We start from the raw sequence: 42,301 nt of genomic DNA, 5'->3' as shown, positions 1-42,301 counted from the left end.
AAGCCTCCGCGTGAACCCCGAACGCGCGACTCAGCACAGACCGAAAACGCTCTAGCGAAGATCATCGCGTGAACGAACGTCCAGACGATGCCGCGCCCGCGCTGTTCCGCCGGTGTGGCTAAGTCCGACATCGCCGAACGCTCGGGTGGACCACGTCACGAAAGCCGGGCAGAAGTGGCAAGCCGCAGATGACACGCGGGCGCCAGAAAGGCTTTGCGATGCGAGGGCGGGCGATCCTGTCCGCCGGGTTCGTCCTCTGCATATGCGTGCTTTGCGTAGTCATGCTGACGGAAACCGGCGCCGGCCTCCGGGGGTGGGCTGGTCCCCTGATCGCGAATGTGCGTGATCGGGTCTCCGCCGCACCGCTGGTCACGGCTCAGCGAGCCGGTCCCAAGCAAGGCCAGGTGCCCGCCAGAACGGCGCTGGAAGGCGGCCGGGTGGTCGTGCGGTTGACCGACGCGGAACAGGCCCGGATCGGTGTCGAGACGGCGCGGCTCGTGCGGGGTCCCCACCGAATCGAGTCGCAGGCCTACGGCAGCGTCATCGACCTCGCCCGCGTCACGGATCTCACCAACAGCTATGCGGGCGCAGTGGCGGCGCTCCAGGCCGCCAAGGCCCGCGCCGAGGTCTCCGGCAGCGCCGCACGGCGAGCGAAGAGCCTGAGCACCGGGGTGGTGACCGCCGCACAGATCGAGCTCACCGAAGGCACCGCGATCACCGATCAGGCGGCGGTGACGGTGGCCGAGTCGCAGATTCGCACCCTGTCCGCCACCGCTCAGCAGGAATGGGGACCGGTGATCGGCAAAGCCATCGTCGCGCGCAGCCCCTTGGTGACGCGGCTCATCGAGCGGATCGACTTTTTGGTTCAGGTGACGCTGCCACCCGGCGAGACCCTGAAGGCACCGCCTGCCATCGCCTTCGCCGAGGTGCCGCCACAGAGCGAGCGCGTCCCCCTGCGCTACGTCTCGCCCGCGACGCGGACCGACCAGCGCGTCCAAGGGGTCAGCTACTTCTACACCGTCGCCGGCGATAGCGGCCTCCTGCCCGGCATGAGCGCCCTCGCCTTCCTGACCTCGGATCGCGAGACCACCGGGATCAGCGTGCCCGAAAGTGCGGTGGTGCATTGGCAGGGCGGTGCCTGGTTCTACCGCAGCGTCGGCGACGACGCCTTCGTGCGTCACCCGATCCGGAGCGATGCGCCGATCTCAGCCGACACCTCCATCGTCGACGACCTCGGTCCGGCGGCTGAGATCATCGTGACCGGGGCGCAGACGGTGCTCTCCGAGGAGCTGAGGGGACAGATTCAGGCCTCCGGAGAGGCGGACGACGATTGAGCACGCCCGATGAACGGCTCGCGCCCGGAGCGTCGCGGAGCGATGGTCCCGCCGTACCGCACGCCCGTGTGAGCTCAGGTTTGCAGGCAGGCCTCGTCGCCTTCGCCGTGCGGCGGCCCGGCATCGTCCTGGCCCTGGCCTTCGCGCTCGCCTTCTACGGCCTCGTCGCCCTCGGCGGCGCCAAGTACGACGTCTTCCCGGAATTCGCCCCACCCACCGTGACGGTGCAGACCGAGGCGCCCGGCCTCAACCCGGAGCAGGTCGAGGTGCTGGTCACCCAGGCGGTGGAGGTCGCTGTGGCCGGCCTGCCCGGGCTCGCCACCGTGCGTTCGAACTCGATCCAGGGGCTCTCGGTGATCACCGTGACCTTCGGGTCGGGCAGCGACATCTACCGGGTGCGCCAGTTGGTGAACGAGCGCCTGGCCTCCGTGGCGGGCCGGCTGCCTCAGGGTGTGCTGCAGCCGGCGATGACGGCGCTGACCTCCTCGACGAGTTCGGTGCTGCTGATCGGACTGACCTCGCCGACGCGCTCGCTCATGGATCTCCGCACGATCGCGGATTGGCGCGTGCGCCTGCGCCTGCTCGCCGCCCCCGGCGTCGGCGAGGTGCTGGTCTATGGCGGCGACGTGCGCTCGATCCGCATCCAGGTCCGGCCGCAGGATCTCTTCCGCTTCCGCGTCGGTCTCAACGACGTGCTCGCCGCCGGACGCAAGGCGACGGGCGTGCGCGGGGCGGGCTTCGTCGACACCATCAACCAGCGCATCACCCTCCAGACCGAGGGGCAATCCCTCACCCCCGAGGCGATCGCCCGCACCGTCCTGATCAACGAGGGCGGGGCCAGTGTGGTGCTCGGTGACGTCGCCGACGTGGCGGCCGAACCGGAGCCGGCGATCAGCGCGGCGCTCGTCGACGGCAAGCCGGGGGTGCTGCTGATGGTCGGCGCCCAGTACGGCGCCAATACCCTCGACGTCACCGCCAGGGTCGACGCGGCCCTGGCCGAGCTGCGCCCCGGCCTCGAACGCGACGATATCGTCCTGCGCTCCGATCTGTTCCGGCCGGCGAATTTCGTGACGCAAGCCACCAGCAACGTGGTCCAGGCCCTGGCGCTCGGCGGCGTCCTCGTGGTGGTCGTCCTGTTCGTCTTCCTGTTCGACTGGCGGACGGCTTTGATCAGCGTCACGGCGATTCCGCTCTCGCTGATCGGGGCGGTGCTCGTGCTCGGTGCCTTCGGCCAGAGCCTCAACACGATGACGCTCGGCGGTCTGGCCATCGCCATCGGCGAGGTGGTCGACGACGCGGTGATCGGCGTCGAGAACGTGATGCGCCGGCTGCGCGACAACCGCCGTGCGGGCTCTCCGGTGGCCGGAGCGCGGGTGGTGCTGGACGCCATCCTGGAGGTGCGCGTCTCGATCGCCTACGCCACCTTCGCGGTGCTGCTCGTCTTCCTGCCGGTGCTCGCGCTGACCGGCGTGCCCGGCCGCCTGTTCGGGCCTCTGGCGCTTGCCTACATCCTTGCGGTGCTGACGTCGCTTGCCGTCGCCCTGACGGTGACGCCGGCGCTCGCCCGCCTGCTGCTCGCCGATCGCAAGACCCTGCCGCTCGCCGATCCGCCGGTGACCCGCGCCGCGCGGCGGGTCTATGTCCGCCTGCTCGGGCGGATCGATCGGTACCCGCGCCTCGTCCTCGTCGCCTGCCTCGCCGTGACGCTCCTGAGCGCCGCGCTGGTGCCGCTGCTGGGTGGGACCTTCCTGCCGGATCTCAAGGAAGGCCACCTCATCCTGCACATGACCACGGCGCCCGGCACCGGTTTGCGGGAGACGCTGCGGCTCGGCGAGCGCGTCACGGCGGGCCTGAAGGCCGTGCCCGGGGTGCGCGCCGTGGCCCAGCAGGTCGGCCGTGCCGAGGCCGGCTACGATCTCGGCGGCACGCAGGACAGCGAGATCCACATCGATCTCGCCGCGGATCTCGACGGCGCGGCGCAGGAGCGGGCCGAGGCCGGCATCCGGGCGCTGATGCTGGCGACGCCCGGCGCGAGCTTCTCCTTGAAGACCTTCCTGACCGAGCGCATCGAAGAGGTCGTCTCGGGCTTCACCGCGCCGGTGGTGGTCAGCGTCTACGGCGCGGATCTCGACACCATCGAGGCGACCGCCCGCGACGTGGCACGGGAACTCGCCGAGGTGCGCGGCGCCGCGGACGTGCAGCTCAAATCTCCCCCGGGCCTGCCGCAGATCAACGTGAGCCTGCGCCCGAACGACCTGCGCCATTGGGGGCTCGATGCCATCGAGGTGCTGGAGATCGTGCGCACGGCCTATCAGGGCGACACCGTCGGCCAGGCCTATGAGGGCAACGCCGTCTTCAACGTCGTGGTGGTGCTCGATTCCGCCACGCGCACGCGGTTGTCGACGCTCGGCGATCTGCCGTTGCGCACGCCGGGTGGCACCTACATCCGCCTCGCGCACGTGGCGGATGTGTACGAGACTTCAGGCCGCTACTCGGTCGGCCATTTCGGCGCCCAGCGCGTCCGGGTGGTGACGGCCAACGTCCAGGGGCGCGACGTCGCCTCGTTCACCGATGCCGTGAAGCGCAAGATCGCCCGGGAGGTGAAGCTGCCGTCCGGCGTCTACATCGGTATCGACGGTGCGGCCGAGGCGCAGGCCATGGCGAGGCGCGACCTGGTTCTGTACGCCGGGCTCGCCGGGCTCGGGATCGTCCTGCTGCTGGTCATCGTGACGGGATCGCTGACCAACCTCGCCCTGGTTCTCGTCAACATGCCGTTCGCGTTCGTCGGCGGCGTTCTGGCGGTGGCCACCACCAGCGCCGTAATTTCGCTCGGCTCGATCATCGGCTTCGTGACGCTGTTCGGCATCTCCCTGCGCAACACCATCATGATGATCGCGCATTACGAGCACCTCGTGCTCGTGGAGGGCCGGACCTGGGATGCCGCCGTGGCCGTCGAGGGCGCCGCTGACCGCCTCGTGCCGATCCTGATGACCTCCCTGGTCACGGGGTTCGGGCTTTTGCCCCTGGCGCTGGGCGCGGGCGAACCCGGCCGCGAGATCGAGGGGCCGATGGCGCAGGTCATCCTCGGAGGCCTCATCACCTCGACGATCCTCAACCTGGCCGTGCTGCCCATGCTGGCACGCCGCTTCGCCCGGTTCCGGGTGCAGGACGCGGTATTCTGATCGTAGCCGAGGCTGTCTCTCTGGCGACGAGGGACCCCGGCCGACGCGAAGCCCGTTCCTTGACTGTACGGGCGCTGCCGGATCGTCGCGAAAAGCCTGCCTCGCGCAGGTCGACCGTGCGATCGATGGAGCGATAGCGGTTGGAAAATAGGCCACGGTTTCAGCCGCCCTGCGCCAGCGAGCCGTGACTTCGACAGATCGGAAAAACCGTTGCGATGAGGCTGTTTGCGTGCGGTATGGTGGGCGGTACAGGGATTGAACCTGTGACCTTCCCCGTGTGAAGGGGACGCTCTACCGCTGAGCCAACCGCCCATGCCATCGCTGGTTCGAGGCGATGACGCGCTCGATCCGAGGGCCTTCTAGGGCGGCCGATATGGGTGCGTCAAGGGTGTGGCCGGCTCAAGATTCCCGCCGGTTTGCGCGCCCATCCGCGTGCGGCGCACCGAGGCGTAGCAGGATCGCCACCGGAATCAGACCGACGGCGACGATGAGGAGGGCGGCGATCGTGCCGTCCTCATAGGTGCCGCGCGCGGCCTCACCGTAGAGATGGGTCGCGAGCGTCTCGACATTGAGCGGGCGCAACAACAGCGTCGCCGGCAACTCCTTGACGCAATCGACGAAGACGAGGAGCGCACCGCTCAGCGCGGCCGGCCAGGTCAGCGGGAGCTGGACATGCCGAAGCGTCGCGGTCGGGCCGCGTCCGAGCATCCGGGCAGCATCGGGCAGACTGGGCGGCACCCGGGCGAGTCCCGCCTCGCAGGTGCCGACGCTCACCGCGAGGAAGCGGATGAGGTAGGCGATGACGAGGGCGCTGCCGGTGCCGAGGCCGATGAGGGCAGGGGCGCTTCCGAGCGTCGCCTGCAACGCCGCCGAGACGGCCGTATCGGCCAGCGCCAGCGGGCCGAGCAGGCCGATCGCCAGGATCGCACCGGGCAGCGCGTAGCCGAGGCTCGCCACCCGGATCAGGGCCGGCCCGAACCGCTCCGAGACGAGGCGGGGCGCGCAGGCCACGAGGACGCCCAACAGCGCCGCGATCGCCGTCGCGAGGCCCGCATACAGGAGGGTATTGCCGATCTCGGGCAGGATGGTCTCGGGAAAGCCGGTTCGGGCGATCCGGGTGGCGGCGGCCTGCGCGAGGTAGCTGGCCGGGATCAGGAAGCCGATGGCGACGGGCACCAGCCCAAGTGCCATGGCTCCCGCAGGCGCCCAACCGCGCAGGGGCGTACGCGCCATGGCCCGGCTGCGTTGCGCGGTGCCGGCAAAACCGCGGCCGCGCCGGGCCCGGCGCTCGACCGCCACCAAAGCCGCCACCGCCACAAGCATGACCAAGGCGATCTGCGCGGCACCGGCCAGATCCGAGCGGTTGACCCAGGTGGCATAGACCTGGACCGTCAGGGTCCGCACTCCGAGAAATTCCGCCGCGCCGATATCGTTGAGGGCCTCCATCAGGGCGAGACTCGCCCCGAGCGCGATGGCCGGGCGCGCCATTGGCAGGGCGACGCGCAGGAAGACCGAAGCGGGTGAGCGCCCGAGCATGCGCGCCGCCTCGACGAGGTTGGCCGCCTGCATCAGGAACAGCGCCCGCGTCGGCAGGTAGACATAGGGATAGAGCACGAAGCCGAGGAGCAGGATGCAGCCCGGCAGGGAGCGGAGGTCCGGCAGGACGAGATCGCGCGGCCGAGCGTAGCCGAGGACCCCGCGAAGCGCCGTCTGCACCGGTCCGATCGGATGCATCAGGTCGAGATAGGCGTACGCCACGATGTAGGTCGGTACCGCCATCGGCAGCAGGAGGCCGGCCTCGAGCCAACGCCGGCCCGGAAATTCATAGGCGGTGACGAGCCACGCCGCCCCCGCCCCGAGGCCGACCACCAGGAGGCCGACGCCGGCCAGCAGCAGGGCTGTCTCGCGCATCGCCTGGGGCAGGACATGGGCGAGGAGATGCGGCCACAGCTCTCCCGAGCCCTGCGCCGCCGCGATCACCAGCGACACCACCGGGCTCAGGACCAGGAGGGCGAGCGCCAGCGCCCCGAATCCCCAAGCGAAGGAGGCCCGTCGGGCGCGCCGGCTGGACTGGCCGGCGGCGGGCGCGGCGCCGTGCGGCGTGTCGGCCGCAATCGCGGCAGAGGCCCCGGACATGGGCGGTGCGATCAGTTGTCGAAGCCGACCTTGTCGAGGAGCAGGCTCGCCGCCTTGCGGCTGCGGGCGATGTCGGCGAGCGGCACCGGATCGATGACGAGGGGGCCGAGCGCCGTCAGCAGCGGATCCACGGGCGCGCCGGCCTTGACCGGGTATTCGTAATCCGCCTTCGCATAGAGCCCCTGTGCGGCGTCGGAGACGAGGTATTCGAGGAGCTTGACCGCTTCCTCGCGGTTGGGCGCGTTCTTGGCGACCACGGCGCCCGAGACGTTGACGTGGGTGCCGCCACCCTGGAACGTCGGCATCGCCACCGTGATGGCATCGCCCCATTTCTGCTGGTCGGGGCCGCCCCGGCCCGATCGCATCAGGCCGACATAGTAGGAGTTGCCCAATCCGATCTCGCAGGTGCCGGCGAGGATGTCACGGGCGACGTCGCGGTCGCCGCCGGCGGGCTTGCGGGCGAGGTTGGCCTTCAGGCCGGTGAGCCACGCCTCGGTCTTCTCGGGGCCGTGCTTGACCAGGTGATGCGCGATCAGCGCCGTGTTGTAGGGGTGCTGACCGGAGCGCAGGCACAGCTTGCCCTTCCATTTCGGGTCGGCGAGCTCTTCATACGCGATGGACTTCTGCGGCATCGTCTTGTCGGCATAGACCACGCGGGCGCGCATCGAGAGCGCGAACCAGCGCCCGTCCGCATCGCGCAACGGGGCCGGGATCGCCGCTTCGAGGATCGTCGAGCGCACTGGCTGCGCGAGGCCGCGGTCGACGAGGTCGATGAGATTGCCGATATCGACGGTCATCAGCACGTCGGCCTGGGCGCGGGCACCTTCCGCCGCGACGCGCTCGGCCAGGCCCTTCTCGACGAAGACCGTGTTGACGGTGACGCCGCTCTTGGCCGTATAGGCGTCGAGAAGCGGCTTGATCAGGCCCGGCTCGCGGGTGGTGTAGAGGTTCACTTCCGCCGCCGTGGCGGCCCCCAGCGGTACGATCGCCAGCAGGCTCGCCAGCCCAAACATCTCCACCCGACCGATCATCAAGACACTCCCTGCATTGCACGGTGTCTTTCGGATGCATCGCGGCAGAAAAGCAAGTGGAAACACTTTTGTTTAGAGCATTTATAAAGTACTGGCTCGTCTGTCCGAGCGAACGATGTTTGTCATTGTCCTGATAATAAGGACTATTTGTCTCAGATCGGCGCGGGATTAAAACGGGCCGGACGCTTTCGGGGCCCGGATCCGACCCGGCATTCGCCAGATCAATCCGCCGCGGCGTCGAAAACGAAGCTGCCCGTATCCGACAGCGACAGATGCACCGTGTCGCCCGGCGCATGCGTGTCGGAACAGGGCACAGCGAGGGCGACGGGTACGTCGAGGCTGTCCACTGCGATCTCCAGAATGGCGCTGGCGCCGAGGAAGGTGCGGTCGACGATTCGCCCCGGCAGGCCCTCGCCGGGCGGTGCCAGGCTGATGGCGTCCGGCCGCAGGCAGGCGAGGACCGTGGTCCCCTCCGCAAAACCGGGAGCGGGGATGGGGCCGAATGGCGTTGCCACCCTGCCGTCCCGGCAATGCCCGGCGATCTCGATGAGCGCGCCGAAGAACCGGGCGGCAAAGCGCGAGACCGGGCGCTGGTAGAGATCCTCGCCCGAGCCGGTCTGGACGATGCGGCCGATCCGCATCAGGGCGATGCGGTCGGCCAGCATCATCGCTTCCTCGGGATCGTGGGTGACGAGGAGCGTTGTCGTCGCCGTCGCCCGCAGCACCGACAGGGTGTCGGCGCGCACCCGGTCGCGGGTGCGCCGGTCGAGGTTCGAGAACGGCTCGTCGAGGAGGAGAATGCGCGGCCCCGGCGCCAGAGCGCGCGCCAGCGCCACCCGCTGGCTCTCGCCGCCCGACAGGGTGCCGGGATAATCGCCCGCGCGGTCTGCGAGCCCGACCTGCTCCAGCCGGGCGGTGGCGACGTCCTTCGCCTGCGCGCGCGATTGCCCATGGAGGCCGAAGCGCACGTTCTCGGCCACCGTCAGGTGCGGGAACAGGGCGTAATCCTGGAACATCAGCCCGACCCCGCGGGCCTCCGGCGGTACGGCCTCCCGGCCACCGCTCACCACCGTGCCATCGAGGCGGATCTCGCCGGCATCCGGGCGCTCAAGGCCGGCGATGGCGCGCAGGAGCGTGCTCTTGCCGCAGCCGGAATCGCCGAGCAGCGCGATGATCTCACCGGCGCGTACCTGGAGCGAGACCGCATCGAGGGCCCGTGTCGCCCCAAAGCGCAGGGAGACTTCGTGAAGTTCGAGGCGCGGGGTCGCGTCGGCGGATCGGGTCTCGGAGCGGATCATGGGAGGTCTTCAAGTCCGACTGTCGGAGAAGGGCATCAGGCGGCGTGCGTTCGCCCGGTCGCGCAACGGCTCCTTCATGCTTATATTCCGGGTATGTTCCAGGCCAAACCCTACCGATGCCCAGCGTCGCCGAGATCCTGATCCCGCTCGCGCTCGACAGCGCCTACAGCTACGCGGTGCCCGCCGGGCTGACCCTGGCGGTCGGCGACGTGGTGCAGATTCCGCTCGGGCCGCGCGAGACCGTGGGTGTGGTCTGGGGGGTGCGCGAGAGCCCATCGGGTACGAACCTGCGCCCGGTGACGGGGCGGCTCGGGGTGCCGCCGCTCTCCGGCCCGTTGCGGGAACTCGTCGACTGGCTCGCCCGCTACACCCTGGCGCCGAAGGGCTCGGCCTTGGCCATGACCCTGCGGCTGCCCGACGAGGCGGCCCAGGCCGAGACCGTGCGGATCGGCGTGCGCGCCTCGGGCAAGGCGCCCACCCGTCCGACGCCCGCCCGCCTGAAGGTGCTGGCGGTGGCCGAAGATGGCGCCCTGCGTGGCAAGAGCGCGCTCGCCAAGGAGGCCGGGGTCTCGCTCAGCGTCGTCGACGGGCTGATCGACGACGGCGCGCTGGAGGCCACGGCGCTCGCCCCCGAGCCGGTCGCCCTGCCGCCCGATCCAGACCATGCCCGCGTGCCCCTGTCGGAGGCGCAAGCCGGGGCCGTGCGCGACCTGATCGCGATGATGAATCCGGCCGCTGCCGCCGCGTGTCCTGCGGATGCGGTGGATGAGTCCGGCGGAGGGCAACGCCCCGGGAAGGCCGGGCTCGGGAGTCCTCTGCTAGAGGGAGACCAACAGGGTGAGGCGGGAGCCGAGACGCCCGGCAAACTCATCACCGGCGCCGGCGACGCGTCCCCACGCGCGCCCACCATCCTGCTCGAAGGCGTCACCGGCTCCGGGAAGACCGAGGTGTATTTCGAGGCCGTGGCCGATTGCGTCCGGCGCGGATGCCAGGCGTTGATCCTGATGCCGGAAATCGCGCTGACGGCGCAGTTTCTCGATCGGTTCGCCGAGCGCTTCGGCGTGCGCCCCGCCACCTGGCATTCCGGTATCGGAGCCAAGCGCCGCGAGCGCATCCGTGCCGGGGTCGCGGCGGGAGAGATCGCGGTGGTGGTCGGCGCCCGCTCGGCCCTGTTCCTGCCGTTCGCGCGACTCGGCCTCATCGTCGTCGATGAGGAGCACGAGGCCGCCTACAAGCAGGAGGACGGGGTGCATTACCACGCGCGCGACATGGCGGTGGTGCGTGGGCGGATCGAGAACTGCCCGGTGGTCTTGGCCTCCGCCACCCCGTCCATCGAGACCCGGGTGAACGCGGAGCGCGGGCGCTACCGTCGCCTCGTCCTGCCCGAACGCTTCGGCGGCCGGCGGCTGCCGGACATCGCCGCCATCGACATGCGCGTTGATAAGCCCGAGCGCGGCAGCTTCATCGCGCCGAGCCTGATCGCTGCCGTGCGCGAGACCGTGGCGGCGGGCGATCAGGCTTTGCTGTTTCTCAACCGCCGGGGCTACGCGCCGCTGACCCTGTGCCGGGCCTGCGGCCACCGTTACCAGTGCCGCAACTGCTCGACCTGGCTGGTGGAGCACCGCTTCCGCCGGGCCCTGGTCTGCCACCAATGCGGTTATGCCGAGCGTCGCCCGGAATCCTGCTCGGAATGCGGCACCTTCGACAACCTCACGCCCTGTGGACCCGGCGTCGAGCGCATCGCCGAGGAGGTGACGGCGCTGTTTCCGGACAAGCGCATCATCGTCTTGTCGAGCGACTTTCCCGGCGGGGCCGAGCGCCTGCGCGCCGAACTCCAGAGCGTGGCCGATGGAGACTGCGACATCGTCATCGGCACCCAGTTGGTGGCCAAGGGCCACAACTTCCCGCACCTGACGCTGGTCGGCGTGCTCGATGCCGATATCGGCCTGACCTCGGGCGACCCGCGCGCGGCCGAACGGACCTTCCAGCTCCTGCAGCAGGTCACCGGCCGGGCCGGACGCGGCGAGAAGCCCGGTCGCGCGCTGGTCCAGACCTTCCAGCCCGACCACCCGGTAATCGCAGCCCTGCTGTCGGGCGACGTCGAGCGGTTCTACGACGAGGAGATCGCCGCGCGCGAAGCCGCCGGCCTGCCGCCGTTCGGACGGCTGGCGGCCCTCATCGTCTCGGCCAACGACCGCGACGTAGCGGAAGCGCACGGGCAGGCGCTGGCACGGGCCGCCGACCCTCCGGACGGGGTGATGGTGCTGGGACCGGCCGAAGCGCCGCTGGCGCTTATCCGCGGCCGCTACCGGTTTCGTATCCTGGTGAAGACGGAGCGGAGCGTAGACCTGCAGACGTATCTGCGCGATTGGATCGCGCGTGGGCCGAAGGTTCGCGGCAACGTGAAGGTCGCCATCGACGTCGACCCGCAAAGTTTCCTATAACACCAGCCCGACGTTCGCTTGGTGCGTTCGGGCTTAAGCCGAGGAGTACTGCACGTGCTGACCTACACCAAGAAGCCGGAATCGAACGTCGCCGAGATCGTCGTCGATGGGCAGATCACCGATCAGGACATGAACACCGTCATCGCGGCGATGCAGGCCGACCTCGACAAGGGGGCCAAGCTCAAGCTCCTCGAGGACGTGCGCGAGTTCAAGGGCATGGAGCCGGCCGCCTTCTTCAAGGACGTCCGCTTCGGCCTCGCGATGATGAAGGGCGTCAGCCATGTCGCCCTGGTCACCGACGCGTCGTGGCTGCGCATGGTCGCCGACACCTTCGGCAAGGTCTCGCCCGCCAAGATCAAGACCTTCGACCGTGCGCATATCGAAGAGGCGCGCACCTGGCTCGCCACGGCCTGAGGCCGAGAGAGCCGGCTCGAAACCTACTCCGCTTGGGCGGTCCGCGTCGTCTGACGCCGGGCCGTCCAGCGCCCCGAGCACAACGAAGACACCTTCCAGGTACCGCCGCCGGTCTGTGCCTGGAGCCGGCCGGACGCCGCGCCCGTGGCCGAGCCGTTGGACACGCTGAGACCCACGGTGCCGTCCGGGCCGACGCGGCCCGTCATCGTCGCGCTCGCCGCGGCGGAGACGAGGCGCACCTGCCCTTCCTGCACCGAGACCGAATAGCTGTACCGGCTATCGCAGACCATGCCGCTCTCGGTCACCAGTTCCACCGACCAGGCACCATTGAAATTGCCGCCATCGCGGGCGGTCGCCGGCAGCATCGCGAGCGAGGACAGTCCGGCACTCAGGGCCAGCGTCACGGCGATTTTCGACATGCATCATCCTTCGGCAATACGCTCGGCAGAACCCCGGCCGCGTACGGCACGAAGACATCCCCAGCAGACGATCGAGTGTGAAGGCCAACAGGATACGTGCCGAAGCGGCAGGATTATGACGCGCTTCACTATTTCAGAATGAACATTATCGCCGAACCAAGCTGAACAGTCGGTGACTGGAGCAAGCTCGGCGTTTCGATGCGTTGTTCGCGCGGTTTCTTTGAGGGCTGGACGCTGTGCTGGCGGAAGCCGATTGCGGGGAGCTGCTATCGGTCGAAATACGCCTGCAACGCCGCCCGGTCGCGGGTGATCGGCAGCGCCAGAAGAGCGAGCACCCGAGCCTTGTCCGGCGAGAGATCGTCGGCGAAGACCGCCCCGGCGTCGCGCAAGGTCTTGCCACCGCCCTTGAAGCCGTAGACGGGCAGCGCGCGGCCATTGGCGAGCTGGCTCGCGACGATCACCACGACGCCTTTGGCGATGGCCTCGGCGACCGCGTCGTGCAGGGCATCGTTGACGTTGCCGAAGCCATAGGCGCTGACCACGATCGCGTCGGCGCCGTCATCCACCGCATGGCGCAGCTGGGCGCCATCGGCGCCGGCATACATCGCGACCACATCGATGCGCGGCATTGCGGCGGGGATCGGCAGCGTCTGGCGCCGAAGGGACTTGCGGGCGAACACCACCCGGTCCTCGTCCACGGTACCGAGGAAACCGGCATCCCCGGAGTTGAAGGTCTCGACGTTGTTGGTGTGGGTCTTCCGGACTTCGCGGGCGGCGTTGATGTTGTGGTTGAGCGTCACCGTAACGCCCATGTCGTGCGCGCCGGGCGCCAGGATCTGACGCACTGCGTTGAGGAGGTTGCGGCCGCCATCGCCATCGGGATCGGACGCATTGCGCTGCGCCCCGATGACCACCACGGGCTTGTCGCCGATGAGCGTCAGGTCGAGGAAAAACGCGGTCTGGTCGAGGGTGTCGGTGCCGTGCAGGACGACAACCCCAGCGATATCGTCGTGAGCGAGAAGTTCTTCGACGGTCCGGGTCAGGGCCGGCCACAGTGCCGGCCCCATATAGGTGCTCGGCAAGTTGGCGAACTCGGTCACCGTCAATGTGGCCAGGCGCGTCAGACCGGGCACCGCCGCAACGAGATCCGCGCCGGACAGCGCCGGCACCGGCGCCCCCGTCACAGGATCGTTCTTCATGGCGATGGTGCCACCGGTGGCGACGATGGCGACGCGCGGAAGGGTGGCAGCCGAGAGGTTCGTCGACACGGCGTCGCTCAGTCGATTGGCCGGGCCTCTTCCGGCAGCATGATCGGGATCCCGTCGCGGATCGGATAGGCGAGCTTGGCCGACCGGCTGATCAGCTCCTGGCGGACGGCATCGTATTCGAGCGTCGTCTTGGTCAGCGGGCAGACGAGAAGTTCGAGCAGCTTGGGGTCGACGCGGGTCGCCTCGACCGGGCTCTGGGATTCAGCGGCCATGTCTCGTGTTTCCTCGAAGGCGGTGTGGTGATCGACGATCACTGAAGCGTCGGTTCGGAGCCCGACCCGCGCACCAACTCCATTTCGGTCACCGCGATCAAGACCTCCGCCCGCGTCTTGAGGTCGGCGGCCTCCAGCATCGCCTGCTTTTCGCGCGCGCCGAACGGACTCATCATGCACAGGGCATTCACCAGCGCCTCGTTGGGCGCCTCCTCGATGCCGGCCCAGTCCACCTTGAGGTCGTTGACCTCGACGAAGTCCTTCAGCGCCTTGAGCACACCATCGCGATCCACGGCCTCCTCGCCGGCGCGCGGCTCGAAATCCACCGCGAACCCGTCATAGGACACCTGGCAGCGCCGGTAGCGGGTGGTCACGGCGAGCTCGCTCTCGACCCGGAACCGGCTGATGCCGGTGAGCGAGACGAGGTAGCGGCCGTCGCCGGTCTCGGCGAACTGGGTGATCCGCCCGGCGCAGCCGACCCGGAACAGCCTCGGCGTCATCGGCGAGGATCCCGCCTCGACGTCCGGCTGGATCATGCCGATGATCCGGTCGGTGCGCAGCGCATCGTCGATCATCGCCAAGTAGCGTGGCTCGAAGATGTTGAGCGGCATCTGCCCGCGCGGCAGAAGCAGCGCACCGGGCAGGGGGAAGACCGGGATGACCCCGGGGCAGTCGGCCGGTCCCTTGTAGCCGGTATGCGTGCTCATCGCGTCGTCCCGCCGTTGGTGTGGCGCATCATGCGAAGACCAGCGTCGAAAGACGCCGCCGGCCGCGGATGGAGGCCTTGTCCATCAGGCCCCAGGCCTCGAAGAACGTGAGCAGCTGCTTGCGTGCGGCGCCCTCGTTCCATGTCTTGTCGTGCCGCTCGATCTCGATGAGCTGGTCCACTGCCTCGTCCCGCTTGTTGAGCCCGGCAAGGCCGAGCGCGAGATCGAAACGGGCCTGGAAATCGGATGGATCGGCCTCGATCCGGGTCTGGAACTCGCCGAGATCGCCGAGTTCGGCGGCCTTTTCGGCGAGTTCGATCGCAGCCCGCATGCCGGCCAATGCCGGGTCGGCGGCCTTGTCGGCGGGAGCCATGGCGAGAAACTGCTTGGCATTCTCGATCTCGCCGAGGTCGAGCTGGATCTTGGCGAGCGCCACGATGGCGATGAGGTTCTCGGGCTCCTCGGCGAGCACCGCCGCATAGAGCTGCGCCGCGCCGGCCGTATCGCCAACGCCGAGCAATGCATCGGCTTCCGACAACGCCTCATCGATCGGCGACGGGCCGGCCGGTCCGCCGAGGCGCTCGATGAATTCCTTGATCTGCGCCTCCGGCACGGCACCCATGAAGCCGTCCACCGGCTGGCCCTTGTCGAAGGCAATGACGGCCGGGATCGACTGGATCCCAAGCTGACCAGCGATGGACGGATGCTCGTCGATGTTCATCTTGACCAGCTTCACCGCGCCGGCCGACGCCTGCACGGCCTTCTGCAGCAGCGGTGCGAGCTGTTTGCATGGGCCGCACCAGGGCGCCCAGAAATCGACCAGCACGGGCTGCTGCATCGACTCGGCGACGACGTCCTCACGGAAACTGGCCGTCGTCACGTCCTTGATCGGGTCGCCGGGAGAGGGCGCGTCGTTGAGCATAAAGTCCTCAGGGCGTCGGTAATTCTGTTAAAGACGAAGTCGGGTTTGTCCACGACGGCGCCTTCCGTCAATAGATGGGTACGCCCTCAGTCCCGACCAGACCGGGGCGCATCCTATTCGGCTGTAGCCGGTCGGTTCACTTGCCCGGTGCGCTCGCGTCTGGCTTGGTCTCGGCGCCCGCGGCCGGCTTGGCGTCGGTGACGAAGGTCGCCTCATAGCGGCCCTTGGCGGCATTGGCCTCACAGGCGATGGCGGTCTTTCCCGGCTGCGGCGACGTGAAGGTGCAGGAGCCGACGGCGACCAGGGGGCCCTGTACCACACCATCCTTCGTCTTCTCGCTCGGGATCACCAGGTTGATCGGCTGCAGCGGGTCGGTGTCATCGGTGCGCTCCTGTTGCGCGCCGTTTCCGCTAAAGCTCAAGGAGCGTCCGTCACCGGTGGTGAAGTCGAAGCTCGTGCGGCTCCGCGAGACCGTGTTCATGAGCGTGCCCTTGCAGCTGCCGCTCAGATCCTGGCCAGCGATCACCAGCTTCTCGCAACGGCCCTCGAGCTTGACCGCAGTCTGTGCCAGGGCCGGTTCGGCGAAAAGAAGCGTGGCAACGCCGAGGGCGAGGCGTGTGGTCGAGAAATGCGTCATGCCGCCAGATGTATGGTGCCATCCCGATCTGTCGAGAGGGTGCGCGCACGGAACCGCGTCCGCCGACCCTCAGGTGTGGTCACGGAGGTCCGACGGCATCACGGCCTTCTGGTAGGCCTCCACGTCGAACGTATCGTCGGGCACGCGAGTGAGAAAGCGCTCGGCCATCTCGAACAGCAGCAGGTCCGGCTTCACCGAGGCCACGTAGGCCCAGTCGATGCTCGACGACCAGACGAAGTGCACCTCGCGGAACGTCTCGGCCAGCAGGCCGGTGAGCATGATCGGCGCGAAATGGGCATAGGAATCGCCGAACAGGATCACCGTGCGCGGATCGGCGCCGGGCGTCTCGTTGCGATAGCGGACATGGGCGCCGACGTGGAGATCCCCCGCCCGGCCGGCATCCTCGTAAGCGGTGACGAGCGGTCCGGCATAGACGCGCTTGGCATCCCGATCGATCGCCGCGTGGCTCGCGGTCTCTTCCGGTGGGTTGGGCAGCTTCTCGCCGAGATCGCGAATCCGCGTCGTTTCGAAGCGAATACGCTCGCCGATATCGGCCGGCGGGACAGCCCCGCAGGCATGCAGCAGCACGCGGTAGGCCAGAAGACAGCCGTCGTAGTTCCAGTGGGTGTCGGTGCGATAATAGAGCGGCACCGGGCCATCCCGCCCGGCACGCATCGGCCCCAGGAGATCGACGAAAGCCGGGTTGTCGCGCAGGCGCCGGGCAAGGTCGCGGGCCGGTGACCGTCGCGGATCGAAATGCAGATCGTCGGTGCGGTCGTCATAGACCGAGAGCTTCTCCGGCACGAGGGTGTGGAGATAGCGGATCCCAAGCTCTCGTGCCTTGGCGGTGCGCGCCTCGACCAGCTTCGTCCAGGCTCGCAGGCGCCACCAGCGTCCGAGCGTGAGGCGATACTGCGTGAGAACACCGTTCGTGCCCCCGATCAGGAAGAGCCAGCCGTCCCGACCCACATGAACGATGTCCCGATGTTTGCGCCGCATCGCGGTTCTCTAGACCATTTTTTTCGGCCGGGTCGAATCGGAGCAGGACACGCGCGCGCGGTTCGGCTGGACCCGGCGTGGTCCCTGCGCCATGTGATCGGACGACCATGACAGACCACATCGCCACCGCCGACCCACTGATCCTCACGCTTGGGATGGATGCGGAGACGTTCGCGCATTTCGATGCGCTGCGCCGCCGCTACTTCCCGGAGACGCTCAACCGCATTCCGGCGCACGCGACCCTGTTCCATCACCTGCCCGGGCTCGACGAGGTCGGCATCATCGAGACGGTGGCGGCGTTGGCGCGGGTGGAGGCCGATGCCGAGGTCGCGGTGACGGGCCTGCGCTTCACCGGCCGGGGCGTCGCCTACGTGCTCGAATCGGACGCGCTTTCGGCCTTTCGCGCGCGGCTTGCGGGGCGCTTCGCGGACAGCCTCACGGCCCAGGATCGCCAGGGCTGGCGTCCGCACGTGACGGTGCAGAACAAGGTCGCTCCCGACGTCGCCCGCAGGCTCCATGCCGATCTGGAGCGGGATTTCGTTCCGTTCCGCTTCACCGCACCGGGGCTGGTGCTCTGGCGCTATCTTGGCGGCCCCTGGGAGCGCCGGGCCGCTTTCGCCTTCGGAGAGAACCGGTGATCACGCCATGAAGGCCTTGCCCTCCACCTATCGCAACAACGTCCTGGTTTCCCGCGCCAACGATCTAAGACTGCGGCTGCGGCTCAACGAAGTCGGCCCGGTCATCGCGCTGCTGGCGGTGAGCCTGCTCGGATACGGTTTCTTCGCGCTGGCCGACGAGGTGGGGGAGGGGTCCACCGCCGCCCTCGACCGCAAGATCCTGCTCGCCCTGCGCAATCCGGCCGACCTGTCCGACCCGATCGGGCCGCGCTGGCTCGAGGAGACGATGCGGGACATCACCGGGCTGGGGAGCGTCTTCACCATCGTGTTCGTGACGGTGGCGGCTGTGGCCTATCTCGCCATGACCGGGCGACGCCGGATCGCGGCCTTCGTGGTCGCGGCCATCGGCGGCGGCGAGATCGCCTCGACGATCCTCAAGCTGTTCTATCATCGTCCGAGGCCGGACCTCGTGCCGCATGGGATGGAGGTGTTCACCGCGAGCTTCCCGAGCGGCCACGCGATGATGTCGGCCATTGCCTATCTGACGCTGGCGGCTCTCGTCGCCCGGGTCGACCGGCAACGCGGCGTCAAGATCCTGGTGATGGTCGTCGGCGTCTCGATGACGCTGCTGGTGGGGATCAGTCGGATCTATCTCGGGGTCCATTGGCCGAGCGACGTGCTGGCCGGCTGGTGCGTCGGCGCGGCCTGGGCGGCCTTATGCTGGTTCGTCGCCCTGCAACTGCAGCGCCGGGGCGAGGTCGAGACGCCGAAGGCTTTTACGGAATCCTGACCGCGGCGATCCGCCGAGGTTTTAACCTTAACGAAAGGTTGCGATCCGCTGGCCGAAGCCTTTCGGCGCGAGTTGTGGTTACAATCAGATACAACTCGCGAGGGGCGGCCGCAGCATGCAACGAATGATCTTCGAGCGTCGCGATGCCACCCGTGAACGCAGCCTTCTCGGCGCGTCCATCTCGACCGCTCCGAATGCCTCGACCACCGAATGCCTGGTCCGCGACATCGGGCCGGGTGGTGCCCGCATCATGGTCAGCGACGCAGTGCCCCTGCCCGAGATGTTCGACCTCACCCTCCATGCACGCCGGGAGGTTCGGCGCTCCCGCCTGATCTGGCGCCGCAGTGATGCGGTGGGCGTCGCGTTCGTTCAGCCGCGCCCGGCCGCGGTTCCTGTTCCCCTCGAACTGATGCGTGAGCTGCGCGCCGCGCGGGCGGAGACCGCTGCCTTGCGCCTGCGACTGGCCGACCTTCAGGAAAAGAGTGATCGGCAGCGCGAGCCCGCGGGGACGCACCCCTGACGCCGGGTCGACCGGCGACCCCGCCCGGAACCCGTTCTCGCGGGCTGGCGTTCCCGACCGCCCCCATCCGACACGCATAGCGAGCTTCATGACCGACGATCGTCCCCTGTCCCGGCGAAATCTCCTGCAAGCAGGAGGCGCGACCCTGACAGGCGTTGCGCTCGCCGCCGGCACCCGCGCCGCCGGCGCGCAGGGTTCCGTTCCGGGGCCCGCCGTGCCGGCCGATACCGGGGCGGTCCAGGGCGGGCGGGTGATGTTCCCGAATTGGCGTGGCGCCGGAGACCGTGCGCCGCCGCCGCCCCCGGCGCCGATGCCGCCGGGCAAACGCGTGGGCTTCGCCATCGTCGGGCTCGGGCGCCTGAGCCTGGAAGAGATCCTGCCGGCGTTCGGTGAAGCCAAGAAGGCGCGCGTCGTCGCCCTCATGTCGGGCAGTCCCGACAAGGCCCACCTCGTCGCCGAGCAATACGGTATCGCCGCCGAGGCCGTGTACGGCTACGGCGATTGGGACAAGCTCGCGCAGAACCCGCAGGTCCAGGCGGTCTACATCGTGACCCCGAACGGCCTCCATCGGGAGAACGTTCTGGCGGCCGCAAAGGCCGGCAAGCACGTGCTGTGCGAGAAGCCGATGGCGAATTCCTCGGCCGAGGCCCGCGAGATGGTGGCCGTCTGTGCCGCCGCTGGCCTCAAACTGATGATCGCCTATCGCTGCCAGTACGAGCCCTACAACCGCGAGGTTGTGCGGCTGGCCCGCTCGGGCGAGTTCGGCAAGCCGCGCCTGATCCAGGCGTTCAATGGCCAGACCACGGGGCTCCCCCAGCAATGGCGCCTGAAGAAAGCGCTGTCGGGTGGCGGTGCCTTGCCGGATATCGGCCTGTACTGCCTCAACGGCGTACGCGCGCTGACCGGGGAGGAGCCGGTCCAGGTCCAGGCGCAGATCCACTCGCCGCAGGGCGATCCGAAATTCGCCGAGGTCGAGGAGACCGTGGCGTTCACCCTGCGGTTTCCCTCCGGCATCATCGCCCAATGCACCAGCAGCTATGGGGTACACGAGTCGCGCCGGCTCCAGCTCCACACCGAGCGGGCCGACATCGATCTTCAGAACGCTTTCGCCTATCGCGGCCAGCGCCTCGTGGTCTCGCATCCCGATGGGGCGGTGGAATCGCAGGATAGCCGCGTCCTCGGGGCCAAGAATCAGTTCGCCCTGGAGATCGACCACATGGCCCGCTGCATCCTGGAGAACCGCCGCCCGCGCACACCGGGCGAGGAGGGTCTGCAGGATCAGGTCCTGATGGAGGCGATCTACGAATCCGCCCGCACCGGCGCCCCGGTCACCGTCGGTCCGCCGGCCGGATCGGGCTCCGGCCTCGACGTCACGCGCGGACCCGAGCTCGACGAGGCCGGCTGATCCGAGACGTTGCGGTGCCGTCATGAGGCCGCGTTAGGGTGAAGCCCGTCGGGCAGGCCGTGCTCCGGCATGGCCCCGGCGGATCACGTGCAACCCTTGCGGCACTTCTTCGTATTCGGCCTTGCCGTCGCGCTCGGCATTGCCCCAGCCTGGGCACAGGGCTCGGCGGAGGAGGCAGCCCGCATCGCGGCCGAGGGAATCGCCATCGGTTCGCCGAGGGGTGCCGGCGGCGATCCGCAGACCTCGGTGGCCCAGTCCGTGACCTCGTCGCGGCCGTCGGCGAATCTCGATACCTCGATCCAGGATCAGCTCGGCCCGTACGGTGATCCGTTCGGATTCCGTGCCTTTCTGAAGACGCGCGGCATCGTCTACAGCCTGACCTATATCGGCGAGACCCTCGGCAACGTCACCGGCGGCACCCGGCGCGGGGCGATCTACGAAGGACTGCTCGATCTCGAGGTCGACGTGGATCTCGGGGCTCTGATCGGTTGGAGAGGGGCCGCCCTCCACACCAACCTGTTTCAGATCCACGGCACCGGTCTGTCGCGTGGGTACGTCGACAACCTCCTGACCATCAGCGGAATCGAGGCGCTGCCGTCGTCGCGGCTCTACGAACTCTGGTTCGAGCAGAAACTGTTCGACGACCAGTTCGGCATCAAGATCGGCCAATTGGCGGCGGATACCGAGTTCGCCGTCACCCAGACCGGCACGGTGTTCGTCAATTCGACCTTCGGCTGGCACAACAACATGGCGGTGGTGATCCCGAGCGGAGGCCCGATCTATCCCCTCGCTGTGCCGGGCGTGCGGGCGAAATACGTGCCCAACGCCAACCTCTCGCTCCAGGTCGGTGTGTTCGACGGCGATCCGGCCGGGGGCACCCGCCGCGACACCGATGCAGACCCGCAACGGCGCAACCGGCGCGGCACCAATTTCCGCACCGACGATCCCGCTCTGGTGATCGCGGAAGCGGCCTATGCCTACAACATCGAGAAGGGCAGTGCCGGCGAGGCCGGAACGGTGACGCTCGGCGGCTGGTACCATTTCGGACGCTTCGACAGCCTGCGCGTCGACGGGTCCGGCATCGCGCTCGCCGATCCTGCGAGCAGCGGCATCGCACGGCGCTTTCGCGGCCAGGGTGGCCTCTACGGCATCATCGACCAGACCATCTATCGCGAGCCCGATGACCCGAACGACGGTGCCAGCGTGTTCCTGCGCGTGTCCGGATCGCCCGCCGACCGCAGCCTGATCGACCTCTATCTCGACGCCGGCATCGCCTACAAGGGACTGCTCCCCGGCCGCTCCGACGACACCGTCGGCATCGCCTTCGCCCTGTCGCGCCTCTCGGGCGCGGCCCGCGGCTTCGATACCGACACGATCCTCGCCACCGGCAGTCCCGGTCCTCGGCGGAGTAGCGAAGCGGTGCTGGAGGCGACCTATCAGGCGGTGCTCGGCCCTGGCGTCACGGTGCAGCCGGACGTGCAATACGTCTTTCGTCCGAGCGGCGGCATCGCCAATCCACGCGACACCAACGGCGCGCGCATCCGCAATGCGGCGATCTTCGGCCTGCGGGCGACGATCCGCTACTGAAGGCCCAGTTCTGAAAAGGTGGCGGTCACTCGGCGGCGGGATTGTGGAGCGAGAGCAGCCGCGCCGTGCGCGAGCGGGCCGCCTTGCGCGAATCGCCGATCTCCGCTTTGCCGAGCAGGCTCCGACGCGCATCGTTGATCGCCGCATGGACCGCGTCGATCGCCAGGATGAGCGCGCTCACCGTGCGGTTGTCGATGTTGCGCTCGCGCGCATGCTGCACCACGTCGGCCACGAGGTCGTCGGTTTCCTGAACCAGGGTGTCGATATCCGCCATGGTGCGGGCGGCGCGCACCTCGCGCAGGATATCGAGCAGCCGGTCGAGCACCACGTCGATGCGCTCGCGGCGCTTGCGCGCGAGACGCTGACCGAGCCAGGCGATGCCCGAGCCCACGGTGCCGCCGAAGAACGCCAGCAGATAGACGTAATCCTCGTACCGTTCGAACAGCGTCTGCTGCTCGCGCTCGAAATAGTCCACCGCGCCGGGATGGTTCGGCAGGCGGGCGCTGGTGGCCGCCACCGTGCTGTCGAAGTCGGGCGCCTTCATCAGGTTGGCGATGGGGGCCTGCGGCGCCAGCTTCGAGCGCCACTCGAACAGATGCTGCGTCACCGAGGCGACGGTGTAGCGGCTGATGCTGCCGCGCGCCATCAGGCGGTAGGAGGCACCCACGGTCTTCACGTCCTCGTCCGGCCGCTTGGGGCGCCCGCCGAAGGTGCCGGCCGGGATCGTCACCGACTGGAGTTCGGGCATCCGCTGGATGATCGCCTCGCCGTCGGGCACGTCGACGAAGGTGATCTTCTTCTCGGCCGAGGCCATCTCGACGGCACGCACGGTGGAGATCGCCGATTTCGAGGCCGGAGCGGCGATGACCGCCACGGCATCGACGCGGCCTTCGGTGATCGCGTTCGTCACCTCGGACGGTTTCAGCGGGATGAGGGCGACGCGCCCAGGACCCAGCACTTTGTCGGGGCCAGCCTCGCCTGCAGTGTCTGCGGTGAAATCGTAGAAGGCCAGGAGGTTGGTGACGAATGGGATGTCGGCGCCATGCCGCTCCACCACGCCGAGACGCTTTCGCGACAGGTCCGGGAAGCTCTCGATACCGGCCGATTCCGGGGCCGTAATGAGCAGCGCCTCGTCATGCAGGATCGCCAACGTCAGGCCATTCTCCGGAAGCAGCACGTCGGGGCGTACCACCGCGATGTCGGCCTGGTTCTTCTGGAGCGCCTCGGCGCTGTCCCGTACGTCGTCGTAGGTCACGATCTTGAGGCGGACATCTTCGCGCCCGCGGGACAGGGCCTGCGCGTAGGTTTGGAGCAGAGTGGCCTCGGCGCCGTCGCGCGGGCCCACCGCCACGGTCAGCGTCGTCGGACGCGACAGGTAGACTACCCCGGCCGCGACCGCCGCAAACCCCAGGGCCAGCAGGACGAGGAGCCACTCGCGTCTCAGGAGGAATGCCGGCATGACATGCTCGAGCCCTCTTCCAAGATGTTCACCCTGTTCGAGGCATGCGCCCCAAACCTGTCCGGATCGTGAAGAACCGATGACCTCACGAAACGTTGCAAAATCGACTTTCGTCAAACCGACACCGCCGGTTACCGCATCCTACCTGGAACGCGCCGCGCTGCATTACCTCGAACGCTACAGCGCCTCCGTGGCGATGCTGCGGCGGACGCTCCAGCGCCGGGTGGAGAAGCGATGCCGCGCGCGGGGCGAAGAGCCGGGCGCTTTTTCCGAAATGATCGACGCCACCGTGGCGCGCGCGATCTCCGCCGGCCTCGTCGACGATGCCCGCTTTACCGCCGGCCGCGTCGCCGCTCTGCGCCGGCGCGGCACCTCTGCCCGTGCCCTCTCCGCCAAACTCTCCGCCAAGGGGGTCGCCCGCGACCTCGTCGAAGCGGCGATGGGGGCCGAGCAGGAGGCGGCCGGGGACGGCATCGACAGCGAGAACGCGGCGGCGCGCGCCTATGCCAAGCGCCGGCGCCTCGGCCCCTGGCGGCGTCCCGACCTGCGCGAGGCCCATCGCGACCGCGACCTCGCCGCCATGGCCCGCGCCGGGTTCGGCTACGCCTTGGCCCGCTCTATCTTGGAGGCCGAACCCGAGCCCGGCTTCGAGGCGTGAGGCTGCGACATCGCGTCGACGGACAACCGGGAGATTTCACGGGAAAAACTTGAACGAAACACGAACGCCAAGCATCTCCTTTCCATGGACGAAATGCTTGCCAAGAAGCTGCGCATCCTGGCCGATGCCGCGAAATACGATGCGTCGTGCTCGTCCTCTGGCGCGCCGAAGCGTGTCGCCGGCAAGGGCGAACTCGGTTCGACCACGGGAGCCGGCATCTGCCACGCCTACACCCCGGATGGCCGCTGCATCTCGCTGCTGAAGATCCTGCTGACGAATTACTGCCTGTTCGACTGCGCCTATTGCGTCAACCGCCGCTCCTCCAACGTGCAGCGGGCCGCGTTCACCGTCGAGGAGGTGGTGACCCTCACGGTGGAGTTCTACAAGCGCAACTACATCGAGGGCCTGTTCCTCTCGTCGGGCATCATTAAATCCCCCGACCACACCATGGAATTGCTGACGCGGGTCGCGAAATCCCTGCGGCGCGACCATGGATTTCGCGGCTACATCCACCTGAAATCGATTCCCGAAGCGAGTCCGTGGCTGGTGGAGGAGGCGGGGCTCTACGCCGACCGGCTCTCCATCAACGTCGAACTGCCCACTGAGGCGAGTCTGGAGCGGCTGGCACCCGAGAAGAACGGCGCCGTCATCCAGAACGCGATGCAGCAGATCGGCGCGCGCATCATCGAAGCGAAGGCCGAGAAGCGGCGGTTCTCCCCGGCCGGACAATCGACGCAGGTCATCGTCGGAGCGGATGCCACCACCGACGAGGCGCTGATCCGCAAATCCGCGCATCTCTACGGATCGTTCAACCTCAAGCGGGTCTATTACTCGGCCTTCAGCCCGATCCCCGACGGCTCGACCATCCTGCCGTTGAAGCCGCCGCCGCTCCAGCGCGAGCACCGGCTGTACCAGGGTGATTGGCTGCTGCGGTATTATGCCTTCACGCCCGACGACGTGGCGGATGCCACCGAGAACGGCATGTTCGCCCTCGACGTCGACCCGAAGCTCGCCTGGGCGCTGAAGCACCGCGACCGGTTTCCCATCGACGTGAACGTCGCCGACCGCGAGATGCTGCTGCGGGTGCCGGGCCTCGGGGCGCGGGCAGTGGACAAGATCGTGCGGGCGCGGCGCCATACCCGCCTGCGCCTCGACGATGTCGCGCGTCTCACCTCTGCGCTGAAGCGGGCGCGGCCGTTCCTGATCGCCGCCGATTATCACCCGAGCGGCGGGCTGACCGACCGGCTCGACCTTCGGGCGCGGCTGGCCGACCCGCCCAAACAGCTGTCGTTGTTTTAGGGTGGCGGAATTCTAGGATGGGACACGAAAGCGGATCGGTGCCTCTGCCGCCTGCGGCAAGCGCGGATACCGGCCAGCTTCATCCGACGTTTCTGGGCGAGGGCGCCGATCTCGCCGGTTTCCGGGCCGCCGCGCGCCGGCTGGCTGGGGATGGGGTTCCGCCGGAGCGCGTGATCTGGTCCATCGGCGAGGCGCCGGGCCTGTTCGGGACCGAGGCCGCAACCCGGGCAGAGAGTGCCCCGCCGCTCGCCCTGCCAAGGGGGGTAGCGGACCTGATCGGCATGGTGGTGCCCCACCGCGATCCGGAGCGTTACGCGCTGCTCTATGCGTTGATCTGGCGCATCCTGCGCGGAGAGCGCCGGCTCCTCGAGGTTTCGAGCGATCCGCTGGTCCACCGCCTGGAGCGGATGCGCAAGACCATTGCCCGCGACCTGCACAAGATGCACGCCTTCCTGCGCTTCCGACGCACGGAGGAATCCGGCGTCGAGCGGTTCGTGGCGTGGTTCGAGCCCGATCATCACATCCTGGCGGCGGCCGCCCCATTCTTCGTCGGCCGCTTCCGCTCACTGAACTGGACCATCCTCACCCCCGAAGCCTCGGCCCATTGGGACACGGCGCATCTCACCTTCGGGCCGCCGGGACGGCGCGAGGACGCGCCGTCGAGCGACGGGTTCGAGGCCGGCTGGCGCGATTACTACGAAAGCACCTTCAACCCGGCGCGCACCAACCTCACCGCCATGCGCGCCGAGATGCCGAAGAAGTACTGGCGCAACATGCCCGAAACCGCCGCGATCCCGGGTCTCGTCCGGGCGGCGGCAACACGGACCCAAACCATGATCGAGCGCGAGCCGCAAAAGCCTATCAAGCGCAATCCCGCCCGCGCGGTCGCCGCCATGGCCGACCAGGCGCCGGATTCGCTGGAGGCCCTGAACGCGATCATCAAGCGCTCCGAGCCTTTGGTGCCGGGCGCGACCCAGGCGGTCCTCGGCGAGGGATCGCCCGGCGCCACCATCGCCTTCGTCGGCGAGCAGCCCGGAGACCAGGAGGACCGGCAGGGTCGGCCCTTCGTCGGGCCGGCGGGGCAGCTGCTGTCCCGCGCACTGGAAGAAGCCGGAATCGTGCGGGCGGATTCCTACCTCACCAATGCGGTCAAGCATTTCAAGTTCGAGGAGCGCGGCAAGCGCCGTATCCACCAGAAGCCGACGGCCGGCGAAGTCAGCCATTACCGCTGGTGGCTCGAACGCGAGCTCGATTTCGTCGCCCCCAAGCTGGTGGTGGCACTCGGCGCCACGGCGGTGCTGGCCCTCACCGGCAAGGCGATTCCGATCACGCGGGCCCGCGGGCCGGCCTCGTTCGGCAAGGCCTATGACGGGTTCATCACGGTGCACCCGTCCTATCTGCTGCGCCTGCCCGATGAGGCGAAAGCGGACGCCTATGCGGCCTTCGTCGCCGATCTGAGGCGGGTCGGAGACTTGGCGCAGGCGCTGCGGGCCTGACGCAGACTACCCCTCGGGGACGTCTTCCTTGTGCCGTCGCAGCTCGGGCACGCCTTGCTCGATCTCCGGATCGACCGGGGCGGAGCGACTTTCCACGCGGGTGCTGTCGACGAAGATGCGGGCCTCGCCCTCCTTCAGGCCGAGGCTGCGTAGGGCGTAGAGGGTCATGCCGAAGGCGAGTTCACGCTCGGCCATGAGCACGAGGCCGACGCCCTTCTCCTCAAAATAACGGCGCTCGCCGTCGTTGTGGGTCCGCACCAGCGTATCGATGCCGGGATTGGCCTCCAGGGCCAGATCGACGAGGCGTCGCGTCGTATGCGGCTCCGGGGTCGCGATCACGATGATCCGGGCCGCCTCGATGTCGGCGGCGTGCAGGATGCCCGGCGCGGTGGCATCGCCGAACACCGCCTCGACGCCCTCCTGGCGCAGATCGAGCACCCGGCGGCGGTCGCGGTCGACCACGATGTAGGGCAGGTCCCAGGCGGCGAAGGCCTTGCCGATGGTGCTGCCGACGCGGCCGTGGCCGACGATCACGGCATGGCCGCGCTTCGGCGGCGCCTCCGCCGAGACCGGCAGGTCCGCCGTACCGCGCCGCTCGAACCGGGCAGCGAGCGCGGGGCGCGCCGCCACCATGCGCCCGACCCAGTCGGTGAGGGCGAAGAACAGCGGGTTGAGGGTGATCGACAGGATCGCGCCGCCGAGGATCAGGTCGCGCCCCTCGGTGGGTAGGAGCTTCAGCGATAGCCCCAGGCTGACGAGGATGAAGGAGAACTCGCCGATCTGCGCCAGGCTCGCCGCGATGGTGAGGGCGGTGCCGAGCGGATGCTTGAAGGCCAGCACGATCGCCACTGCAGCCAGCGATTTGCCGACCAGGATGATGCCGAGAACTGCCAGTACGGAGAGCGGCTCGCGGAGAAGAATGCCGGGGTCGAACAGCATGCCGACGGAAACGAAGAACAGGACCGCGAAGGCATCCTGCAGCGGCAGGGAATCGGCCGCCGCCTGATGGCTGAGGTCGGATTCGGCCAGCACCATGCCGGCGAAGAAAGCGCCGAGCGCGAAGGAGACTCCGAACAGCTCCGCCGAACCGAAGGCGATGCCGAGGGCCAGCGCCAGGACGGCGAGGGTGAAGAGTTCGCGCGAGCCGGTGCGCGCCGCCTGATCGAGCAGCCACGGCACGAAGCGCCGGCCGCCTACCAGCATCACCGCTGCGAACACCGCCACCTTGGCGAGCGTCAGCGCGAGGGTGAGCCAGAGATTGCCGTCGCCGGCGTGATGCGCCGCGCCCGCGCCCTCACCACCGAGAGAGGGGGCCAGGGCTGGAAGCAGCACCAGCGCCAGTACCATCGCCAGATCCTCGACGATGAGCCACCCCACCGCGATCCGGCCCTTGTCGCTGTCGAGGAGCTGGCGCTCTTCGAGGGCGCGCAGCAGCACCACCGTGCTCGCCACCGAGAGCGCGAGGCCGAAGACGAGGCCCGCGCCGAGACTCCAGCCCCAGGCCAGGGCGAGGGCACCCCCCATGGCGGTGGCGGCCACGATCTGCACGATGGCGCCGGGCAGGGCGATGGCGCGCACCGCCATCAGGTCCTTGATCGAGAAGTGCAGGCCGACGCCGAACATCAGCAGGATCACGCCGATCTCGGCGAGTTGGCTGGCAAGTTCACTGTTGCCGACGAAGCCCGGCGTGTAGGGGCCGACGAGGACGCCGGCCAACAGGTAGCCGACCAGCGGCGGCAGCCGCAGGCGCTGCGCCAGCATTCCGCAGACGAAGGCGAGCACGAGGCCCAGAGCAATGATGGCGATCAGCTCGGTCGCATGCGGCACGGGTCGCTCGTCTCCTGATCGCGGTCCTGTGGGCCGTGCCGTCTGCGATGAGCGAGGGCAAGGGCGGCGGCGGCCTCCGGCCTGCTTATCGCGCGAAAATCCGTACGCTTGTCCACCGCTGGTGCCGGGGCGCACGATGCCACCCCGTCGCGGCACCGTGGCTTGCCCAATGCGGTCAAGTGACAGCCGCATGACGCCAGACCGCTATTCGGCGCGTACCATGAAACAACCGCTGCCGCGCACCGTTGTCGGCAGGTACGGCATCGCCTCTGCCGCCTTCAAAAACTTTCGAAGACTTGCGGGGTGCGCGCGCGTTTTCAAGGAATACGCGCGATGACGGTACAGGATGACGCGAAGAGAAGATCTGCTGCGGCCGGAGGCAGTCAGTCCGCGATCTGGACCTTTGCGCTGGCCACCGCGCTCGTCGGCCTCGTCGTTCTGCCGCGCCGGAGCGGCGAAAGCAGTTCGGCGATTCCCCAGGACCCGACGCGAAAACCCTCGCCGTCGCATGCCGGAGAGGATGCGCGGCAGGTGGCCCGCACGCAGCCCGAACGCGGTCGGGGTGCCACCACGCCATCGGAGATTCCGGCCAAGGGCTGGAAGGATATCGGTCTGCGCGTGTTCCACGATGTCTCCGAGAACAACATCGTCTCCGTGGCCGCAGGCGTCACGTTCTATGTGCTGCTGGCGATCTTCCCGGCGGTGGCGGCCCTGGTCTCGTGCTACGGGCTGGTGGCGGACGTCGCCACCATCAACCAGAATCTCCAGAGCCTGCAGGGGGTGCTGCCCTCCGGCGCATTGGAGATCGTCGGCGATCAGGTGAAGCGCATCGCCGCCAAGGGCGACACCACGCTGGGGCTCACCTTCTTCACCGGCATCCTGCTCTCGGTGTGGAGCGCCAATGGCGGGATGAAGGCGGTCTTCTCGGCGCTGAACATCGTCTACGAGGAGCGCGAGAGCCGTAATTTCTTCTGGCTCAACCTGCGCTCGCTCGGCTTTACCGCCGGGGCGCTACTCTTCGTGGTGCTGGCGCTCGTCGCCATCGTCGTGGTGCCGGCGGTGATCAATATCATCGGGCTCAGCGCGCAGGCTTCGTACATCGCCCTGCTGCGCTGGCCGGTGCTGCTCCTCGCCGTACTCGCCGGGCTCGCGCTGCTCTATCGCTATGGCCCGAGCCGCGATGCGCCGCGCTGGCGCTGGGTGACCTGGGGGAGCGTCATCGCGGGGGTGCTGTGGCTCGCCACCTCGCTCGGCTTCTCCTGGTACGTCTCGAATTTCGGCAAGTACAACGAGACCTACGGCTCGCTCGGCGCGGTGATCGGTTTCATGACCTGGATCTGGATTTCGACCACGATCGTGCTCATCGGCGCGGAAATCAACGCCGAGATGGAGCACCAGACCGAAACCGACACAACCATCGGGCCGGACAAGCCCCTGGGTGGGCGCGATGCGCGGATGGCGGACACGGTGGGGGCGGCGAGCTGATCGGCCTTCAGCGCCGCGCCGTTTTCGCGTAACGTCGACGCATGGACAGCAGTGCCGCCATCGCGATTCTTCGCACCCATCGAGATCCGCTGGAGCGGCGCGGCGTCCTGCATGCTGCCGTGTTCGGCTCTGTCGCCCGGGGTGAAGCGCATGCGGCGGGCGACCTCGACGTCAGGATCGACATCGATGAGACGACGATCCGCGATGTCTACGACTATGTCGGCGTCATCGGCTTCATTACCGACCTCTTTCCCGTTGCGGTGGATATGGCGGAGCGCGCGATGATGAAACCGCATGTCCGCCCTGGAACCGAACGCGACGCAATCCATGCTTTCTGAGCGTGGTCGTCGTGCGCTCATCGGCATCATCGCGACCGTCGAAGCCGCTCAGGACTTCGTCGCCGACCGGAGCGTCGACACGTTCTCTGGTCGTCTGAAGACGTAAGCTGCGGATCGCCGACGAATGACCCAGCCCGATTTACAATGCCCTCCCTCTTTCTCCGCGATCTGATTGCCCGATGACCGAATCCGCTGCCAAAAACCCCGTCGGCCCCGGCGACCAGATCATCCTCGTGGATGGGTCGTCCTTCATTTTCCGGGCGTACTTTCAGTCGATCAACCAGGATCAGAAGTACAACACCCGGCCGTCCGATGGCCTTCCCACCGGCGCCGTACGGCTGTTCTGCACCAAGATCGCGCAGTTCGTGCAAGAGGGGGCTGCCGGGGTGATGCCGACGCATCTCGCCATCGTCTTCGACAAGTCCGAGGGCTCGTTCCGCAAGGAGCTCTACCCCGAATACAAGGGCCATAGGCCGGACGCCCCCGACGACCTCAAGCGCCAGATGCCGTTGATGCGCGACGCGGTGCGCGCTTTCGGCCTTGAGCCGATCGAACTGGAGCGCTTCGAGGCCGACGACCTCATCGCCACCTATTCGCGTCAGGCGGAAAGCCGGGGGGCGGGCGTCATCATCGTTTCCTCCGACAAGGACCTGATGCAGCTGGTCGGCCCGCTGGTGCGGTTCTACGATTTCGAATCCGGCGTGAAGGGCAAGCCCGGCCACCGCCCCGAGCGCAACCTCGACCGTGATGCGATCATCGCCAAGTGGGAAGGGCTGATGCCCGAACAGATCGGCGACGCGCTGGCGCTCATCGGCGACACCTCCGACAACGTACCCGGCGTGCCCGGCATCGGCCTGAAGACCGCCGCCGCCCTCATCAAGGAATACGGCAGCCTGGACGCGCTGCTGGAGCGCGCGGGGGAAATCAAGCAGCCCAAGCGCCGGGAGACCCTGCTCGCCAGCATCGATCAGGCCCGGCTCTCGCGAAAGCTGGTGGCGCTGGTGGAGGATGTGCCGCTGCCGGTGGCCCTCGACGATCTGCGTCTGCCCAAGCCCGATCCGCAAAAGCTCGTTGGCTTCCTCAAGGCGATGGAATTCAACTCGCTGACCAAACGCATCGCACAGATGCTGCATGTCGACCCCGAGGCGGTGAAGCCCGATCCGGCGTTGCTGGCCCATGCCGCCTCGGCGGAGGACGCGCCGTTCGACTCCGCCACCTCATCCGAGGTCGGCGACGTCGATCCGTTCGCCGGTCTCGATCTTCCGGATGCACCGGCCAAAGCCCGGGGCTCGTCCGAGGCGACACCCTCGGCCCTCGTCGCGGCGCGCGCGGCCGAATCCATGAAGCCGTTCGACACCGCGGCCTACGAGACGATCGCGACGCTGGAGCAACTCGACGCCTGGATCGCGGAGGCCACCGAGGCCGGAATCGTCGCCGTCGACACCGAGACCGACGCACTCGACGCCAACAATGCCGGGCTCGTTGGCGTCTCGCTCTGCGTGGCGCCGGGGCGGGCGGCCTACATCCCGCTCGCCCACGTCGCGCCGGTGGAAGCGTCGGGGGCGGCCGACCTGTTCGGCGATGCCAAGGCCGCGACGGGCGAATTCCTGAGGGCCGCCGGCCAGATCGACCTGAAACAGGCGCTCACCCGGTTGAAGCCGCTCTTGGAAGATTCCGGCGTGCTCAAGGTCGGGCAGAACCTGAAATACGATTGGCTCGTGCTGTCGCGCTACGGCATCCGCATCGCACCGCTCGACGACACCATGCTGATCTCCTACGTGCTCGACGCCGGCAAGGGTGGACACGGCATGGACGAGTTGGCCCGCCGCCACCTCGGCCATCAGCCGATCACGTTCTCCGATGTGACCGGCACCGGAAAGGCGAAGATCAGCTTCGACCGGGTGGCGCTCGACAAGGCCACCGCCTACGCGGCCGAGGATGCCGACGTCACTTTGCGGCTGTGGCGGATGATGAAGCCGCGCCTCGTCGCCGAGAAGCGGGTCACGGTCTACGAAACGCTGGAGCGCCCGCTGGTGCCGGTAATCGCCCGGATGGAATCGCACGGCATCCGCGTCGACCGGAACATGCTGAGCCGTCTCTCGGGCGACTTCTCGCAAATTCTCGTGCGGCTCGAAGAAGAGATCCAGGAGGATGCCGGCGAACGGTTCCAGGTCTCGTCGCCCAAGCAGATCGGCGACATCCTGTTCGGCAAGATGGGCCTGCCCGGCGCCAAGAAGACCCCATCGGGCCAATGGGCCACCCCCGCGACGCTGCTCGAGGAACTCGCCCAGGCCGGGCATGAACTGCCTAAGAAGATTCTGGAATGGCGCCAGCTCGCCAAGCTGAAATCCACCTACACGGATTCGCTGCAGGTCCATGCCGACCGCGAGACCGACCGGGTCCATACCTCGTTCTCCCTCGCCGCCACCACCACCGGCCGGCTGTCCTCGTCCGATCCGAACCTGCAGAACATCCCGATCCGCACGGAGGAAGGCCGCCGCATCCGCCGTGCCTTCGTGGCGGCGGAGGGCAACCGGCTGATCTCGGCCGATTACAGCCAGATCGAATTGCGGCTGCTCGCCCACATCGCCGACATCCCGCAGCTGCGCCAGGCGTTCGCGGACGGCATCGACATTCACGCGGCCACCGCCAGCGCGATGTTCGGCGTGCCCCTGTCCGAGATGACCCCGGATCTCCGGCGCCGGGCCAAGACCATCAATTTCGGCATCATCTACGGGATCTCGGCCTTCGGGCTGGCCGATCGCCTCGGCATCGGCCGCGAAGAGGCCTCGGCCTTCATCAAGCAGTATTTCGAGCGCTTCCCCGGCATCCGCGCCTATATCGACGACACCAAGCGCCTGTGCCGCGATCTCGGCTACGTCACGACCCTGTTCGGCCGGGTCTGCCACTATCCGCAGATTCGCTCCAACAACCCCAACGAGCGCGCCTCGGTGGAGCGTCAGGCCATCAACGCCCCGATCCAGGGCTCGGCCGCCGACATCATCCGCCGGGCGATGACCCGGATGGAGGACGCGCTGAAAGCCGAGCATCTGAACGTCAGGATGCTGCTGCAGGTGCACGACGAACTGGTGTTCGAGGCGCCCGAGGACGAGGTCGAACGGGCGCTGCCGGTGATCTCGCGGATCATGGTCGAGGCGCCGGCTCCCGCGCTGACCCTGCGGGTGCCGCTGGTGGTGGAGGCGCGGGCGGCGTTGAATTGGGAGGAGGCGCATTGACGGGCGCTGCCTCTCCATGCGTCCGGCGGGCCGCCATATTGCTGCCCGAACGCGGATATCCCGACAGCCTCGACAACGCTGTCGCCTGACCCCGAACCTTCGCCCCGTCCGGGCATTGAACGGCATGTCGGCGAACGAGAACACGCTTTTGATGCAACCGAACACAAAACCCGGCCGCTGGCGTAAGGCCGCCCGCCGGGCGCTCGGCCTGCTCGCACGCCCGGTGCGGCGGGCGCAGGGCAAGGGTGGGGTCGTGGTCGAGACCTACCGGGGTTACGGCTCGCGCGACGAGGTCTTCCTGATCGGCCGCGTGTTCCGGCAATCCCGCGTCGCGACGGCGGCGGATAACGATAGCCTGGCCGCGCAGATGCGTGACATCCGCCGGCGCATCACCCGCCGGGCGGTGGCGGGCGCCGTGGTGGCGGCCCGATTCGGGGCCTGTGAGGAGCGCGTGACCACGGATCGCGACGGCTATTTCCGGGTGCACCTGCGTCCCGAGTTGCCGGCTCCGGTCGAGGCGGCGTGGCACACGATGGATCTTCACCTCGAAGGGCCTGAGCCGGTCCGGGCCCGCGGAGAGATCTTCATTCCGTCGTCGGCGTGCCGGCGGGTGATCGTCAGCGACATCGACGACACGGTCATGCGCACTGGCGTCGCCAACACGTTCAAGATGCTGTGGCGTCTCTTCGTCGAGGATGCGGAGGGCCGCGTCGCCTTTCCGGGCGTCGCCGCGCTATACCGCGCGCTTCATGCCGGGCCGAGCGGCAATGAGGAGAACCCGATGCTCTACGTGTCGCGGGCGCCGTGGGGCATCTACGACATGCTCAGCGCGTTCTTTGCCCTGCACCGCATCCCGGTCGGGCCGGTGCTGTTCCTGCGGGAATGGGGCCTGTCCTGGACTAGCCCGCTGCCGCGCAAGGCCGTGGACCACAAGCGCGAGGTGATCGGTCGGATGCTGGCGCTCTACCACGATCTGCCCTTCGTGCTGATCGGCGACAGCGGGCAGCATGACCCGGAAGTGTATGGCCGGATCGTCGCCGAGCATCCCGGCCGGGTTGCGGCGATCTACATCCGCAACGTCTCGCACAGTGAGAGCCGGGTCGGTGAGATCGAGGCTCTGGCCCATCGGGCGGCGGCGGCCGGTTGCACTCTGGTGCTGGTCGCCGACAGCCTGGCCATGGCCGACCATGCCGCCGATCTCGGCCTGATCGGCCGCGATGCCGTGGAGGCGGTCGCTCAAGAGAAGGGCGGGGAGGGGACCGGGAGACGCGTCAAGCGCCGGCTCGGGCGGGCCACGCCGCGCGGGCTCAAGGATGTGCTCGGGGGGAGGCCGGGAGAGGCACCTCCGAGCGTCGTCGTGGAGCCGGACGAGCGCCTGTGAGGTTTGCGGGGGAACGGTGCCGGGCGCGCCCGAACCCGATGCCGGCCGCGGACGCGCATATGCTCAAGCTGAACTCCTGGGCGCGTTGCTCGTTGACTGGATCATGAAAGGCAACGAAAGCACAGGTATGACGCAGTCCGCCGATGCCAATGCCGCCGAGTCTGTGAAAGTCACCTTCCGGGGGCGTGGTCTCGCCATGATGCGCGGACGGAAGGTCGAGTTGCTGGTCTGCCCGATGTGTTCGCAGCGTACGGTCGGCAAGGTTGCCCAAAAGGGCATGTGCAACTGGTGCGCCTATGAGCCGTCCTGCGGCGACGCCGAGCCGATACTCGGCGCGTGATACGACACGCTCAGGCCGCACTCTGAGACGACTTGCGTGGCGGGTCCGCCCAGCGCGCGATCATCTCCGGTACCATCGCTGCAGGAGCGGGCTTCGAGAAGTAGTACCCCTGGCCCTCGTCGCAGCCTTCGAGGCGTAGCTTTTCGAACTGAACCTCGGTCTCAATGCCTTCGCCGGTGGTGCGCATTCCGAGGCTGAGGCCAAGGCCGATGACCGCGCGGACGATCAGACCCGAATCCGACTTGACCGTGATGTCGCGCACGAAGGACTGGTCGATCTTGATCTTGTCGAACGGGAAGCTGCGCAGGTAGCTCAGCGACGAATAGCCGGTGCCGAAATCGTCCATGGCGATCCGTACGCCGAGCCGCTTCATCGCGTGGAGGGTGGCGAGTGTCGCGACGTTGTCCTTCAGGAGTACGGATTCGGTGATCTCGAGCTCGAGGCGCGCCGGCGGCAATCGGCTCTCGGCCAAGGCGTCGCGCACCGAGCCGACGACGATTTCGTCACGGAACTGCACCGCCGAGACATTGACCGCGACTTTGATCCCGTCCGGCCAGCGCATCGCCTCGGCGCAGGCGGTCTTGAGGCACCACGCCCCCAGCGGCACGATCAGGCCGATTTCCTCGGCCACCGCGATAAATTCGCCGGGCGGCACGAGCCCGCGCTTGGGGTGGCGCCAGCGCACCAGGGCTTCGAAGCCACCGACGCGCCGGGCCCGGAAGTCGTAGATCGGCTGGTAATGCAGCTCGAACTCGTTGTTGGCCAGGGCCTCGCGCAGGTCGACTTCGAGAACACGGCGGGCCTGCAATTGCACGTCCATATCCGCTTCGAAGAAACGCCAGATCCCGCGCCCGTCCGCTTTCGCGCGATACAGGGCCACGTCGGCATTCTTGAGAAGCTTGTCGCAGAGGATCCCGTCGCCGGGCGCGAAGCAGATGCCGATGCTGACGCCGACGGCGACGTCGTGCCCGTCGAGGTCGTAAGGCTCGCTGACGATCTCGATGATGCGGCGCGCGAGAATGGCGGCCTGCTCGGGACTGTCGACATCGACGAGAATGACGGCGAATTCGTCGCCACCCAGACGGGCCACGGTGTCGATCTCGCGGACGCAGGCCCGCAGGCGGTCGGCCACCGCGCGTAACAGATCGTCGCCCACCGGGTGCCCGAGGGTGTCGTTGACCTCCTTGAACCGGTCGAGGTCGAGGCAGAGCACGGCGAAGGGCGTACCCCGTCCGAGATGAGCCAGGGCCTCCTCGATGCGTTCGCCGAACATCGCACGGTTGGGCAGGCCCGTAAGTACGTCGTGCCGGGCCATGAAGGCGATGCGCGCATCGGCCTGACGCCGCTCGGTGACATCCTCGTAGGTCGCCACCAGACCGCCACCGGCCACGGGTTTGTGCGAGACGGCGATGACGCGTCCGTTGCTGAGGTGCTGGAAACCGTTGCTCGCGCCGGCGTCGCGCTCCGGCATCTGATGTTCGTGCGCCAGGGTGCCGAGGGAGGCCACGGCGCGGTAGGACATGCCGAGGGGCAGCGCGTCCGGAGATAGCTCGAAGATCTCGCAGTAGCGCCGGTTCACTACGGTGAGACGCCCGGCGCCGTCGAACAGGCAGAGGCCCTGGGACATGTTGTCGAGGGCGGTGTCGAGGCGCAGGTTGGTGGATTCGAGGTCGGCTTTCTGCTCCTTGAGAACCGTAATGTCGCTGCACACGGCGATGAAGCCGCCGCTTTGCGTGCGGCTGCGGCTGATCCGCAGCCAGCGTCCGTCGTCGAGGCGCTGCTCGCTCCGATCGGCGTCGGGCCGCACGAGCGCCTGCGCGAGGCAGCCCGCATCGGGGGCAGTGAGCGAGGCGCCGCGGGTGCGCGTGCCGGATTGCAGGCCGAGATAGTCGTCGGCCTGGCTGTTGGTCAGCGTGATGCGCCCTTCGGCATCGACGACGACGATTCCCTCGCGGGAGGTCTCGAGGGCGTCGGCGAGCTGGGCCTCGGCCGTCACCCTCTGGGCGACTTCCTGCTCCATCGCGTCGCGGATATTGTCGCGCATCACGCCCATGGAGGCGAGGAGGGCGCCGACCTCGTCGGCACTTCCGGGCGGGATGTTGCCGCTGAGATCGCCCGCCGCAATCTGGGAGGCGACCTTCGACGCTTCCGCGAGCGGCGTCATGATGCGCCGGGCCAGGTAGAACGCCACGGTGGCGAGCAGCAGGACCGCGAGGAGCGTGCCCAGCAGGTTGATCCGGGTTTCGCGGGCAACGACTTCGCGGGCCTGCTGGCGATAGATGAAGCCGTCACCGGCCGTGTAGTTGATGAACAGTTCGAAATTCTCTTCCGCCGCGGCTGCGGCACCGTCGAGTTCCGCCCAGGCGAGGTCCTGTACGCTGCGTTCCGACAGACGCCGCCGGGTCGCCGTCCATTCGGCGACGGCCTTCTCGGCGGCGCGGGCGGCACGGGTCGCCCGCTGCGACTGGGCGCGCTCCACGGCGATCTCGAGATCTTCCGACAGGGCGTGCTGCAGCGTCGCCAGACGCTCGTCGAGTTGTGCCTGGAGGAGGGGATCGGCGGTCATCCAGCGCCGCGCATCCGTCGCCCGCATGGCGGCGAAATCGGTCGCCGCGGCGCGCGCGTAGTTGATCGACATCAGCGAGCGGTCGAAGGTTTGGCTCACGAGTTCGTCGGCACGGCGGATGCTCGAGGCCGCGGACAGGCCGAGCGTCGCCGTGATCGCGCTCATGATGAGGAACGCCACCAGGATGCGGCCGCGGATGGTCCCAAGCCGTGCCTTCGCCATCTCGATCGGACGGCGCCATGCCGAAACCGCGGCGGATGGCGGTCTTTCGTTAAACTTCATCCACGGTGTCCCGCTCGGCATCGCAGGGACCATCGCACGAGAGATATTAATTCGATCTTGAGGTCTCCGAAGTTAGGAACGGTCTTGCCGGCAACTTCTACCGGTCGCGACTTTCAATTCCTATCGAGCAGCCGGTCGAACAAGCCTGTATCGGCTGTGCGGATCGATCGGGGCCTCATCATCATCTTGGGATCGCCCGTCCGATGCGAAGCCTGTCACATCTCGGCGTAGCCACTGCCCTGGCGGCCGTCGGTGTCGCCGCCCTGTCGATCGCGGCCTTCGCTGCGCAAACGTATCGTGTGTCGCAGAAGGGGCGCGCGTTTCAGCCCGGGTCTCTCGTGATCCGACGCGGGGAGACCGTGGAGATCGTCAACGACGACGGCGACCTGCTCCACCATGCCTATGTCGACGCGCCGGGTTTCACCTTCGATTCCGGCGACCAGGAGCCGGGCGAGAAGACGCAGATCCTGTTCTCCGTGCCGGGGACTTTCGCTGTCCTCTGTGGCATCCACCCGAAGATGAAGCTCGCGGTGCGGGTCGAGGATCGCTGAGATCCCATCGCGCTCCGCAGCGGGTTGTCGACGCCTTTCAGAGGACGTTCGCGCCGAGCATGAGCGCGTGCGCCCCATAGTACAATCCGATGAACCCGGCGAGCGCCGCTCCGTAGCCGACGGGTGTCAGGACGAAGTGGCGTAGGCGAAACCGGACCGCGGCATCGTCGGCGGCGATCGCCACCATGGCGACGATGATCGGCGCATGGCCAATCGCATCGACCTTGCCGAACTCGAAGATCGCCGAGACGAAGGTGGCGGCCAGCAGGATCGCCGCGATGCGTCTGACCAGCGGCGTGCAGAGGAGCGCGAAGGCGAGGGCGAACTCGACGGCACCGGCGGCCTTCATGAAGTACTCGCCGCTGAAGCCGAGCGTCATGGCCGGATGTTCGATGAAGAGCGGAAACGACCATTGCGGATAGGCCCACTTTTCCACCGAGGCCCACATCAGGGTGATCGCGGCGGAATAGCGAACGATATCGAGCGGCCGGATGCCGAAAGCGGTGCGCTGGAGGCCGGTCAGCGCGCAATACGCGGCGATGCCGAGGAAGATCGGATAGTCCGCCAGGTGGAAGGCGCCGTATTCGGCGACCGCGGTGCCGAACAGGACCACGATCCCGAGTGCAGACAGCGGCATGGTCGGGCGCCACAGGAAGCCTGTGGCGATGGCGAGCTGGAACCAGGGTAGCGCGGCGTTGGCCGTCTTCAGTTCCGGCGTGAGAATGATGCCACCGAGCGTCCAGAGGGCGACGAAGAATGCGCCGCAGACGGCGCGGAACATCAGTTCGGTGTTGGCCCGCGCCCACTCGGTGGACCGGTCGAGTGCCCGCAGCAGGGCCGCGCCGATCATCGTGCTCTCCAGCAATCCCCCGACCACGAGTGCGAGAAGCGAAAGGCCCGCGAGCTTTTCGAAATCCGCGCACAGGACGTCGGCGAGCCCGCGCGGTGCTCCGAGGATGTCGTAGGCGCAGAACCACTTCACATGGGCTGAAGCACTGGAGGTGCCGAATGCGCTCAGGCAAGCAGCGACAGTCCAAGCCGCCCGACTCGGCAGCCAGTTGTGAGCATGACGCATGACACGATGCCTTGCCGAATACCGTCAGGGGCGAGAGTGTCTCGGCCACCTGATGAAAACTACTAAGGTTCGCGGCGATACGGAAGTAAGTTGTTAACAAAGATTTCCAAGTGGTTAACACGGATGACGCCAGCGCGGCGCCCGGCGCGCAACGGCATCCCATCAAAGCGTCCCGATGGTGCTAACGTTTCGTACAGGCTGCGAGAAGGTTGCTCGACGGTACGCTTGAGTTTGGTAACCGGTGGAGGTCTACGAACCTGAGGTCACCGGTACCGAGGGAGACGCTGCCATGATCGCCACTTTGAGCCTGTCGAGCCTGTTCCTTGGCGGAACCCTGTCCTACGTCTCGACGCGGCCGGATGCGGCGGTGGAGACCTGTGAACTCTGGGGAGGCCGTTTCTTGCTGGCTGGTCTGGCTCTCATCGGCGCCGGAATGCCGCTGTTCCGCTAAGCGGCGCCACGCCCCGACATCATCCTCGGCGCCGAGGCGTCTACTGCCACGTAGCTTTCGAACGGAGACTCATGGCACGTCCCCCGGGGATCGGCGGAGGCGAGAGTCGGGCGCGACCGATGACCAAGCCAGGAAACAGGAACCGGCTTGGTTCTAGCGTAACGGAAGCGCGGTCGGCGTCGTTTCGCTGTTCAAGGTCTCGAGGAAGGCGATGAGGTTGGCCTTCTCGGTCTCGCTCAGGTTGAGCGGGCGGATCGCCGGAGACCGGCTCGGGCGGTCGATCCCACCGCGATCGTAGAGGTCGATGACCGCACGCAAGGTCGCGATCGACCCATCATGCATGTACGGCGCTCGGGTAGTGACATCGCGCAGGGTCGGGGTCTTGAAAGCGTAGCGAAGCTTGACCGAGGTCGGGAAATAGCTCCCACGCCCGGTATCCGCACCGGTCGCCACACCGATGTCGTGGAACGAGCCATCGGTGAAGGCCCAGCCCGAATGGCAGCCGATGCAACCCCCCTTGCCGCTGAATACGCGCAGACCCGCCTTGGCGGAGGCGCCGATCGCCGTATCATCGCCGGCGAGCCAACGATCGAACGGTGCCGCCCCCGAGACGATGGAGCGTTCGTAGGTGGCGAGTGCCCGCTCGATGTTCTGGCGCGTGATGGCATTTTCGCCGTAGGCCGTGGTGAAATCGCGAACATAGCTGGGGTCCGCGCGCAGACGCGCGATGAGGACCGCTTCCGGCAGGTTCATGACGCCGGAAGAGACGATTGGCGTGAAGGAGACGGATTCGAGGTCGGGAAACTTTCCGTCCCAGCCGAGCGGCCCGAGACCTGCGACGTTCAGAAGTGTCGGCGTCCGCTGCTTCATCGCAATGCCGCTCTCACCGATGCCGCGCGGCCGCCCCTCGGTCCACGCCGTCGCGGGGTTGTGGCAGCTGGCGCACGCCATCGTCTGTTCACCCGACAGAATCGGATCGAAGAAAAGCCTGGCGCCCAGATCCGATGCCTGAGGTGAGTAGGGGTTGTCTTCCGGGAAGGGATTCTCGTCGACGCGACGGAACGCCTCGCGCAAACGCGCGGCTTCGACGCCAGTCAGACCTGGCTCTTGTGGTGCCGAATGGACGGTGCCGGCCACCACCGCAGCGATAGCAATCAGCGCCGCGCCGACAAGCGCACTGCCGACCTTCCTCGTCATCATGTTCTCCTGCAACGCCCAGGGCTAGGAGCAAATGATGAAAGAAACCTCTCCTCGGCAGAGCGAATGCGAATAGGTCTAGATTTCCGTGTGCGTCAAATATGCAACAAGGTTGCCTATCCGACGCCTGGACGCGGTGCGGTTTCCGCGGGACCGAGGACACGTCGATCGGTTGTTGTTCTTGCTGCCTGAAGCCGCGTCTCCACCGAAATAGCTTCTCGTATGAAGATTTCGTGCAAAATCGATTTGTTTTAATAATCGATGGATTTCGTGATTATGGAAATAACCGGACGATATACCGATCGATTGACAGTAAAATTACGCCATAATGAAGTAGAATGATAAATAAGACCTGCAAAAATTCAATCGAAAATTCAGCCTGGACAACGTGATCGGCGGTAGTGCGGTGCGCGGGGTGCCCAATCAGAACGGTAGCTTGATTTAGCACGTTGAGTGACTGAACGACGCCACCCAAAAGAGCGTCGGTCACCGTTCAACAAAATCAATCGTACCGTCGGCTCCGAATCAATTAGCGCCGATCTTCAGGTTGTTTGAGAGCTTGGTAAAAGTCCAAAAAATCATCAGCATTGCTAGATCGCAACTATATAACTGGCGTAATAAGTGAAATATAATATATTGTCGCAGTTTAGTCGTTGTTGAAGAATCGCCGGAAGGCATGCTATCCTGACCATCTATCAGTTTCTATGTTTTCCAGAGCGGGGGCAGCGGGAGGAGACC

34 protein-coding genes and 1 tRNA gene are annotated in these 42,301 nt (G+C 67.5%); 19 read left to right on the top strand and 16 right to left on the bottom strand.

Annotation, left to right across the window (positions count from 1 at the left end; genetic code table 11):
• Positions 1 to 218 precede the first annotated feature (218 nt).
• Together G3T14_RS18735 and G3T14_RS18730 are read left to right on the top strand one after the other, a co-directional pair.
• A complete protein-coding gene (locus G3T14_RS18735; RefSeq protein ID WP_163644061.1) occupies positions 219 to 1,334 on the top strand; it encodes an efflux RND transporter periplasmic adaptor subunit in 1,116 nt (371 codons plus the stop codon).
• Positions 1,335 to 1,402: 68 nt separating this feature from the next.
• Positions 1,403 to 4,516 carry an efflux RND transporter permease subunit gene (locus G3T14_RS18730; RefSeq protein WP_348645306.1) on the top strand — a complete coding sequence of 1,038 codons (3,114 nt, stop codon included), beginning with the start codon at positions 1,403 to 1,405 and terminating at the stop codon, positions 4,514 to 4,516.
• Between the two features lie 237 nt (positions 4,517 to 4,753).
• Here G3T14_RS18730 and G3T14_RS18725 read toward each other — a convergent pair.
• From G3T14_RS18725 to G3T14_RS18710, 4 genes are all read right to left on the bottom strand, one after another.
• Positions 4,754 to 4,828, bottom strand: a tRNA-Val gene (locus G3T14_RS18725).
• 87 nt (positions 4,829 to 4,915) lie between these two features.
• A complete protein-coding gene (locus G3T14_RS18720; RefSeq protein ID WP_163644054.1) occupies positions 4,916 to 6,652 on the bottom strand; it encodes an iron ABC transporter permease in 1,737 nt (578 codons plus the stop codon).
• Between the two features lie 11 nt (positions 6,653 to 6,663).
• Positions 6,664 to 7,665, bottom strand: coding sequence for an extracellular solute-binding protein (locus tag G3T14_RS18715; protein ID WP_246733420.1), 1,002 nt, complete (start codon positions 7,663 to 7,665; stop codon positions 6,664 to 6,666).
• Positions 7,666 to 7,904: 239 nt separating this feature from the next.
• Positions 7,905 to 8,981, bottom strand: a complete 1,077-nt coding sequence (locus G3T14_RS18710; RefSeq protein WP_163644052.1) for an ABC transporter ATP-binding protein — start codon at positions 8,979 to 8,981, stop codon at positions 7,905 to 7,907.
• Positions 8,982 to 9,097: 116 nt separating this feature from the next.
• On the opposite strand from G3T14_RS18710, the gene G3T14_RS18705 reads away from it, so the two are divergent.
• The gene (locus G3T14_RS18705; protein ID WP_163644051.1) at positions 9,098 to 11,425 is read left to right on the top strand and encodes a primosomal protein N'; all 2,328 of its coding nucleotides are present in this window, start codon (positions 9,098 to 9,100) and stop codon (positions 11,423 to 11,425) included.
• A 54-nt stretch (positions 11,426 to 11,479) separates the two neighbouring features.
• The gene (locus G3T14_RS18700; RefSeq protein ID WP_163644050.1) at positions 11,480 to 11,839 is read left to right on the top strand and encodes an STAS/SEC14 domain-containing protein; all 360 of its coding nucleotides are present in this window, start codon (positions 11,480 to 11,482) and stop codon (positions 11,837 to 11,839) included.
• Positions 11,840 to 11,862: 23 nt separating this feature from the next.
• On the opposite strand, the gene G3T14_RS18695 is transcribed toward G3T14_RS18700, so the two are convergent.
• The 7 genes from G3T14_RS18695 to G3T14_RS18665 all read right to left on the bottom strand — a co-directional run bounded on the left by G3T14_RS18695 (position 11,863) and on the right by G3T14_RS18665 (position 17,003).
• A complete protein-coding gene (locus G3T14_RS18695; RefSeq protein ID WP_163644049.1) occupies positions 11,863 to 12,258 on the bottom strand; it encodes a hypothetical protein in 396 nt (131 codons plus the stop codon).
• Positions 12,259 to 12,524: 266 nt separating this feature from the next.
• Positions 12,525 to 13,526, bottom strand: a complete 1,002-nt coding sequence (locus G3T14_RS18690) for an asparaginase (protein WP_348645305.1) — start codon at positions 13,524 to 13,526, stop codon at positions 12,525 to 12,527.
• A gap of 8 nt (positions 13,527 to 13,534) precedes the next feature.
• Positions 13,535 to 13,738, bottom strand: coding sequence for a Trm112 family protein (locus G3T14_RS18685; RefSeq protein ID WP_163644048.1), 204 nt, complete (start codon positions 13,736 to 13,738; stop codon positions 13,535 to 13,537).
• A gap of 38 nt (positions 13,739 to 13,776) precedes the next feature.
• The gene (locus tag G3T14_RS18680; RefSeq protein ID WP_163644047.1) at positions 13,777 to 14,445 is read right to left on the bottom strand and encodes an LON peptidase substrate-binding domain-containing protein; all 669 of its coding nucleotides are present in this window, start codon (positions 14,443 to 14,445) and stop codon (positions 13,777 to 13,779) included.
• Positions 14,446 to 14,473: 28 nt separating this feature from the next.
• The gene (gene trxA, locus G3T14_RS18675; protein WP_163644046.1) at positions 14,474 to 15,367 is read right to left on the bottom strand and encodes a thioredoxin; all 894 of its coding nucleotides are present in this window, start codon (positions 15,365 to 15,367) and stop codon (positions 14,474 to 14,476) included.
• A 136-nt stretch (positions 15,368 to 15,503) separates the two neighbouring features.
• A complete protein-coding gene (locus tag G3T14_RS18670) occupies positions 15,504 to 16,004 on the bottom strand; it encodes a hypothetical protein (protein ID WP_163644045.1) in 501 nt (166 codons plus the stop codon).
• Positions 16,005 to 16,073: 69 nt separating this feature from the next.
• Positions 16,074 to 17,003: a hypothetical protein gene (locus G3T14_RS18665; protein ID WP_163644044.1), complete on the bottom strand. Its 930-nt coding sequence runs from the start codon at positions 17,001 to 17,003 to the stop codon at positions 16,074 to 16,076.
• 107 nt (positions 17,004 to 17,110) lie between these two features.
• On the opposite strand from G3T14_RS18665, the gene G3T14_RS18660 reads away from it, so the two are divergent.
• The 5 genes from G3T14_RS18660 (at position 17,111) to G3T14_RS18640 (ending at position 21,922) form a co-directional block, all read left to right on the top strand.
• Positions 17,111 to 17,641, top strand: coding sequence for a 2'-5' RNA ligase family protein (locus G3T14_RS18660; RefSeq protein ID WP_163644043.1), 531 nt, complete (start codon positions 17,111 to 17,113; stop codon positions 17,639 to 17,641).
• Positions 17,642 to 17,648: 7 nt separating this feature from the next.
• Positions 17,649 to 18,410, top strand: coding sequence for a phosphatase PAP2 family protein (locus G3T14_RS18655; protein ID WP_163644042.1), 762 nt, complete (start codon positions 17,649 to 17,651; stop codon positions 18,408 to 18,410).
• 115 nt (positions 18,411 to 18,525) lie between these two features.
• Entirely contained in the window at positions 18,526 to 18,930 is a 405-nt protein-coding gene (locus G3T14_RS18650) for a PilZ domain-containing protein (RefSeq protein ID WP_163644041.1), read from the top strand.
• An 88-nt stretch (positions 18,931 to 19,018) separates the two neighbouring features.
• Positions 19,019 to 20,335, top strand: coding sequence for a Gfo/Idh/MocA family oxidoreductase (locus G3T14_RS18645; RefSeq protein WP_163644040.1), 1,317 nt, complete (start codon positions 19,019 to 19,021; stop codon positions 20,333 to 20,335).
• A gap of 69 nt (positions 20,336 to 20,404) precedes the next feature.
• Positions 20,405 to 21,922, top strand: a complete 1,518-nt coding sequence (locus G3T14_RS18640; protein ID WP_163644039.1) for a carbohydrate porin — start codon at positions 20,405 to 20,407, stop codon at positions 21,920 to 21,922.
• A 25-nt stretch (positions 21,923 to 21,947) separates the two neighbouring features.
• Here G3T14_RS18640 and G3T14_RS18635 read toward each other — a convergent pair whose 3' ends face one another.
• Complete coding sequence (locus tag G3T14_RS18635) at positions 21,948 to 23,381, bottom strand: TAXI family TRAP transporter solute-binding subunit (RefSeq protein WP_163644038.1); 1,434 nt, start codon at positions 23,379 to 23,381, stop codon at positions 21,948 to 21,950.
• A 79-nt stretch (positions 23,382 to 23,460) separates the two neighbouring features.
• Here G3T14_RS18635 and G3T14_RS18630 point away from each other — a divergent pair, with 79 nt between their 5' ends.
• The 3 genes from G3T14_RS18630 (at position 23,461) to G3T14_RS18620 (ending at position 26,834) form a co-directional block, all read left to right on the top strand.
• Positions 23,461 to 24,039 carry a RecX family transcriptional regulator gene (locus tag G3T14_RS18630; protein WP_163644037.1) on the top strand — a complete coding sequence of 193 codons (579 nt, stop codon included), beginning with the start codon at positions 23,461 to 23,463 and terminating at the stop codon, positions 24,037 to 24,039.
• An 84-nt stretch (positions 24,040 to 24,123) separates the two neighbouring features.
• Positions 24,124 to 25,338 (top strand): putative DNA modification/repair radical SAM protein, encoded by a 1,215-nt coding sequence (locus tag G3T14_RS18625; protein ID WP_163644036.1) that lies wholly within the window; start codon positions 24,124 to 24,126, stop codon positions 25,336 to 25,338.
• Positions 25,339 to 25,355: 17 nt separating this feature from the next.
• The gene (locus G3T14_RS18620; RefSeq protein WP_163644035.1) at positions 25,356 to 26,834 is read left to right on the top strand and encodes a UdgX family uracil-DNA binding protein; all 1,479 of its coding nucleotides are present in this window, start codon (positions 25,356 to 25,358) and stop codon (positions 26,832 to 26,834) included.
• Between the two features lie 6 nt (positions 26,835 to 26,840).
• On the opposite strand, the gene ybaL is transcribed toward G3T14_RS18620, so the two are convergent.
• On the bottom strand, positions 26,841 to 28,661 hold the full coding sequence (gene ybaL / locus G3T14_RS18615) for a YbaL family putative K(+) efflux transporter (RefSeq protein ID WP_163644034.1): 1,821 nt from the start codon (positions 28,659 to 28,661) through the stop codon (positions 26,841 to 26,843).
• 333 nt (positions 28,662 to 28,994) lie between these two features.
• On the opposite strand from ybaL, the gene G3T14_RS18610 reads away from it, so the two are divergent.
• From G3T14_RS18610 to G3T14_RS18590, 5 genes are all read left to right on the top strand, one after another.
• Complete coding sequence (locus tag G3T14_RS18610) at positions 28,995 to 30,146, top strand: YihY/virulence factor BrkB family protein (RefSeq protein ID WP_163644033.1); 1,152 nt, start codon at positions 28,995 to 28,997, stop codon at positions 30,144 to 30,146.
• A gap of 41 nt (positions 30,147 to 30,187) precedes the next feature.
• Positions 30,188 to 30,484 (top strand): nucleotidyltransferase domain-containing protein, encoded by a 297-nt coding sequence (locus G3T14_RS18605; RefSeq protein ID WP_163644032.1) that lies wholly within the window; start codon positions 30,188 to 30,190, stop codon positions 30,482 to 30,484.
• A 179-nt stretch (positions 30,485 to 30,663) separates the two neighbouring features.
• Entirely contained in the window at positions 30,664 to 33,720 is a 3,057-nt protein-coding gene (polA, locus tag G3T14_RS18600; RefSeq protein WP_163644031.1) for a DNA polymerase I, read from the top strand.
• Positions 33,721 to 33,871: 151 nt separating this feature from the next.
• The gene (locus G3T14_RS18595; protein WP_163644030.1) at positions 33,872 to 35,101 is read left to right on the top strand and encodes a phosphatase domain-containing protein; all 1,230 of its coding nucleotides are present in this window, start codon (positions 33,872 to 33,874) and stop codon (positions 35,099 to 35,101) included.
• A 16-nt stretch (positions 35,102 to 35,117) separates the two neighbouring features.
• On the top strand, positions 35,118 to 35,441 hold the full coding sequence (locus G3T14_RS18590) for a hypothetical protein (RefSeq protein ID WP_348645304.1): 324 nt from the start codon (positions 35,118 to 35,120) through the stop codon (positions 35,439 to 35,441).
• 10 nt (positions 35,442 to 35,451) lie between these two features.
• On the opposite strand, the gene G3T14_RS18585 is transcribed toward G3T14_RS18590, so the two are convergent.
• Complete coding sequence (locus tag G3T14_RS18585; RefSeq protein ID WP_246733419.1) at positions 35,452 to 38,289, bottom strand: EAL domain-containing protein; 2,838 nt, start codon at positions 38,287 to 38,289, stop codon at positions 35,452 to 35,454.
• Between the two features lie 203 nt (positions 38,290 to 38,492).
• Here G3T14_RS18585 and G3T14_RS18580 point away from each other — a divergent pair, with 203 nt between their 5' ends.
• On the top strand, positions 38,493 to 38,840 hold the full coding sequence (locus G3T14_RS18580) for a hypothetical protein (protein WP_163644029.1): 348 nt from the start codon (positions 38,493 to 38,495) through the stop codon (positions 38,838 to 38,840).
• A gap of 37 nt (positions 38,841 to 38,877) precedes the next feature.
• On the opposite strand, the gene G3T14_RS18575 is transcribed toward G3T14_RS18580, so the two are convergent.
• Positions 38,878 to 39,915: a hypothetical protein gene (locus tag G3T14_RS18575; protein ID WP_246733418.1), complete on the bottom strand. Its 1,038-nt coding sequence runs from the start codon at positions 39,913 to 39,915 to the stop codon at positions 38,878 to 38,880.
• Between the two features lie 289 nt (positions 39,916 to 40,204).
• On the opposite strand from G3T14_RS18575, the gene G3T14_RS24745 reads away from it, so the two are divergent.
• On the top strand, positions 40,205 to 40,366 hold the full coding sequence (locus G3T14_RS24745) for a hypothetical protein (RefSeq protein ID WP_204262937.1): 162 nt from the start codon (positions 40,205 to 40,207) through the stop codon (positions 40,364 to 40,366).
• A gap of 153 nt (positions 40,367 to 40,519) precedes the next feature.
• On the opposite strand, the gene G3T14_RS18570 is transcribed toward G3T14_RS24745, so the two are convergent.
• Entirely contained in the window at positions 40,520 to 41,566 is a 1,047-nt protein-coding gene (locus tag G3T14_RS18570; RefSeq protein ID WP_348645303.1) for a cytochrome c peroxidase, read from the bottom strand.
• Between the last annotated feature and the right edge of the window lie 735 nt (positions 41,567 to 42,301).

The organism is Methylobacterium sp. BTF04 (genome assembly GCF_010692745.1).
In the GTDB taxonomy this organism is placed as follows: Bacteria; Pseudomonadota; Alphaproteobacteria; order Rhizobiales; family Beijerinckiaceae; genus Methylobacterium.
Note: the sequence above shows the minus strand (reverse complement) of the source record. Positions and strands in the feature narration are given on the sequence as shown.

What these genes read in the sequence shown, in the direction of transcription:
- G3T14_RS18735 (WP_163644061.1), top strand. Translation starts at nt 219, where the DNA reads ATGCGAGGGCGGGCGATCCTGTCCGCCGGGTTCGTCCTCTGCATATGC.
- G3T14_RS18720 (WP_163644054.1), bottom strand. Translation starts at nt 6,652, where the DNA reads ATGTCCGGGGCCTCTGCCGCGATTGCGGCCGACACGCCGCACGGCGCC.
- G3T14_RS18715 (WP_246733420.1), bottom strand. Translation starts at nt 7,665, where the DNA reads ATGTTTGGGCTGGCGAGCCTGCTGGCGATCGTACCGCTGGGGGCCGCC.
- G3T14_RS18710 (WP_163644052.1), bottom strand. Translation starts at nt 8,981, where the DNA reads ATGATCCGCTCCGAGACCCGATCCGCCGACGCGACCCCGCGCCTCGAA.
- G3T14_RS18705 (WP_163644051.1), top strand. Translation starts at nt 9,098, where the DNA reads ATGCCCAGCGTCGCCGAGATCCTGATCCCGCTCGCGCTCGACAGCGCC.
- G3T14_RS18695 (WP_163644049.1), bottom strand. Translation starts at nt 12,258, where the DNA reads ATGTCGAAAATCGCCGTGACGCTGGCCCTGAGTGCCGGACTGTCCTCG.
- G3T14_RS18685 (WP_163644048.1), bottom strand. Translation starts at nt 13,738, where the DNA reads ATGGCCGCTGAATCCCAGAGCCCGGTCGAGGCGACCCGCGTCGACCCC.
- G3T14_RS18680 (WP_163644047.1), bottom strand. Translation starts at nt 14,445, where the DNA reads ATGAGCACGCATACCGGCTACAAGGGACCGGCCGACTGCCCCGGGGTC.
- trxA (WP_163644046.1), bottom strand. Translation starts at nt 15,367, where the DNA reads ATGCTCAACGACGCGCCCTCTCCCGGCGACCCGATCAAGGACGTGACG.
- G3T14_RS18670 (WP_163644045.1), bottom strand. Translation starts at nt 16,004, where the DNA reads ATGACGCATTTCTCGACCACACGCCTCGCCCTCGGCGTTGCCACGCTT.
- G3T14_RS18665 (WP_163644044.1), bottom strand. Translation starts at nt 17,003, where the DNA reads ATGCGGCGCAAACATCGGGACATCGTTCATGTGGGTCGGGACGGCTGG.
- G3T14_RS18660 (WP_163644043.1), top strand. Translation starts at nt 17,111, where the DNA reads ATGACAGACCACATCGCCACCGCCGACCCACTGATCCTCACGCTTGGG.
- G3T14_RS18655 (WP_163644042.1), top strand. Translation starts at nt 17,649, where the DNA reads ATGAAGGCCTTGCCCTCCACCTATCGCAACAACGTCCTGGTTTCCCGC.
- G3T14_RS18650 (WP_163644041.1), top strand. Translation starts at nt 18,526, where the DNA reads ATGCAACGAATGATCTTCGAGCGTCGCGATGCCACCCGTGAACGCAGC.
- G3T14_RS18645 (WP_163644040.1), top strand. Translation starts at nt 19,019, where the DNA reads ATGACCGACGATCGTCCCCTGTCCCGGCGAAATCTCCTGCAAGCAGGA.
- G3T14_RS18640 (WP_163644039.1), top strand. Translation starts at nt 20,405, where the DNA reads ATGGCCCCGGCGGATCACGTGCAACCCTTGCGGCACTTCTTCGTATTC.
- G3T14_RS18635 (WP_163644038.1), bottom strand. Translation starts at nt 23,381, where the DNA reads ATGCCGGCATTCCTCCTGAGACGCGAGTGGCTCCTCGTCCTGCTGGCC.
- G3T14_RS18630 (WP_163644037.1), top strand. Translation starts at nt 23,461, where the DNA reads ATGACCTCACGAAACGTTGCAAAATCGACTTTCGTCAAACCGACACCG.
- G3T14_RS18625 (WP_163644036.1), top strand. Translation starts at nt 24,124, where the DNA reads ATGGACGAAATGCTTGCCAAGAAGCTGCGCATCCTGGCCGATGCCGCG.
- G3T14_RS18620 (WP_163644035.1), top strand. Translation starts at nt 25,356, where the DNA reads ATGGGACACGAAAGCGGATCGGTGCCTCTGCCGCCTGCGGCAAGCGCG.
- G3T14_RS18610 (WP_163644033.1), top strand. Translation starts at nt 28,995, where the DNA reads ATGACGGTACAGGATGACGCGAAGAGAAGATCTGCTGCGGCCGGAGGC.
- G3T14_RS18605 (WP_163644032.1), top strand. Translation starts at nt 30,188, where the DNA reads ATGGACAGCAGTGCCGCCATCGCGATTCTTCGCACCCATCGAGATCCG.
- polA (WP_163644031.1), top strand. Translation starts at nt 30,664, where the DNA reads ATGACCGAATCCGCTGCCAAAAACCCCGTCGGCCCCGGCGACCAGATC.
- G3T14_RS18595 (WP_163644030.1), top strand. Translation starts at nt 33,872, where the DNA reads ATGCAACCGAACACAAAACCCGGCCGCTGGCGTAAGGCCGCCCGCCGG.
- G3T14_RS18585 (WP_246733419.1), bottom strand. Translation starts at nt 38,289, where the DNA reads ATGAAGTTTAACGAAAGACCGCCATCCGCCGCGGTTTCGGCATGGCGC.
- G3T14_RS18580 (WP_163644029.1), top strand. Translation starts at nt 38,493, where the DNA reads ATGCGAAGCCTGTCACATCTCGGCGTAGCCACTGCCCTGGCGGCCGTC.
- G3T14_RS18575 (WP_246733418.1), bottom strand. Translation starts at nt 39,915, where the DNA reads ATGCGTCATGCTCACAACTGGCTGCCGAGTCGGGCGGCTTGGACTGTC.
- G3T14_RS24745 (WP_204262937.1), top strand. Translation starts at nt 40,205, where the DNA reads ATGATCGCCACTTTGAGCCTGTCGAGCCTGTTCCTTGGCGGAACCCTG.
- G3T14_RS18570 (WP_348645303.1), bottom strand. Translation starts at nt 41,566, where the DNA reads ATGATGACGAGGAAGGTCGGCAGTGCGCTTGTCGGCGCGGCGCTGATT.